Source organism: Candidimonas nitroreducens (assembly GCF_002209565.1).
Classification (GTDB): domain Bacteria; phylum Pseudomonadota; class Gammaproteobacteria; order Burkholderiales; family Burkholderiaceae_B; genus Candidimonas; species Candidimonas nitroreducens.
In genome coordinates, this window is the sequence record NZ_NJIH01000010.1 from 172,701 (window position 1) to 230,371 (window position 57,671).

General features: G+C 58.7%; 53 protein-coding genes, 1 tRNA gene and 1 pseudogene. 22 read left to right on the plus strand and 33 right to left on the minus strand.

The genetic code is table 11. The features are described 5' to 3' along the window. Positions 1-86: 86 nt before the first annotated feature. The 5 genes from dnaK to hrcA all read right to left on the minus strand — a co-directional run bounded on the left by dnaK (position 87) and on the right by hrcA (position 5,792). Entirely contained in the window at positions 87-2,015 is a 1,929-nt protein-coding gene (dnaK, locus tag CEY11_RS18145) for a molecular chaperone DnaK (RefSeq protein ID WP_088604818.1), read from the minus strand. 138 nt (positions 2,016-2,153) lie between these two features. After that, positions 2,154-2,600: a thioredoxin family protein gene (locus tag CEY11_RS18150; RefSeq protein ID WP_408608145.1), complete on the minus strand. Its 447-nt coding sequence runs from the start codon at positions 2,598-2,600 to the stop codon at positions 2,154-2,156. A gap of 167 nt (positions 2,601-2,767) precedes the next feature. Then, positions 2,768-3,391: a nucleotide exchange factor GrpE gene (gene grpE, locus CEY11_RS18155; RefSeq protein WP_332888377.1), complete on the minus strand. Its 624-nt coding sequence runs from the start codon at positions 3,389-3,391 to the stop codon at positions 2,768-2,770. Positions 3,392-3,530: 139 nt separating this feature from the next. Continuing rightward, positions 3,531-4,652 carry a ferrochelatase gene (hemH, locus tag CEY11_RS18160; protein WP_088604819.1) on the minus strand — a complete coding sequence of 374 codons (1,122 nt, stop codon included), beginning with the start codon at positions 4,650-4,652 and terminating at the stop codon, positions 3,531-3,533. Between the two features lie 129 nt (positions 4,653-4,781). Then, positions 4,782-5,792, minus strand: coding sequence for a heat-inducible transcriptional repressor HrcA (hrcA, locus tag CEY11_RS18165; protein WP_088604820.1), 1,011 nt, complete (start codon positions 5,790-5,792; stop codon positions 4,782-4,784). A gap of 132 nt (positions 5,793-5,924) precedes the next feature. Here hrcA and CEY11_RS18170 point away from each other — a divergent pair, with 132 nt between their 5' ends. Together CEY11_RS18170 and recN are read left to right on the plus strand one after the other, a co-directional pair. Next, positions 5,925-6,824 carry an NAD kinase gene (locus CEY11_RS18170; RefSeq protein WP_088604821.1) on the plus strand — a complete coding sequence of 300 codons (900 nt, stop codon included), beginning with the start codon at positions 5,925-5,927 and terminating at the stop codon, positions 6,822-6,824. 6 nt (positions 6,825-6,830) lie between these two features. Beyond that, positions 6,831-8,474, plus strand: coding sequence for a DNA repair protein RecN (gene recN, locus CEY11_RS18175; RefSeq protein WP_088604822.1), 1,644 nt, complete (start codon positions 6,831-6,833; stop codon positions 8,472-8,474). A gap of 170 nt (positions 8,475-8,644) precedes the next feature. On the opposite strand, the gene fur is transcribed toward recN, so the two are convergent. Further along, positions 8,645-9,094, minus strand: coding sequence for a ferric iron uptake transcriptional regulator (fur, locus tag CEY11_RS18180; RefSeq protein ID WP_088604823.1), 450 nt, complete (start codon positions 9,092-9,094; stop codon positions 8,645-8,647). A 148-nt stretch (positions 9,095-9,242) separates the two neighbouring features. Here fur and CEY11_RS18185 point away from each other — a divergent pair, with 148 nt between their 5' ends. Both CEY11_RS18185 and dapB read left to right on the plus strand, forming a co-directional pair. Next, the gene (locus tag CEY11_RS18185) at positions 9,243-9,767 is read left to right on the plus strand and encodes an outer membrane protein assembly factor BamE (RefSeq protein ID WP_233154971.1); all 525 of its coding nucleotides are present in this window, start codon (positions 9,243-9,245) and stop codon (positions 9,765-9,767) included. A 111-nt stretch (positions 9,768-9,878) separates the two neighbouring features. Further along, entirely contained in the window at positions 9,879-10,670 is a 792-nt protein-coding gene (dapB, locus tag CEY11_RS18190; protein WP_088604825.1) for a 4-hydroxy-tetrahydrodipicolinate reductase, read from the plus strand. A gap of 183 nt (positions 10,671-10,853) precedes the next feature. On the opposite strand, the gene CEY11_RS25805 is transcribed toward dapB, so the two are convergent. Next, positions 10,854-12,032, minus strand: a complete 1,179-nt coding sequence (locus CEY11_RS25805; protein ID WP_408608142.1) for a UDP-N-acetylmuramate dehydrogenase — start codon at positions 12,030-12,032, stop codon at positions 10,854-10,856. Between the two features lie 330 nt (positions 12,033-12,362). Between CEY11_RS25805 and CEY11_RS18200 the strand changes: the two genes are divergently transcribed. After that, a tRNA-Gly gene (locus tag CEY11_RS18200) sits at positions 12,363-12,438 on the plus strand. A 237-nt stretch (positions 12,439-12,675) separates the two neighbouring features. Beyond that, positions 12,676-14,130: a tyrosine-type recombinase/integrase gene (locus CEY11_RS18205; RefSeq protein ID WP_088604951.1), complete on the plus strand. Its 1,455-nt coding sequence runs from the start codon at positions 12,676-12,678 to the stop codon at positions 14,128-14,130. A gap of 63 nt (positions 14,131-14,193) precedes the next feature. Here the strand turns inward: CEY11_RS18205 and istB are convergent, their stop codons facing one another. Beyond that, positions 14,194-14,967 carry an IS21-like element helper ATPase IstB gene (gene istB / locus CEY11_RS18210; RefSeq protein WP_088604826.1) on the minus strand — a complete coding sequence of 258 codons (774 nt, stop codon included), beginning with the start codon at positions 14,965-14,967 and terminating at the stop codon, positions 14,194-14,196. After that, positions 14,964-15,980 carry an IS21 family transposase gene (gene istA / locus CEY11_RS18215; RefSeq protein ID WP_088604952.1) on the minus strand — a complete coding sequence of 339 codons (1,017 nt, stop codon included), beginning with the start codon at positions 15,978-15,980 and terminating at the stop codon, positions 14,964-14,966. Before istA ends, istB begins: the two co-directional genes overlap by 4 nt. A gap of 141 nt (positions 15,981-16,121) precedes the next feature. Between istA and CEY11_RS25425 the strand changes: the two genes are divergently transcribed. The 4 genes from CEY11_RS25425 (at position 16,122) to CEY11_RS18230 (ending at position 22,078) form a co-directional block, all read left to right on the plus strand. Beyond that, complete coding sequence (locus CEY11_RS25425; protein WP_158215367.1) at positions 16,122-16,427, plus strand: hypothetical protein; 306 nt, start codon at positions 16,122-16,124, stop codon at positions 16,425-16,427. A gap of 554 nt (positions 16,428-16,981) precedes the next feature. Next, positions 16,982-17,917 carry a CHC2 zinc finger domain-containing protein gene (locus tag CEY11_RS26120; RefSeq protein WP_408608146.1) on the plus strand — a complete coding sequence of 312 codons (936 nt, stop codon included), beginning with the start codon at positions 16,982-16,984 and terminating at the stop codon, positions 17,915-17,917. Between the two features lie 289 nt (positions 17,918-18,206). Beyond that, entirely contained in the window at positions 18,207-21,134 is a 2,928-nt protein-coding gene (locus CEY11_RS18225; protein ID WP_158215368.1) for an RNA-directed DNA polymerase, read from the plus strand. Further along, positions 21,131-22,078, plus strand: a complete 948-nt coding sequence (locus tag CEY11_RS18230) for a carbon-nitrogen hydrolase family protein (RefSeq protein WP_233154956.1) — start codon at positions 21,131-21,133, stop codon at positions 22,076-22,078. Before CEY11_RS18225 ends, CEY11_RS18230 begins: the two co-directional genes overlap by 4 nt. A gap of 205 nt (positions 22,079-22,283) precedes the next feature. Here CEY11_RS18230 and CEY11_RS18235 read toward each other — a convergent pair whose 3' ends face one another. Further along, on the minus strand, positions 22,284-25,169 hold the full coding sequence (locus CEY11_RS18235) for a DEAD/DEAH box helicase (protein ID WP_332888378.1): 2,886 nt from the start codon (positions 25,167-25,169) through the stop codon (positions 22,284-22,286). Between the two features lie 48 nt (positions 25,170-25,217). Then, positions 25,218-25,553 carry a hypothetical protein gene (locus tag CEY11_RS25810; RefSeq protein ID WP_233154958.1) on the minus strand — a complete coding sequence of 112 codons (336 nt, stop codon included), beginning with the start codon at positions 25,551-25,553 and terminating at the stop codon, positions 25,218-25,220. Between the two features lie 561 nt (positions 25,554-26,114). Between CEY11_RS25810 and CEY11_RS18240 the strand changes: the two genes are divergently transcribed. Genes CEY11_RS18240 through CEY11_RS25580 form a run of 3 tightly spaced genes read left to right on the plus strand, consistent with a single transcriptional unit; the run spans position 26,115 to position 26,992 of the window. Continuing rightward, complete coding sequence (locus CEY11_RS18240) at positions 26,115-26,366, plus strand: type II toxin-antitoxin system Phd/YefM family antitoxin (RefSeq protein ID WP_088604829.1); 252 nt, start codon at positions 26,115-26,117, stop codon at positions 26,364-26,366. Continuing rightward, positions 26,356-26,784, plus strand: a complete 429-nt coding sequence (locus tag CEY11_RS18245) for a putative toxin-antitoxin system toxin component, PIN family (RefSeq protein WP_088604830.1) — start codon at positions 26,356-26,358, stop codon at positions 26,782-26,784. Before CEY11_RS18240 ends, CEY11_RS18245 begins: the two co-directional genes overlap by 11 nt. 13 nt (positions 26,785-26,797) lie before the next feature. After that, entirely contained in the window at positions 26,798-26,992 is a 195-nt protein-coding gene (locus tag CEY11_RS25580) for a hypothetical protein (protein WP_198958933.1), read from the plus strand. Between the two features lie 513 nt (positions 26,993-27,505). Here the strand turns inward: CEY11_RS25580 and CEY11_RS18250 are convergent. The 5 genes and pseudogenes from CEY11_RS18250 to CEY11_RS18270 form a co-directional block, all read right to left on the minus strand. Next, positions 27,506-28,230 (minus strand): annotated as a pseudogene (locus tag CEY11_RS18250) (MFS transporter); the annotation flags it as partial. 140 nt (positions 28,231-28,370) lie between these two features. Continuing rightward, positions 28,371-29,393 carry an Ldh family oxidoreductase gene (locus CEY11_RS18255; RefSeq protein ID WP_088604831.1) on the minus strand — a complete coding sequence of 341 codons (1,023 nt, stop codon included), beginning with the start codon at positions 29,391-29,393 and terminating at the stop codon, positions 28,371-28,373. A 211-nt stretch (positions 29,394-29,604) separates the two neighbouring features. Further along, complete coding sequence (locus CEY11_RS18260) at positions 29,605-30,102, minus strand: GlcG/HbpS family heme-binding protein (protein ID WP_088604832.1); 498 nt, start codon at positions 30,100-30,102, stop codon at positions 29,605-29,607. 113 nt (positions 30,103-30,215) lie between these two features. Next, positions 30,216-30,593, minus strand: coding sequence for a YdhR family protein (locus tag CEY11_RS18265; protein WP_088604833.1), 378 nt, complete (start codon positions 30,591-30,593; stop codon positions 30,216-30,218). A 353-nt stretch (positions 30,594-30,946) separates the two neighbouring features. Further along, the gene (locus CEY11_RS18270; RefSeq protein WP_088604834.1) at positions 30,947-31,243 is read right to left on the minus strand and encodes a hypothetical protein; all 297 of its coding nucleotides are present in this window, start codon (positions 31,241-31,243) and stop codon (positions 30,947-30,949) included. A gap of 314 nt (positions 31,244-31,557) precedes the next feature. On the opposite strand from CEY11_RS18270, the gene CEY11_RS18275 reads away from it, so the two are divergent. Both CEY11_RS18275 and CEY11_RS18280 read left to right on the plus strand, forming a co-directional pair. Next, positions 31,558-31,845, plus strand: a complete 288-nt coding sequence (locus tag CEY11_RS18275) for a type II toxin-antitoxin system TacA family antitoxin (protein WP_088604954.1) — start codon at positions 31,558-31,560, stop codon at positions 31,843-31,845. Next, positions 31,842-32,345 carry a GNAT family N-acetyltransferase gene (locus CEY11_RS18280; protein WP_088604835.1) on the plus strand — a complete coding sequence of 168 codons (504 nt, stop codon included), beginning with the start codon at positions 31,842-31,844 and terminating at the stop codon, positions 32,343-32,345. The genes CEY11_RS18275 and CEY11_RS18280 overlap by 4 nt, the downstream gene beginning before the upstream one ends. A gap of 315 nt (positions 32,346-32,660) precedes the next feature. Here CEY11_RS18280 and CEY11_RS18285 read toward each other — a convergent pair whose 3' ends face one another. Further along, positions 32,661-33,134, minus strand: coding sequence for a DUF4118 domain-containing protein (locus CEY11_RS18285; RefSeq protein WP_143322920.1), 474 nt, complete (start codon positions 33,132-33,134; stop codon positions 32,661-32,663). Between the two features lie 91 nt (positions 33,135-33,225). Continuing rightward, on the minus strand, positions 33,226-33,648 hold the full coding sequence (locus CEY11_RS18290; protein WP_088604837.1) for a hypothetical protein: 423 nt from the start codon (positions 33,646-33,648) through the stop codon (positions 33,226-33,228). Positions 33,649-33,963: 315 nt separating this feature from the next. On the opposite strand from CEY11_RS18290, the gene CEY11_RS25430 reads away from it, so the two are divergent. From CEY11_RS25430 to CEY11_RS18310, 4 genes are all read left to right on the plus strand, one after another. After that, positions 33,964-34,326: a hypothetical protein gene (locus CEY11_RS25430; RefSeq protein WP_088604838.1), complete on the plus strand. Its 363-nt coding sequence runs from the start codon at positions 33,964-33,966 to the stop codon at positions 34,324-34,326. Between the two features lie 222 nt (positions 34,327-34,548). After that, positions 34,549-35,946, plus strand: coding sequence for a sensor histidine kinase (locus CEY11_RS18300; protein ID WP_233154959.1), 1,398 nt, complete (start codon positions 34,549-34,551; stop codon positions 35,944-35,946). After that, on the plus strand, positions 35,943-36,551 hold the full coding sequence (locus tag CEY11_RS18305) for a response regulator transcription factor (RefSeq protein ID WP_088604840.1): 609 nt from the start codon (positions 35,943-35,945) through the stop codon (positions 36,549-36,551). The genes CEY11_RS18300 and CEY11_RS18305 overlap by 4 nt, the downstream gene beginning before the upstream one ends. Before the next feature lie 115 nt (positions 36,552-36,666). Then, positions 36,667-37,155 carry a GlcG/HbpS family heme-binding protein gene (locus tag CEY11_RS18310; protein ID WP_088604841.1) on the plus strand — a complete coding sequence of 163 codons (489 nt, stop codon included), beginning with the start codon at positions 36,667-36,669 and terminating at the stop codon, positions 37,153-37,155. Here CEY11_RS18310 and CEY11_RS18315 read toward each other — a convergent pair. Beyond that, on the minus strand, positions 37,148-38,002 hold the full coding sequence (locus CEY11_RS18315; RefSeq protein ID WP_233154973.1) for a LysR family transcriptional regulator: 855 nt from the start codon (positions 38,000-38,002) through the stop codon (positions 37,148-37,150). The two genes, CEY11_RS18310 and CEY11_RS18315, sit on opposite strands and share 8 nt — an antisense overlap. 128 nt (positions 38,003-38,130) lie before the next feature. Between CEY11_RS18315 and CEY11_RS18320 the strand changes: the two genes are divergently transcribed. Genes CEY11_RS18320 through CEY11_RS18330 form a run of 3 tightly spaced genes read left to right on the plus strand, consistent with a single transcriptional unit; the run spans position 38,131 to position 40,086 of the window. Further along, complete coding sequence (locus CEY11_RS18320) at positions 38,131-38,799, plus strand: ankyrin repeat domain-containing protein (protein WP_088604842.1); 669 nt, start codon at positions 38,131-38,133, stop codon at positions 38,797-38,799. Between the two features lie 20 nt (positions 38,800-38,819). Next, entirely contained in the window at positions 38,820-39,281 is a 462-nt protein-coding gene (locus CEY11_RS18325; RefSeq protein ID WP_088604843.1) for a nucleoside deaminase, read from the plus strand. Between the two features lie 16 nt (positions 39,282-39,297). After that, positions 39,298-40,086 carry an MFS transporter gene (locus CEY11_RS18330; RefSeq protein WP_088604844.1) on the plus strand — a complete coding sequence of 263 codons (789 nt, stop codon included), beginning with the start codon at positions 39,298-39,300 and terminating at the stop codon, positions 40,084-40,086. 191 nt (positions 40,087-40,277) lie between these two features. Here CEY11_RS18330 and CEY11_RS18335 read toward each other — a convergent pair whose 3' ends face one another. From CEY11_RS18335 to CEY11_RS18400, 14 genes are all read right to left on the minus strand, one after another. Continuing rightward, entirely contained in the window at positions 40,278-41,774 is a 1,497-nt protein-coding gene (locus CEY11_RS18335; protein WP_088604845.1) for a class I adenylate-forming enzyme family protein, read from the minus strand. 11 nt (positions 41,775-41,785) lie between these two features. Further along, complete coding sequence (locus tag CEY11_RS18340; RefSeq protein ID WP_088604846.1) at positions 41,786-42,520, minus strand: CoA-transferase subunit beta; 735 nt, start codon at positions 42,518-42,520, stop codon at positions 41,786-41,788. Continuing rightward, on the minus strand, positions 42,517-43,347 hold the full coding sequence (locus CEY11_RS18345; RefSeq protein ID WP_088604847.1) for a CoA transferase subunit A: 831 nt from the start codon (positions 43,345-43,347) through the stop codon (positions 42,517-42,519). Before CEY11_RS18345 ends, CEY11_RS18340 begins: the two co-directional genes overlap by 4 nt. Before the next feature lie 10 nt (positions 43,348-43,357). After that, complete coding sequence (locus CEY11_RS18350) at positions 43,358-44,092, minus strand: enoyl-CoA hydratase/isomerase family protein (protein WP_088604848.1); 735 nt, start codon at positions 44,090-44,092, stop codon at positions 43,358-43,360. Continuing rightward, a complete protein-coding gene (locus CEY11_RS18355; protein WP_088604849.1) occupies positions 44,089-45,258 on the minus strand; it encodes a CaiB/BaiF CoA transferase family protein in 1,170 nt (389 codons plus the stop codon). The genes CEY11_RS18350 and CEY11_RS18355 overlap by 4 nt, the downstream gene beginning before the upstream one ends. Before the next feature lie 553 nt (positions 45,259-45,811). After that, positions 45,812-47,413 (minus strand): GMC family oxidoreductase, encoded by a 1,602-nt coding sequence (locus CEY11_RS18360; protein ID WP_088604850.1) that lies wholly within the window; start codon positions 47,411-47,413, stop codon positions 45,812-45,814. Positions 47,414-47,890: 477 nt separating this feature from the next. Next, positions 47,891-50,233: an arylsulfatase gene (locus CEY11_RS18365; RefSeq protein WP_088604851.1), complete on the minus strand. Its 2,343-nt coding sequence runs from the start codon at positions 50,231-50,233 to the stop codon at positions 47,891-47,893. A 92-nt stretch (positions 50,234-50,325) separates the two neighbouring features. Beyond that, positions 50,326-51,954, minus strand: a complete 1,629-nt coding sequence (locus tag CEY11_RS18370) for a GMC family oxidoreductase (RefSeq protein WP_158215369.1) — start codon at positions 51,952-51,954, stop codon at positions 50,326-50,328. A 357-nt stretch (positions 51,955-52,311) separates the two neighbouring features. Next, positions 52,312-53,253, minus strand: a complete 942-nt coding sequence (locus CEY11_RS18375) for a formylglycine-generating enzyme family protein (protein ID WP_198958935.1) — start codon at positions 53,251-53,253, stop codon at positions 52,312-52,314. A gap of 15 nt (positions 53,254-53,268) precedes the next feature. Then, positions 53,269-54,084 (minus strand): IclR family transcriptional regulator, encoded by an 816-nt coding sequence (locus tag CEY11_RS18380; protein WP_088604853.1) that lies wholly within the window; start codon positions 54,082-54,084, stop codon positions 53,269-53,271. 162 nt (positions 54,085-54,246) lie between these two features. Then, complete coding sequence (locus tag CEY11_RS18385; protein WP_158215370.1) at positions 54,247-54,579, minus strand: tripartite tricarboxylate transporter substrate-binding protein; 333 nt, start codon at positions 54,577-54,579, stop codon at positions 54,247-54,249. Next, positions 54,542-54,718, minus strand: a complete 177-nt coding sequence (locus tag CEY11_RS18390) for a thiamine pyrophosphate-binding protein (RefSeq protein ID WP_088604855.1) — start codon at positions 54,716-54,718, stop codon at positions 54,542-54,544. Before CEY11_RS18390 ends, CEY11_RS18385 begins: the two co-directional genes overlap by 38 nt. Positions 54,719-54,963: 245 nt before the next feature. Then, entirely contained in the window at positions 54,964-55,941 is a 978-nt protein-coding gene (locus CEY11_RS18395) for a Bug family tripartite tricarboxylate transporter substrate binding protein (protein ID WP_088604856.1), read from the minus strand. Between the two features lie 74 nt (positions 55,942-56,015). Beyond that, positions 56,016-57,452, minus strand: coding sequence for an NAD-dependent succinate-semialdehyde dehydrogenase (locus tag CEY11_RS18400; RefSeq protein WP_088604857.1), 1,437 nt, complete (start codon positions 57,450-57,452; stop codon positions 56,016-56,018). Between the last annotated feature and the right edge of the window lie 219 nt (positions 57,453-57,671).

Genomic DNA, 57,671 nt, shown 5'->3' on the forward strand with positions numbered 1-57,671 from the left:
GCGCCCTTCCGCCTATGTCTATGAACGAGAACGCCCGGTTCCCGGCAAAACACCGAAAACCGGGCCTGGGCCGTCATGGCCGGGGCTTACTGGTCGCGCTTGACCTCTTTGAAGTCGGCGTCGACGACGTTCTCATCGGCGGGCTGCTCAGCCGCCCCCGCCTCTGCCGCGCCCTGGGCACCGGCCTTGGCCTGCATGTCGGCGTACATCTTTTCGCCGAGCTTCTGCGAGGCCTTGGCCAATTCCTCGACCTTGGCATCGATGGCGGCCTTGTCGCCGTCCTTGACCGCGCTTTCCAGTTCCTTCACGGCGTTCTCGATGGCCTCTTTCTCGGAAGCCTCCAGCTTGTCGCCGTATTCTTCCAGCGACTTGCGGGTGGAGTGCACCAGCGCGTCGGCCTGGTTGCGGGCCTGGGCCAGCTCGGCCACGCGATGGTCTTCCTCGGCATTGGCCTCGGCGTCCTTCACCATGCGCTCGATCTCATCTTCGGACAAACCGGAGTTCGCCTTGATGGTGATCTTGTTTTCCTTGCCCGTGCCCTTGTCCTTGGCCGACACGTGCAGGATGCCATTGGCGTCGATGTCGAACGTGACTTCGATTTGCGGCGTACCACGCGTAGCCGGCGGAATGCCTTCGAGATTGAACTCGCCCAGCGCCTTGTTGCCGGCGGCGATCTCGCGCTCGCCCTGGAACACCTTGATGGTCACCGCGGGCTGGTTGTCGTCGGCCGTGGAGAACACTTGCGAGAAGCGGGTCGGGATCGTGGTGTTCTTCTGGATCATCTTGGTCATGACACCGCCCAGGGTTTCAATGCCCAGGGACAGGGGCGTGACGTCCAGCAGCAGCACATCCTTGCGGTCGCCCGAAAGCACCGAACCCTGGATCGCAGCACCGGCGGCCACGGCTTCGTCGGGGTTGACGTCCTTGCGCGGATCCTTGCCGAAGAATTCCTTGACCTTGTCCTGCACCTTGGGCATGCGGGTCATGCCGCCGACCAGGATCACGTCGTCGATTTCCGAGACCTTGACGCCGGCATCCTTGATGGCGGTGCGGCAGGGCTCGATGGTGCGCTCGATCAGGTCTTCGACCAGGGCTTCCAGCTTGGCGCGCGTGATCTTCAGGTTCAGGTGCTTGGGGCCGGACGCATCAGCCGTGATGTACGGCAGGTTGATCTCGGTCTGCTGCGAAGAGGACAGCTCGATCTTGGCCTTCTCGGCCGCTTCCTTCAGGCGCTGCAGGGCCAGCACGTCTTTCGACAGGTCGACGCCGCTTTCCTTCTTGAACTCGGAGATGATGTAGTCGATGATGCGCTGGTCGAAGTCTTCGCCGCCCAGGAACGTATCGCCGTTGGTCGACAGCACTTCGAACTGCTTCTCGCCGTCGACGTCGGCAATCTCGATGATGGAAATATCGAAGGTACCGCCGCCCAGGTCATACACCGCGATCTTGCGGTCGCCCCTTTCGCTCTTGTCCATGCCGAAGGCCAGGGCCGCGGCAGTGGGCTCGTTGATGATGCGCTTGACGTCCAGGCCCGCGATGCGGCCGGCGTCTTTGGTGGCCTGGCGCTGGCTGTCGTTGAAGTACGCAGGCACCGTGATCACGGCCTCGGTGACCTCTTCGCCGAGATAGTCTTCGGCGGTCTTCTTCATTTTGCGCAGCACTTCGGCCGACACCTGCGGAGGCGCGAGCTTCTTGCCCTGCGCCTCGACCCAGGCGTCGCCGTTGTCGGCCTTGACGATCTTGTAGGGCATCAGGTTGATGTCCTTCTGCACCGCTTTTTCTTCGAACTTGCGGCCGATCAGGCGCTTGACGGCGTACAGCGTGTTGGTGGGGTTGGTGACGGCCTGGCGCTTGGCCGGGGCACCGACCAGCACCTCGCCGTCCTGCATGTAGGCGACGATCGAAGGCGTAGTACGGCCGCCTTCCGCATTTTCTATGATTTTGACCTGGCCGCCTTCCACGAAGGCCACGCAGCTATTCGTGGTGCCCAGGTCGATACCGATGATTTTGCCCATGATCTTAGACTCTGAAAAATTTGTTTGAATGATGCTTGAATGATTGGAAATGAATCTCGACTGGTATGCAATTGGGGGCTGTGGAACAAAATTCAAGGCTGTTCGAGACCGCCCCGCCCCCGTGCCGCCTTTGGGCCGCTAGCCAGGCGGCGGGTGCTCGGCTTGCGCCGTGGGCTGTGCCGCGCCTGCCGCCGCGGCGGGCGGCACTGCCGCAACCCGCAGGCGCTGCACCGCGGCGCTGAACTGCGGCAGGCCCGGCCAGCCGGAAATGCGCCCCAGGCGCTTGCCGCCGCGATAGAACACGAAGGCCGGCACGCCGTGCAGGCCGAAACGCCGCCCCAGGGGCTCGTCTTGATAGACATTGGCCTGGTACCAGGCCAGGCCCAGCGCCTGGATGCGATCCTGCAGCATCAGGGCGGTGTTCTTGAAAACATTGCAGTTGTAGCAGTCGTTGCCCCACATGAACACGCAGCGCAGCTCGTCGCCCGGCGCATTGGCGACCACGGCATCGAAGCTGGCGCTGTCGACCGGCCGCATGCCGAACACGTCAAAGACCGCGCCGGGATCGAACTGGGGGGCTTCCACCATCGAGGGTTGACCGCCCTCCTGTCGCTGCGCGACATCCTCCCCGCGGGAGGGAGCGTGTCCTCCGGGCGGCCGCGCGGACACGGACGGTTGACGACCCTCCTGTCGCTGCGCGACATCCTCCCCGTGGGAGGGAGCGTGTCCTCCGGGCGGCCGCGCGGACACGCTCAGACCCCCTGAGCCGGCCCGGCCGACACGGTGACCAGCGCCGGGCGCAACACGCGGTCGGCAATGGTGTAGCCCTTCTGCAGGGTCTGCACCACGGTGCCTTCGGGCTGCTGGGCGGGGATGGAGGAAATGGCCTGGTGCACGTGCGGGTCGAATTTATCGCCGCTGGCAGGTGCCACTTCCTTGAGCAGATTGCGTTCGAAAGCGGAACCGAGCTGGCGCAGCGTGGCCTCGACGCCGGCGCGCCAGGCCTCGGGGCTCTGGTCGGCCTGCGCCAGGGCGGCTTCCAGGCTGTCCTTGACGGGCACCAGGCTTTCGGCGAATGATTCGGTGCCGAACTTGCGGGCCTTGGCCACGTCGTCCTGGGCGCGGCGGCGGATGTTCTCGACTTCAGCTTTGGCGCGCAGCAACTGGTCGTGATATTGGGCGACCTGTTCCTGGGCCTTTTCCAGCAGCGAGGCCAGATCTTCGGAAGCGCCGGCGGCCGCGTCCAGATCCTGGTCGGCCTCGTCGCGCAGCTCGCCGGCCGGGTTGACTTCCATGTGTTCCGAGGTATCTACCGGTTCCGAGCCACCGGGTCGATGGCCTTGTTTGGGGTCGAAGGGGTCGTTCTGTGCCGACATGGGGCCTGCTCCACAACAAAAGTGATCTAATTTCAAAAATATAGGGATAAGGAGGCGGATTTCAAGGGGCTGGTTACAAAAGTTTCTCCGCAGCACCGGCCGAAGCCGCGCCGTCTGTCTTCTTTCGCAGCCTTCCTCTTTACAGCCAGCCGCCCAGTTGGCGCCGCACCAGTGCGGCCAGGGCATCGATCCAGGCCGGATCGTCGTTCAGGCAGGGAATGTAGCGAAACTCCTGGCCGCCGGCGGCCAGGAAGGAGGCACGGCACTGGCCCTGGATCTCTTCCAGCGTTTCCAGGCAATCGGCCAGGAAACCCGGGCACATCACATCCACCCGCCGCACCCCCGCGGCAGCCCAGGACTTCAGGGTAGGCTCGGTATAGGGTTCGAGCCATTTCGCCCTGCCGAAACGGCTCTGGAATGCAAGCTCGACCAGGGCGCCGTCTGCGCCCAGGGCCTGGCGCAGCAGCTCGGCGGTGGCCATGCAGTCGCGGTAATAAGGGTCGCCCAGCTCTACCACCCGGCGCGGCAGGCCATGGAAGCTGAGCAGCAGCTTTTCCGGCTTGCCGTGTGCGTCCCAATGCGCCCATACGCGCGCGGCCAAGGCACCGATATAGCCCGCGTCGGCATAGAAGCGCTTGACGAAGCGCAGCTCGGGCTGGTTGCGCAAGGCGCCCGCGACAGCGGCCACGGCATCCACTGCCGTGGCGGTGGTGCCGGCGGCGTACTGGGGATACATGGGTACGGTCAGGATGCGTTCGCATCCCTGGCCGCGCAGGCTGTCGATGGCCGACGCAACCGCCGGGCTGCCATAGCGCATGGCGGCCTCGACGCGCACCGGCAGGCCCTCGGTATCGAAGACCTGCTGCAGGCTGCGCGCCTGGGCCAGGCTCCAGACCAGCAGGGGCGAGCCTTCCGGCATCCAGATCTCGCGGTAGCGCGGCGCCAGCGCGGCCGGGCGGCGCGGCAGAACGACGCCGCGCAGCACGATCTGCCAGAGCCATTGCGGGATCTCGATGACGCGCCGGTCGGACAGGAATTCCGCCAGATAGCGGCGGATCGCCCCCGGCGTGGGCTCGTCCGGCGTACCCAGGTTCACCAGCAGCACACCGACAGGCCCCGGCTCGCGCGGCGGCGGCCGGGTGTCGAAAGCGTGGGGATCGGCCGGTTCCGGCCGGAAGCGCGAAGCGAATAGTTTGGCCAAAAGAAAAGTACTCTGGGTTTGAGGTCGGAGTGCGAAGCAAGACGGCGAACTGGGCCGCATCAAACCTCATTTTAGTATCGTCCAAACGATACTATGCGCGGGCGGCTATACCAATCGAACCGGAAACGATGGAGGGCGGCGCCATGGCAGCCGCCCTCCAATCCGGACGCATGCAACCTTTCGCCCAGATCAGGACTGGTGATGGCTCAGCGCATTGGACAGCAGGCGGGCGGTGATGTCGACAATGGGGATGACGCGCTCGTAGGCCATGCGCGAAGGGCCGATGACCCCCAGGGTGCCCACCACTTTGCCGTCCACCCCATAGGGCGCGGTAATGACGGACACGTCTTCCAGGGGCACCAGCTGCGAATCGCCGCCTATGTAGATCTGTACGCCCTGGGCGCGGCTGGAGGCGTCCAGCAGCTGCAGCAGCTCGGTCTTCTTCTCGAACAGCGCGAACATGCGGCGCAGGCGATCCATGTCTGAGGCGATGTCGCTGATGTCCAGCAGCTTGCGCTCGCCGGAAATCACCACCGTGTCGTCGCTGTCGTCCTGGGCGGTGCCGGCCTCGACCGCGGCCTGCATCAGGCGCGAAATGTCGGCCTGCAGCGTGGACAGCTCGCCGGCCAGCGTCAGGCGCACCTGGTCGAAAGACATGCCGCCGAAATGCGCATTGAAGAAATTGCTGGCCTCGAGCAGCTCTTGATCTTGGTAGTCGCGCGGCATGAACAGAATGCGGTTCTGCACGTCACCGTCGGGCGTGACGATGATGAGCAGCACGCGCCGGTCGGACAGGCGGATGAATTCGATCTGGCGGAACACCTGCGCCCGCTTGGGCGCCAGCACCACGCCGGCAAACTGCGACAGGTTCGACAGCAGCGCGGCGGCGGCGTTGACCGCCCGAGTGGGCTCGGACGCCGGCAGCATCTCGCGGATGCGCGAAGGTTCCAGCACCTCGAAGCGCTGCACAGCCAGCAGCCGGTCGACGAACATACGGTAGCCGCGCGGCGTCGGCACGCGGCCGGCCGAGGTGTGCGGACTGTGGATCAGGCCCAGCTCTTCGAGGTCGGCCATGACATTGCGTATGGTGGCCGGCGACAGATCGAACATCTTGGACAGCGTGCGCGAACCGACGGGCTGCCCGTCGGCGATGTAGCGTTCGATCAGCGCTTTCAGCAATGCGTTGGCTCTATCATCCATTTCTGTATTTTATGTAATCTGGCAAAAACAGGCTCGAATCGTCATCTTGCCACCCTGCCGCCGCCGTCCCGCCCTCTATAATCGGTATCATTGCCCGTCACTCCGACCATTCCCAGCAGAGGTTCGCCGCCCATGCATTTCAAAACCGTCGCGCTAATCGGCCGGCACCAGGATACCGGCCTGGATGAGCCGCTGCGCCATCTGGCCGACACTTTACAGGAAGCGGGCTGCGGCGTAATCATCGAGGCCGACACGGCCCGCAATACCGGGCTCACCCAGTACCCCATCGGCGACTATGACGAAATCGGCCGGCGCGCCGACCTGGCGGTCATCATGGGCGGCGACGGCACCATGCTGGGCGCCGGGCGCCGCCTGGCGCACAGCGGGGTGCCAATGATAGGCATCAACCACGGGCGGCTGGGCTTCATCACCGACGTCCCCCTGCACAGCGCCCGCGACGCGCTGGCCGGCGTGATCCAGGGCAATTTCGTGGCCGAGGAACGCATCATGCTGGAAGGCCGCGTGGTGCGCGCCGGCCAGACCTTGTTCTCGGGCATGGCCCTGAACGACGTGGTCATCAACCGCGCCGGCCGCGGCGGCATGATAGAACTGCGCGTCGAACTGGACGGCAACTTCATGTACAGCCAGCGCTCCGACGGCCTGATCGTGGCCACGCCCACCGGCTCCACGGCCTATTCCCTGTCGGCCAACGGCCCTATTCTGCATCCCAAGCTCGACGCCCTGCTGCTGGTACCAGTGGCGCCGCAGACCCTGTCGAACCGCCCCATCGTCATTCCCGACAGCGGCACGCTGGGCATTACCATCACCGCGCTGGGGCGCGTCGAATCGGGGGCCAGCGTGCACTTCGACATGCAGACCTGGTCCGACTGCCAGCCCGGCGACCGCATCGACGTACGCCGCGCGCCGCACACCGCCACCTTCCTGCATCCCACCGGTTACAACTTCTTTTCCACTCTGCGGCGCAAACTGCACTGGAACCGCATGCCGCAGCCCTCCGACGACGTGGAATGAACGCCTATGCTGCGTACCCTGCACATCCGGGATTTCGTCATCGTCGAACGCGCCGAAATCCAGTTCGAGCCGGGCTTCACCGTATTTTCGGGTGAAACCGGGGCCGGCAAGTCGATTCTGGTGGACGCGCTGTCGCTGGCGCTGGGTGCGCGCGGCGATGCCGGCATGCTGCGCGAAGGCGGCGGGCGCGCCGACATCAGCGCCGTCTTCGACGTGCCGGAATCGCTGCGGCCCTGGCTCGAAGAACGCCAGCTCGACAGCGACGACGCCCTGGTACTGCGCCGTACCATCGACACGCAGGCGCGCAGCAAGGCCTTCATCAATGGCCTGCCGGTAGCACTGGGACAATTGCGCGAACTCGGCGAACAATTGGTAGACATCCATGGCCAGCACGCGCACCAAAGCCTGCTGCGGGCCGCCAGCCAGCGTGAAATGCTCGATGCCCAAGGCGGCCACCAGGCGCTGGCGCGCCAGGTGCAGCAGGCCTGGCAGCAGTGGCAAGAGGCCCGCAAGGCGCTGGAGGCGGCACAGCGCGACGCCGCAGTCCTGCAACAAGAACGCGAACGCCTGGCCTGGCAGGCCGGCGAACTCGACCGGCTGGAACTACGCCCCGGCGAATGGGAAGCCGTCAGCGGCGACCACAACCGCCTAGCCCACGCGCAGGCGCTGCTGGACGGCGCCGGCCAGGCCCTGACGGCACTGGACGACGAAGACGGCTCGGCCCTGCGGCGCCTGGACGCCGCCGCCCACCAGATCAAGCAGCTGCTGCGCCACGACGGCCAGTTGCAAAGCGTCTACGACGCCATCGAATCAGCCCGTATCGCCGCCGGCGAGGCCGTCTCCGACCTGAACGGCTACCGCGACCGCGTAGAACTCGACCCCGAGCGCCTGGCCCAGGCCGAACAGCGCATGTCGGCCATTTTCGACGCGGCCCGCAAGTTCAAGGTCGAGCCCGAAGAACTGCCGGCACTGCGCGACAGCCTGCACCAGCGTCTCGCGGCCAGCGAGGCCGCGGCCGACCTCGACGCGCTGCAGGCGCACCTGCAGGAAACCGGCGCGCAATACCAGGAGGTCGCCAAGAAACTGGGCACGGCCAGGCGCAAGACCGGCAAGGCCCTGGCGCGCGCCGTCACCCAGGCCATGCAGACGCTGGCCATGCAGGGCGGACGCTTCGACGTGGCCTTCCAGGCATGCGAACCCACGGCCCACGGCATCGAAAATATCGAATTCCTGGTCGCCGGCCACGAAGGCACCACGCCGCGCCCCTTGTCCAAAGTGGCCTCGGGCGGCGAACTGGCGCGGCTGTCGCTGGCCCTGTCGGTCATCGCCAGCCAGGCGGCGCGCGTGCCCACCCTGATCTTCGACGAAGTTGACAGCGGCATAGGCGGCGCGGTGGCCGAAGTGGTGGGACGCCTGTTGCACGAGCTGGGCCAGCGCCACCAAGTGCTATGCGTGACGCACCTGCCGCAGGTCGCGGCACGCGGTACGCATCACTACGAAGTCAGCAAGGCCACGCGCAACGGCGCTACATTGTCGAGCATCCGGGCCCTGGACGCACAAGACCGCGTACAGGAAGTCGCCCGCATGCTGGGCGGCCTGACCATCACCGAAACCACGCGCCGCCATGCGCGGGAAATGCTGGCGCAGTAGCGCCTAGTGGCGCTTGCTCACGGCTCCAAGCCCGGCGCACAGGGCGCTAAAGATGATATGGGCGCGCGCAGGTAGATAGGGCCGCCCGCGCGGGCCGTACTGCACGAGCCCGCCCTGCGGGGGTCGCCCTCCGCGGGTCGCCCTGCGCGGGCCGCCCTCCGCGGGTCGCCCTATTTAACGTGATGATGGCCTGCGGCCGGCTGGCGGCCAGCCGAGCAGTCCGAGCAAATGCCATACAGCATCATGGTGTGGCTTTCCAGCGCAAAGCCTTTTTCCTTGGCAATTTTCTGCTGGCGTTTTTCGATGTCGCTATCGGAAAATTCCACCACCTTGCCGCAATTGGTGCAGATCAGGTGGTCGTGGTGATCGCCGTCATTGAGCTCGAACACGGCCTTGCCGCCGTCGAACTGGCTGCGCATCAGGATGCCCGCCTGTTCGAACTGCGTCAGCACGCGATACACCGTGGCCAGCCCGATTTCCACATCTTCGGCGATCAGCGCACGGTAGACGTCTTCGGCGCTTTGATGGCGCTGGTCGGCCTTGCGAAAGACATCGAGGATCTTCAGGCGCGGAAACGTCGCCTTCAGCCCCATGTTTTTCAGTTCACTTTGATCGTTCATAGATAAAATTTCTCTGGCGAATGTTGAAACAAGGGTTCGATGAAACGCGGTGGCCCACGCAACGAACTCCGACTGACGTTATGATGCGTCTGTTCTTAACCTTTATGATAACGGTTTTATCCGATTTGAATCACAGGGGTGCTTCGTGCTGAAGACTGCAAAACCATTGTTCCCCAGGCTGCGCGCCGCCCTCGCCCTAGGTGTGGCGGCCGCCGCCCTGTCGGCCTGCGGCACCACCAACTGGGGCTTTCCCTACCGCGCCGACGTACAGCAGGGCAACTGGATCACCTCTGAACAGGTCGCCCAGCTGCGCAAAGGCATGACCCGCGACCAGGTGCGCTACATCCTGGGCACCCCCACCCTGCAAGACGCCTTCCGCAGCAACCGCTGGGACTACCCGTACCTGAACAAGCCCGGTTACGGAAAGACACAAGAACGCAAATTCACCGTCTGGTTCGACGGCGACCTGCTCGACCACTGGGCCGGCGATCCGCAGCCCGACCGCCAGCCCTTCCAGAAGGCCGATACCGGCATGACACCGGCCGACAAGGCGCACGACGCCAAGAAACCCGACCAGGGCATCCCCACACAGAATCCGAATGTGCGCCTCGAGCCCGTCAACCCCGGAGCCAGCGCAGTGCCGGGCCAAAATACGCCCCAGCCGCTACGTTAGCCCAGCGCCGCAGCGGCGATAAAGTAAAGTAGCAGTTCAGCTGCAGCACCGGTACCCGTACCGGCGTTTTGTAAATTGCCGTACCCAGGCCCGCAAGGGCCGGAGATCACAATGCGTATCGCAATAGCAGGAGCCAATGGCCGCATGGGCAGGATGCTCGTAGAGGCCGTGCTCGAATCCGCCGACCTGGAACTCGTCGCCGCGCTCGGCATCTCCGGCTCGCCCGAAGTCGGGCAGGACGCCGGCACCTTCCTGGGCCGCGACACCGGGGTGAAGATCACCGACGACCTCGAGGCCCTGGCCCGCGCCGAATGCCTCATCGACTTCACCCGCCCCGAAGGCACCCTGGCCCATCTGCAGGCTTGCGTGCGCCTGGGCGTCAAGTGCGTCATCGGCACCACCGGCTTCGACACCGCCGGCAAACATGCCATCCAGGAAGCCAGCCGCCACATCGCCATCGTCTTCGCGCCCAACATGAGCGTAGGCGTGAACGCCGTACTCAAGCTGCTGGGCATGGCCGCGCGCCTGCTGGAAAGCGGCTACGACGTCGAAGTCTTCGAGGCCCATCACCGCAACAAGGTCGACGCCCCCTCCGGCACCGCGCTAGCCATGGGCGAGGCCGTCGCCTCGGCCTGGGGCAAAAACCTTGAAGACATTGCCGACTGGGCTCGCCACGGCCACACCGGCGTACGCCAGGACGGCCACATCGGCTTTTCCGTGGCACGCGGCGGCGACCTCGTCGGCGACCACACCGTGTACTTCTGCGGCACCGGCGAACGCATCGAAATCACCCACCGGGCCGGCAGCCGCGCCACCTACGCCCAAGGCAGCCTGCGCGCCGCCCGCTACCTGGCACGCAAAGAAAAAGGCCTGTTCGACATGCAGGACGTGCTGGCGATCTGATTTGCCGGCGATCTGATTTGCTGGCGATCTGATTTACTAGCCGCGGCCCTGGCGCACAGCCGGCCCGAACCGCTGTCGCGGCGGGATGCTATGCCCGCTCGCCGCCCGCGCGGGGCTGCGCCCGGCCATAGAACGTAGCAATCTTGCCGTACCTCATTGCCTGCTTCATGCAGAGGGCCGCGATCACACGACCCGCACCGGCTCTTGCTCCAGCTCCACACCATAGCGATCCGCCACGTCCGCACGGATCGCACCGGCCAGCGCCTCGATATCCGCGGCGCTGGCCCCGCCGTGATTCACCAGTACCAACGCCTGCCGCTCATGCACGCCCACCGGCCCCACGCGCCGCCCCTTCCAGCCGGCGCGATCGATCAGCCAGCCCGCGGCCAGCTTGTAGCGGCCGTCTTGCTGCGCATACGCCACCAGACCCGGAAATTGCGCACACAGCGCCTGATACTGCGGTGCGCCGACCACCGGATTCTTGAAGAAGCTGCCCGCATTCGGCAACAGCGCAGGATCCGGCAGCTTGCGGCGCCGGATCTCGCATACCGCGTCGAAGACCTGACGTGCCGTGACACCCGTGGATGGAGAGGCGTCAACAGGGCCCAGTTGCAGTTCCAGCCCTTGTTCTTGCCACCGCCCTGGCTGCGGGCCCCGCCTCCGGTGTTGATCCTGGCCCTGTTCCCAACCCCGTTCCCGGCCCGCCGCCGACTCTTGCCCCCGACAGGGTTCTTCCCCATATCCCAACGCCGGATGCGCCAGCAGATCCGGATAACGCAGCACGGGTTCCCAGGGTTGTGGCAGGCGCAGTCGCACCGCCAGAATCAGCCAGCGACCCGGCACCTCGTGCTTGAAAAAACTGTCGCGATAAGAAAACCGGCAGGCGGCCTTGTCCATCTCTACCAGCCGGCGCTCGTGCAGATCCCAGGCCACCAGACTGTGGAAGCGCTGCTCCAGCTCCACCCCATAGGCACCGATATTCTGTACTGGCGCCGCCCCCACCGTGCCCGGAATCAGCGCCAGATTTTCCAATCCATTCCAGCCATTCCGCACGCATAACGCCACGAAATCATGCCAGACTTCGCCCGCCTTGGCCTCGATCACCAGCTCAGTGTCGGATTGCGCCCAGACCCGCCAGCCGCGCGTTTCAACCTTCACCACCAGACTGTCCAGCTGCGGCGCCAGCACGACATTGCTGCCTCCGCCCAAGATGAACACCTTGCGGCCATATTCATCCGCCAACGCCGACAAAGCCTGCAAACGCCGCGGCCCATCATCGTCCAGACGCACAAAAACCCGCGCCTGCGAGCGCAGCCCCAAAGTGTTGAAAACGGAAAGATCCTGGGTCGCGGTATGCAGCAAAACGGGGCCTGGCGTCGAGGAAAGATGGGTTTGACAGCGGCCGAGGCTTCTATGATATGATCTCGGTCTTCGCTGAATATTACTTGATTTTCCGGCGTTGCCAGGCAGGCCAGGTCGCGAGAAATCGCTACCGAAAAAGTAGTGCAGCCGGTGCCAGCAGTTAGTGCCCATGGGCACAGGCGGCAGGCACATTTCACCACCAATGGCCACTGCCAAGCGCTAGCAGCAAGGCGCGGGTGAAACGCAAGGCAATTTGCAAGCCCAGGAAAATCCAGATATACTGCGAGGCTCTTTCGATACAGGACAAGCTTTCTGTAACCGACAAGATACGCGGGAATAGCTCAGTTGGTAGAGCGCAACCTTGCCAAGGTTGAGGTCGCGAGTTCGAGACTCGTTTCCCGCTCCAAGGATTTTGTTCCATGGATGTTGATAGAACGCCATGGAACACAGAAAAGGAGCTTCGGCTCCTTTTTTCGTTTCTGGGGCGTCCATCAACATCCAGGGACGTCTACCTACAGCCAGCGTTTTTTAGGCTCCATTTAAGGCCATAAATGGTCTGGCGCCGAGGCAGTACTTACATAGGTGGCGCTGGCTGAGAGGGCTACGATTCAAGTTCCTGCACTGCAAGAGGAGCATGAACGCCATGCCACTCACAGATATCGCAGTCCGGCAGGCCCGCGCCGCGGACAAGGCCTACACCCTTAGCGATGGTCGCGGACTGGGTTTGTGCGTGACGCCCAGCGGGGGCAAACACTGGCATTTCCGCTATTCCTGGTCAGGCAAGCAGCATCGCATGACGTTGGGAGCCTACCCCGAGATCAGCCTGAAAGAGGCTCGCGAGTTGCGAGAAGCCGCCCGGGCTCAGGTCGCACGAGGCATTCACCCCCAGAAGCACCGCAAGCAAGAACAGCTGGTGAAACGCCTGGCCGAAGATCGGCGCTTCCAAGGGGTCTTTGAGCAATGGCTCTCACACCGTAGCCGCACGCTGCAACCTGGCCGACAAAGTACGCTCGGTCAAATTGAACGGATCTTCACCAGAGACATTCTCCCTACCCTGGCCAAACGCTCAATCTACGAAATTACCCAGGCCGATCTACTGCAAGTGTTGGGAAAAATCGAGGCACGCGAAGCGCTCACCACTGCCGAAAAATGCCGCTCATGGCTCAGGCAGCTCTTCCGGTTTGCGATGGTCAAGATTCCTGGGTTGGAGAAAAACCCAGCGCAGGATTTGGCTATAGCGGCGCTACCCAAGCCGCCGGTCTCGCACAACCTCTTCCTACAGATCGCAGACCTGCCAGAATTGCTCCAAGCATTACGCAGCTATCAAGGTAGCCAGGAAGTACAAATGGCACTGCGCCTGCTGCTCATGACTGGTGTCCGAACCGGCGAGCTGAGGCGCGCAACGCGGGACCAGTTCGATCTTGATCAAGGGTTGTGGACCATTCCAGCGGTACACGTCAAACAGTTGCACGCCAAGATGCACAAAGAAGGGCTAGGCCCACAAGATATTCCGCCCTATTTGATCCCTCTGCCTACGCAGGCACGGGAAGTCGTGCGGCAATTGATTGAGGCCATGTGCCCGGCGCAACGTTATCTGCTGACGCACCGCAGCAACCTCAAAAATCCCATCAGTGAAGGCACTCTGAATCAAGCCATCAAAACGCTTGGGTTTGGTGGTCTGCTGACCCCTCATGGAATCCGCGGCACGATCTCCACCGCTTTGAATGAATTCGACTATCCCAACACTTGGGTGGCCGCTCAGCTGTCGCACGTTGCTCCGAAAGGACGCCGGGATGCCTACAACCACGCAGAACACGTTGAACAGCGTCGCCGCATGATGCAGGATTGGGCGGATCGCCTGGACCTGTTGGAACAAGGGGACGTAGAGGCCGCTAGTGTGCCGGCACGTGGCGTACCCGCAAAGCCGCATCAGTCCGAAGAGGCTGAGGCCGTTTCGAATGTAGTCAGTGTGGATACTGGCACTGCAACAGTGACTATTACCATTTCTACGAGCCAAGCTCCGAACAAAACACCGCACGAGGCGCCTATGACGAGCCTATCCACGAGTGCTTCCTCGATATCTGTCAACGTCGGTTGAAAACTGACCCACATTTCGTCGGAAACGTCGGAGTAAATCTGACCCACCCTGGCATCCTGGGTACTACGGTTTGATCTTTACCTGTCCCGCTTTGCGTTTGTCCTTGAGCCGGTAGCTTTCACCGGCGATTTGCACGATGTGGCCGTGATGCAGTAGCCGGTCAAGCAGCGCCGCCGTCAGGGTCTGGTCATCGGCGAAAGCTGATGACCACTGCCCGAAGGGCAGATTGCTGGTGACGACGATGCTGCCACGCTCGTAGCGCTTGGCGACCACGTTGAAGAACAGGTTGGCCTCCTCGCGCCCGAAGGGCAAATAGCCGATTTCGTCGATGACCAGCAGCCTGGGGCCGACAATGGCGCGGGCGAAGTACTGCTTGAGCCGATCCTGCTTGTGGGCGGTGGCCAGTTGCAGCATCAGGTCGGCCGCGGTGATGAAGCGGGTCTTGATGCCGGCCATGACAGCGCGATAGGCCAGGGCCTGGGCCAGGTGACTCTTGCCCACGCCGCTGGGGCCGATGAAGACGATATTCTCGGCGCGCTCGACAAAGCTCAGCGAGGCCAATTCCTGGATCTGTGCCTTGGGCGCACCGCTAGCAAAGGCGAAGTCGTATTCCTCCAGCGTCTTGATCGACGGCAGTGTCGCCAGGTTCAGCAGGGTCGTACGCTGACGTTCCAGGCGGGCCTGGTTCTCCGTGTTCAGCACCCGCTCCAGGAAGTCACCGTGGGAGGCTTCCTCCTGAGCGGCCTGCTGGGCTATGCCAGGCCACTCCGCGGCGATCCGATCCAGCTTGAGCATCAAGCACAACTGTTCGATGCGTGCATGCTGCAGGCTGTTCATGTGCGCACCTCCAGCAAGGCGTTGTAGACCGACAGCGGGTGTTGCAGGCTCTGCACCGGGATAGGCCGCTCAAGCACCGGTACGGAGGGCAGGCTGGCGGACAGGGCCGGCAGACTCATCAGCGCGGCTTGCTCAGCGGGCATACGCGCCTCGGGCCTCTCGCGCGTGGTGGCGTGGACTCGGTGGTTGGCCACTTCGATGAGCCAGCGACCAATGTGTGAGTTAGCCGCCTGCGCATCGAACCGCAGGCCTGCCTGTTTGAGCGTGGCCGCCAACGGCACGCAGAAACTGCCCTTCAGATAACCGTTGAACCGCTCCACCTTGCCCTTGGTCTTGGCCCGGTAGGGGCGGCACAGGCGCGGGGTGAACCCGTAGCGCTCGGCCAGCGCCAGCATCTGAGGATGCCAGCGGTGCAAGCCTGGTCCGTAGGCGTCGCGCTCGATGACGATGGTGCCAGCGTTGTCGAACAGGACATGTTGCGGCACCCCGCCGAAGTAATCGAACGCCTCGCCTATACACCGGCACAGCGTGTCGGCCCGCTCGTCGGTCGTGAACTTCACCCAGGCCATGCGGCTGTAGCCCAGGGTGGCCACGAACGCCAGCAACGGATCACGGCCGCGCCGGATATGGGTGAAGTCGGCTTGCATCTGCTGACCAGGCGGCGTCTCAAAACGAACGACCGGCGAGTCGGCCGGCTGAGCGCGCAGGCCGTTGATGAAGACCTTGAGCTGGGTCAGGCCGCCCAGATAACCCTGCTCTTGGATCTCCCGGTGCAACACCACAGCCGGGATCCAGTGCGGCCGCGCCGCCTCGACCCGACTCCGAAGGTAGTCCTTGTATGGATCCAGCTTAGTCGGCCTGGCCTGCCGCGGCCCATACTGCTGTGTTTGCGCTTCGCGCAGGTACCGCCTGACGGTGTTACGTGAACACCCCATCTGTTTGGCTATCTCGCGGATGCCTACCCCGCGACGTGCCAATACCTTGATCTCCACTGCTTGCTCCTGAGTCAACATTGCGGCGGCCAAAGCCACCATCATTGCCCAGGTGGGTCACTTTTACTCCGACGCAGCGGGTCAGTATTACTCCGGCGCTAACAGATATCAGGCAGCGAGCAACTGAATCTCTACGAAGCGCAGGGAAACCTGCCGCTGTCCATGTTCGCTAGTCTGGCAGAGAAGTCTGAGGAACATATCCTCCAGGACATTCACGCCGGTCGGTTGTTAGCTCTACACCTTGATGATCGCGGATATCGAGTCCCTGATTGGCAACTGGATTCCACAAAGTATTTGCTGACCTTGGTTGTACTGACACACGCAGAGGGGGCCGATTCATGGGCAGCCTATCAAGCACTCGCCACACCAACTGCTCGACTGGCTGATCGCTCACCCGTGGAAATCGTGACGGCAGGAACGATCCTGGATGTCGGAGATATGGTGTGTGAACTATTGATGAGCAGATAAAGAGAAATTGTTCTTTATGCCTGTCGGCTTTCGGCCAGAAGCAGACATCTTGATAGCTCAACTGGGTGCCCGCTTTAGGCTGGAAGCCGAAGCTCGACAACAGCGGCTTCTCGCCACTTCAGTTGATCCATCTAAACGACCATACTTTGCCGTAAGGGGAAACGCTAAAAAGCGTGTCATGAGTCCCAAGACAAGGCCAATTCGCTAGCGCCGACGGGGGCTTGCTTCTGACGCTACTGTTCACTGCGCAGAGAGATCGATGCCTAGACTCCTGGCTGAATTCTTGCCGCAGCTACCTTGCTCGGGCAGGCTCCCGTTGCTTTGATCTGTGTGCCCAGTGCCATTCAGATGCCAGTAGATCCATTTACTTGTATCAATGAGATAATTGTAGTAATAAAATATAATATAACGTAAGGAGGACAGTTTTGCGGCGGCCCAGCTTATCGACAGCCAAGCCGAAGTTATTAAGCGATCAGGCGCTTGCACGCCTGCGCGAATTGCCAATAGCGGACGTTGCATCAGCCGTAGGGATCACCCTACGTGGCAACAAGGCGATGTGCTTCAACGGGCACGATACAGCGACTCCAAGCTTCACCGTCAGCAAAGCGAGAAATACTTGGAGGTGCTTTGGGTGTGGTGAGCATGGCGACGCAATCACGCTAGTCCAGAAGATTCACTGCCTTGGGTTTATGGATGCCTGTAACTGGCTCTGCCACCACTTCGGCATCATCGGCGGCGACGTCCCGCATGGCCCACGCGCTCGTTCACTTTCGCGGGTTACAAGTCCCAAGCCAGTTAATCCCCTTCCTTCTGCACCCTCGACTAGTTCTGACTTCGAGCTTTACACCTGGCTCGTGGCGCGCTGCGGACCAGTCAAAGCGTCCTTGGGGACAACCTACCTCCAAACTCACGGAATTACACCGGATCTGGCCCTTAGGTTCGGCGTCGTGGAACTCGTAGACCCGGCGAGGGCGTATCGAGAATTAGAAAAGCATTGGGGGCCAGATCGAATCCGTAGCGCAGGACTGTCCGGGGGCCGACGGGCCCTAAGCTGGTCTGGCTATGCCCTAATTTTCCCCTTCAAATTCGATGCCATCACTCAGTACTTACAGGTTCGCTGCCTTCAGATCAGTAGGAAATTCTTCGGCCCAAGTGGTATCCCTAAACCTATGTTCAACAGTCAACGGCTTAGCCAGTTGCGGCCAGGGAGCCTCCTCCACATTTGCGAAGGCGTCCCAGACGCAATTTCCATGGAGGGGTCCGGGCTAGCCGCAGTTGCAGTTTTAGGTGCTACATCGTTTCGCTCTGAATGGGTTGAGGAGCTTCTCCCTTTTGATCTAGTGGGCGTTCCCGATGGTGATGCTGCAGGCGAGAAATTCATGAAGTGCCTTGCTAATGAATTTCGGGTCAGAAGTAAGAGCATTCGGTTTGTAGTTCCACCTGAAGGCATGGATGCAAGTGACGTGATTGCGCGAGGAAAGAATGCGTAGTTTTCTAAGTCAGGTATGCGACCAATTGAACATGCGCTGGGCATGGGAGAAGGTGAAGCGAGCGTCTGTCCCTGGCGACATCTGGATCGACGAGGCAGACTTGGCCCATTTTGAAGTGCACTTGGGCCACGAACTCCGGGGTCTCGGTGACGATCTACGCTCCGGAAGATTTCGGATGTCACCCATTCGGCCTATGGCTTTTCCGAAGAACCCTGATGGGGATGGGAACCCTAGGGTCCGACAGTACTTCCACTTCACGGTCAGGGATCAAGTGGCGTGGGTTGCCGTCGTGAATGTTTTAGGACGCTATATCGACGAACAGATGCCCGTTTGGAGCTATGGCAACAGACTCTTCCGGTCAGCATGGATTGAAGAAGATATTCACGGCAACAAGATACGGAAAATCGGGCCGTACAGACATTCCTCGGGCCGAATCTATCGGCCGTTTCAGCAATCCTGGCCACTATTTAGGCGTCACATTGCCTTGGCGGTTTCAGCAGCGGCACACGGTTATTCCAAGGTGGACAGCCTTGATGACGATGAGCACGAAGAGCTTGGCTTTCAGCGTCGCATGCACCGAGCCAATCAATGCCCATTTGTTCTTGCTGACTATTGGACTAACTTACCAACCGACCCCCACAAGAGCGACGTCTATTGGGCATCTGTTGATCTTGAGAAGTTCTATCCGTCCATCCCCCTTACAGCATGCGTTGATGCAATCTCCCAGTTTGTTCCGGCCGAATTGCGCCTAGAAGTTCAGCGACTGCTAAAAACGTTAACACAGCTTCCATTGAACCTTGATGGTTGGACGGACGCCGAACTGAAGCACATCGAACTTGATGAGTCTCGGAAGACCTTCCACAAAATTCCTACTGGGCTCATGGTGTCAGGGTTTCTCGCAAATGCTGCGCTCCTTCCAGTCGATCAAGAGGTACAGAAAACTCTCCCTCGCGGACGCGTCGCGCACTTCCGCTATGTCGATGATCATGTGATACTGGCCAAGACGTTTGATGATCTGATAACGTGGATCGATCACTACAAGGATGTGATCAATAAACTAGGTTCCGGCGCAAGCATTAACCCTTCAAAGACCGAACCGAAAGCCCTAGGGGAACTACTGGAAACGAGCGATACCAGCAAACGCTTTGCCGGGTCAGACCTATGGAATCGAGCCCAAAAGGAGTGCCGCCTCGATCCGGAGTTTCCAACTCCACTAATGACGAAGACGATTGCGCTGGTTTCAGCAATTGGCAAAACAGACTTCACTGCGCTCGAAGACAACGAACTCTCCATCCTGTCGCAGCAGCTGGAGCATCTATTGCTCGTAGATCTTCCTGAAGCGGAGATGCCAGCACGAACACGTCTGGCATTCGCGGCGACTCGTCTTGCCCGCGTTGCCGAAGCAAGACTTGCTTCCCCGGAAACACTCGATATCCGACATGGTGGGTTCGGGCAAAGCCGAACGACCGGGACTCAAGCAACCAGTCGCCATAGCGGGGGCCTTTCGCTTGACCCAATCGCTGGTCTTACTGGCATAAGTGACTCTCAGATTCACGCTCGGCTGAACAGCATTGCCGACAGAGTATTTGGCTTGGTCAGAAAAGTTCTGCGAGAACGGCCTGATCGCGTCCGTCTGTGGACCCATGCTCTGACCATCGCGCGCCGCCTCGGCGCTACGGGACTGGAGCTTCTCTTTGATGACATCGATCGCTATGCGAGCGACCCGGTGAATCGGCTAGCTGCCAGTTACATACTCGGCAATTCTTATGCTGTACTCGCTGCAGAAACAGTGCGAGCTGCACAATTGCTTGTTGATACCAATGCGGCAGGATGGCGTAGAGCTGCCGCACTTAGATCTCTGCGGGATATCGCGAAGTTTACTAACCAATATCAGCCTAAAACAGGCCGATGGTTTGTACAGAAAAGCCTGAATCAGTTTTTCGTCGGTGTGTATTGCGCCACTGTGTTGTTGGAGCAATATCCAGGCTCCTTGCAACTCTTGGGGAAACCGCTAAATCAAACATTTGTCGACAACGGTCGCGAGCTACTAACTAGCCATGAAGTGCTGCCGGATCTGCGCGTTGCGCTTGCTTGGTGGGGATGTAAGTTCGACCTTCGCAGGCCCGTTCGTCGAGCGTCTGAACTGATCATTCACCTGGGAACTCTCGTAGATGCACTGCCCGAATCCGACGATCTGTGGACTTTCTTTCCTGCGGATGCACCAATCGCGCCACTAGTGCGGATCGCATCAACAACTAAGTCGACTCAAATGAAGCAAGAAGGGTGGTGGTTTGACGCGATGATGGGTCGCCTTGATTACCGCGACATGGAACAAGTAGCGACTCTGTCCCCTGAAGCGTCTCGTGTTTGGAAATCATTCGAGGAATCTGAGACGGGGAAATTACTACCGCTGCCCGTCTGGGCAACAATGATCTGGGAAAGCTGCGATCCCAGAATTACAAAGGAATGGCGGCTCGGCGAATGGACCTGCCTAGAGATCGTTAGGCAAGCAGCGTTGCTACTGTCGTCTACCACCCAGACGTTGGATCAAGACTATCTTCAACGCGCATCGCGTAAAGACATTGATACACGCTCCCATTGCGCACACCCGCTCAACTTCGCGCTACCAAGGCATCTCATCGACACGACGGCTGTCTCCTGGCAAGAGTGGAAACAGAAGCTGCGAGAGCCAGGAATTGGAGTTCTACGACAGGTTCCCCAGCGGCGCCAGATCTATGACAGACGATATGCGCCGCTCGTCGTGAGCGAAATAGGCTCTGCACAGAATCCAATTCGCGGCCTTGGCCTGTGCCTCTTTGCCTTGCTTTCGCGCTCGTTCCTACTGCCGGCGCAATGGAACGGACTTGGGCATGAAAGCATGCTCAGGCATCTCCCTCAGCTCCTGCGAGACGAGATTTCCTATTCGTCGGCAACTCTTGGAATTCTTGAGGCGTGTCTTCAACCACGCACGGCCGAGAATGTATTCGCCAACCTCTATCAAGCATGGAGTCCTGGCTCCGATGATGACACTGAGCATGATCCGGTGAGTCTCATCGACACCGCGGATTTGGCGCGCGTTGTCTCGATTGCACAGAACGAGCTTGAGGCAAATCAAATCTCGACATTCAATCAGCAATCTCGACAAGTAACGCCTGTCAATCTCATGCACCTCACTGACGTTGATTGGAAGCGCTACTTTGAAACGGGACCAGCATGATTTCTGAGAATCCAGTATTGGTTGAGGTGCTTACTCTTGGCGTAATTCAGACCACCTTGGATTCCCAGGCTGCATGGAATGCTGATAGTGGTGAGCCAAAAATCTCGGCAGCCGAGGATAGCCGTGCATGGCACGAGATTCGCAGAGCGATGAGGGCATTGGCAGACCACGAAGATCAACCTCGCATCATTCTTCTCCCTGAGCTAGCACTCCCAAGAACGCGACTGGATGACTTCGAACGACTTGTCTGCTCCATGAATGCACTAGCGATCGTTGGAGTTGACTACCGTCTGGATCATCGAACGAAATCTGCAAAAAATGAAGGTCTCGTTCTTGTCCCTAGAAATTTTTGGAAGCGTACACCTTCACGCTATGCGGCCAGAGTCTGGTTCGGCAAGCGAGACCCTGCACCGGCTGAGGTGTCTGGCTTCAATGAGTACATGCCACCATGGGCATTTCACTCGGATCCGAACGTCTATGTCTTCGATGCAGGACCTTATGGACGAATCGGGGTCAGCATTTGCTACGATTTCATGGACATTGAGCGAGCACTCCTCTATCGCGGCCGGGTTCACCACTTGTTTGTCATAGCCTACAACCGTGACGTAAAGCTCTTTGAGTCGTTGGCCGTTTCTTTATCAAGAACGGTTTTCTGCAATGTGGTGGTTTGCAATACTGGATACTTTGGCGGCTCGCTGGTCGTCAGCCCGTACTACAAGGCGTTCAAGCGCATTGGATACTCGATCGACGGGGGAAAGGTTTTCACAGCTCAATGCGTTCCGCTTCCAGTGCGCGATCTCGATGCAGCCATTCACGGTTTCGACACTAAACCAAACGCCACGTACAAGCACTTGCCACCAGGCTTCACGGCTAGTATCGATCACACTGTTGCGCTCCCGGAAGCCCCACCGGCGGTAGCCATCCCACTGTTCACTTCGGACTGAACGTAGAACCGCGGCCGCCGCGAGCCAGTCATTGGTGGTGTACATCCAAACTTCCGTTTTGGGTCGAAAGCAGCTATTGGAGAGCGGCAGTTTCCGACCCGTTGCTGTTGTTCGTCTAAATATCGGCGAGCGACAGTTCACGACTAATATTCGCACTGTAACGACAAGATCAATGCCGAAGATGGGGGCAGCGACCGCAGCCAATCTATCCGCAGTACACCTTGAGCGGGATCTGGTAGGTCTCGGACAGGAAGCGGTCTGTCACACCGAGCACGGCAAGCTGATGATCGGCTGCTCCCGACTTCGAAAGGCCTGGTTGGACGATGTAAACCCTCAACGTGACGGCACATATCCGGCTCAGATCACGGATCTGGGCCAAGCGATCTTTGGAGCCAATCTCAAAGCGTGTTGGCCGACTGCCCTCTACACGATCCGCGTCCCGCTTAAGGAGATGTGCAAAGAGGTCAGTCCGACGCTCCTTGTTGTGAAGCCACATGACGCTGCGCTGAGCTTGCCCGCAGACGACGTACATGTCGTCGATGCGAGCCCCGGGCTTGTCTCCGCCTGAATACTTGCAATGGTAGAGGTCTACCGTGATGAGTCGGGGCTGGGTCTGGCTGTCGAGGCTGATGCCGACGATGTCCGCAGCTTCACCGGCGCCGTCGTCATCGAATACGATCTCGTGCCTGTTCTCCGCCTTGATGTGTGCGATCGTTCGGTACTGAACAGAGTCTGGTCGACGCTCCTCTCTCTGCGACTCCCTGGTGATGTCGATACCGGTCCAATCGAGCACCTCCAAGCGGTCTCGCGAGTACAGCTGCGCCGCGGCTCGCAGCTCGACGTGCGTGTTGCCCTCCAGCTTTGATCCATCGGCGAACCAGATCGTTGGCGGATGGTCGGTGAGGTATGCGCATAGGTCGTAGTCGTCGCCGCGATGAATCGTTGCGGTTGCGGCACCTTCGTAGACGAACTCGAAATCGGCGGCGTTGCCACGCATCACGAAATTGAGCCGAACCTGAACCTCCCTGGATTCACTGAACACGCGCAAGACGATCGGTCCGGTCGAGTCGAAGTCACGAACCTCGATGCTGACGTTGGTTAGATGCTCCTGGACCGTGTGAACGAAGGAAATTTTGGTCGCTGACTCCACCAGGTCGAGCAGCTCCACCGGCCAGTCCACGCCGACTGGTACCGAGGCCGGCCGCGCATCCACAAGCCGCGGTATCAACGTGCCCCTGAGGATCTCTTCGGGGTCAATGGCGTCGTCGATGAGCTTGGCACCCACATGCTTGCACCAGGCGGCGAACTCGTTGACCTTCAGCCGTAAGGTTGCCCAGACCCGCCCCTTCTTGCCCACACCGATTGAGGCAGGGCCACCGCGCTCGAAGCCGAACCCGGCGAGGACGGCTTTCGTGGTCGTTCCCAAGGTCGTGTCGGTCAAGCGTGCACCAACGTCAGGCCCCATGCGCGCCGTATACCGAACCTGGCGACCGAACTGCTCATCCAGGCTGACGTTCATCAGCATCAAGCGATTGATGCCCGCCAACGCCCTGAAGACGGCAGGCGCTCGGATCAGCTCGACGTCGTCCCCGCACAAGGCACGCGCAAACGAGGCATAGTTGCCTGTATTTGTGGATCCGTGGACGAACAACAGCGACTGCTCCTTGTCCCAGACGGCGATGCAAAGTTCCCAGACCAGTCCTTCGACAGCGGGGACGGCGATCCAAGCGACGCCTTGCTTTTTGGCCGCGATGATAATGAGCGTGCCTTCCCTCTCGTTGAGCACGGGATGGATCTCTTCCCCTTCAGCCAGCCCCGGGAATGCCTTGCTGTACTCGGCAGGGTTCCACCGGACACAGTGGGTTCGGTAGGCCACCATGCTAGCGGCTGGCCTGATTTCACTCACCGGGATGTCGTCCAACTGCTTGTCGAACCCGCTCATGAAGCGCTGCGCCTCCAGTTCCTGCCCGATTGCGGTTTCACTCATGTTGGGGAGTAGGAGGTTCCAGTCGGGATCCTGGGTGTAGAGAGTTCGCAGTTCTTCACGCAGGTTGACGTCGGCGATATTGGCAATGAACACCGGATCGCCCAGGTCGTGCCTAGAGCGGGTGAATCGGCCGGCCAGTTGTAGAGTCACCGCCAGGCTCTTGCGGAGATCATGGAAGGCTGCGATCTTCAACTCTGGCATATCGAAGCCTTCACCGAGCATGTCCACACACACGACGATGCGCGACTGGCGTTGGTCGAGCTGACTGCGCGCCGCCTGGGCGTCAGACTTCGTCATCCCGCTGTGAAGCATCACCGGATTGAACTGGCCGAACGCCTGATAGATCGCGAGTACCTGTGCAGCCCGTACCTGCGTGGATACGCGTGCCATGGCGACGTGCAGGCCGGTGGCATCGGCGTGCAACTCCTCGATGACTTTGGCAGCGATGTCGCGATCGGCTCTGGCGTCATTGAAGGAATACACCGAGCTGAATCTGATAGGCCGGAAATAGCCCTCTCGCTGCGCTTGCCTCAGGGGATAGACGTAGACAATCTCTCCGTCTAGGGGTGCCCCGTCTTCCCGGAAAGGTGTGGCGGTAAACTGCAAGATATGCCGCTTCAGGGCCTTGGAAATCGACTTGAATGCGTGCCAGGTCGGTGCCGCAGCGTGATGGGCCTCGTCGATGAAGAGGTGTGAGCAGAGCTCAGCCATCCTAGTTTGCACCTCTTGGCTGCACTTCCCTGCGAGTGCGCTGGTTGTTACGATGACATTGCACTGGCTGAACAGTTCATTCACCTCTTCAACGGCCGTGGGTCGCTTCTCGAGCGTGCCAACAACAGGCCTCAGCACGTTGGCTGCGAGCAGCACCGAGCAGGGATCCTTCAGAATGCCCAGTGAGAAAAACTTCAACCCGACCTGCGTCCTCAGCGCATCCGTTGGCACGATCACCATGACTCGCGTGCACATAGCAGAGACCATCGTAGCCAGCATCGTCTCGGTCTTGCCCGTACCGGTTGGCATGACGACAGTCGCAACGTCACTCTTGGTAGACCAGTACGCGTGAATTGCATGGAGCGCTCCCACTTGAGGGCGGCGCAGGCCAATTTGTCCTGTACGGAGCTGATCTTCTCCAACGAAGTTGAACGCGGCAAACTAGCTGTCCAGCACCTGGGCAGCCGTAGGACCAGTGCCGAGGTCTGGATGGGCGAGCCATTTACTCTTGCTCAGATCTATCTCGACCGCGCCATCAGCGATATCGCCGAGCAAAACTGGCCCGTCGTTCGGCATCTGGCCTTCCAGGGGCTGCTTCGAGAAAACATACAGGACGCGACCGTCGGCGGCGCTCAGTCTCCATCCCGTTCGCGAAGGCACAGTGAACTTGGTCAACGTGCCCTCGACAACTGCAGAGGGATGCGCGAGCTGGGCAATAAAACCTCGCGAAGTCTTGGCATCAACGCCCTTGACGGACGGCACGGTTAGTCGGATCACAGGTGCTCCTAATAGATTGGTTAGACAGCCCCCCTAATTTGTATCTAATCGTAAATCAAATCATAACTGGCCGCACTAGTATGTGCCACGGCTATCGACGATCATCAGGTGGGCGAGCCAACGACCGAAGCGATACACAGCAGTCGTTTCAGATTCACGGAGAGCGCGACGGCACGGGCGTAGAGCGCTCCGTCGTCCCTTTACCAATAGCCATCCGTGACGCATTAGCGGCTGCATCTAGTCAAACGACCGGCTTGGTTTGCACAGTGGATCACCGAGAGTTCAAATCATGAATGACAGGATTCGGGCTCGGCGGCCGTTTGGCTTCAAAACTCAACCGACAACAATCAGTCTGCACCGGACATTCGTCTTTATTCCCCAGACGATCGCTTCTGGCCGAAAGCCGACACTAGATCCTCCATGACCTCGCGCACTGTACTGAGAATACCGACACTTTGGGCGTCACAGTCGAAGGCAAGGCCAAACCGATCATTTCGACTCTATTGATCGAATCGAACGATTTGAGTAATATAGTGGGTAGACTTGCATGAGGAATCCGAAATGCAAACCTTCACTGCCAATGAAGCAAAAACCCGATTCGGTGAACTGATCGACCGGGTACAGCGCGAACCGATTCAGGTCACGCGGCGCAATCGTGTCGTCGGTGTCATGGTGTCCGCGGAGGACTACCATGCAATGCGTGAGTTCTATGCAGACCGGCTCCGACGCACTTTGAAGCAAAGTGCCAAAGAAGCCGCCGCCAAGGGCTTGACCGACGAGAAGCTGGAACAGCTCCTGACCGATGAGGATTGAACGCGCTGTCGTCGACACCAACGTCCTGATCAGTGCTGCGCTATCGCCTCGGTCTGCCCCGGCACAGATCGTGGATTGTCTGCTGCAACACGCTACGTTGGTGTTTTCACGGGAAACCTTCGAGGAACTTGAAACCAGGCTCTGGCGGCCAAAATTTGACCGCTATCTGGACATGGAGCGTCGGCGCCTGCTGTTGCATGACTTCGCTGCCGCGGCTCAATGGGTGGAGCTGCCTGCGACGCCCAGACCAGCGTACAGTCGCGATCCTAATGACGATGTGTTCCTCCACACGGCCCTGCAAGGCAAGGCCGAATGGCTAGTCAGCGGCGACAAGGACTTGCTGGAGCTTCCACCTGCTGACCGGGGATTCGAAATCCTATCGCCAGCGCAGGCCCTAGAGAAATGGCATCAAAAGTGAGCCTCTTCGAAAAATGGCCAATCGAACAACTATTGAACACTCGCATACGCTTCCCCAGGCATTCCTCACTTTGCTAGATCGAGATATCGATGCTGGCGTCAATGTCCGGCCACTTCCGGAGAATTTGGCTCAGTTCATGCTGGCACAAATCGCGCTTCTCCCCTGTGTTGATCTGGATGAAGAGTTCGAAGGTGATATTGACCTTTGACAAGTCCTGCCCCTAATAAGGGTAAGCGTGCCTTGCATACGTGTACTGATCTATACCGCCAGCACAAACGCCTATGCTCTGTGGAGTCTCATGGCCAACAGTGGACGGCAATGGAACAACGTGGTTGTCGAGAGTGAAAAACAAGGCTACAGTTGAGACGCCTGCAACCCATTGCGGCAAAGGAAGTATTTGCAAAACAATGGCTTAAGACCCTAGGTCGAGACTCGTTTCCCGCTCCAATTTATGATCTACAGACTTCTACTGACGTCTGTAAGTCGTTGAAAAAAGGAGCTTCGGCTCCTTTTTTCGTTCCAGCGAACGCCACCGAAATCCACCCACAGCCAGCATTTTTGAGGCGCCTAGAGACTCGATGCCTCGACGCAAGGGGCTGATCGCCTGCGTCTCCATCCGGCCATGGCGCGTTCCTTATCAGACAACGGCCGAATCGAGGTATCGCTCCGCGTCCAGTGCCGCCATGCAGCCGAAGCCGGCCGAGGTGATGGCCTGGCGGCATTGAATGCCGTCGTTGGCTGACTCCTGCGAGCGGCCACATATGTGCATTGCCAACGGTGCGGCCGCCATCAAGAAGTTCATCAGTATGTACGCAACCGCGCCGCTGATCGCCGCTGCGACGAAACGTGGCTGCCGTGCAATGATCCGGAGTGGGCGGCCCCCCGGCCATTTCTGCCGTAGTTGGCATCGGCAATCGAACCCCTAACAGGACGAGTACCGACACCGCAGCAACAGCGGCTTACGCAAGGAATGTGGACGCGTACATTTAGGGCTGCCACAGGTTCATGGTGTAGTTCATGAGCTGCGGCCCGACTCCCCCCTGGCAACACCGCCTGCCATGACAAGCGATAACGCGCGAGCGCGTTGACTCGGTGCCAGGCCATCAGCCGCCGCGAAGCGGAAGGTCAACACCACAGCGGCATAGCCGCCGCCCAGGAATGCTGCCAAACAGAAAAGCCAGAACGACCCCATGAGAACCGCGATCGTGCCCAGCAGCCCGGTCAGTATGCCAGCGCCTGTTCCCATCAGAAAGGCCGTGCGACGGCCGTGAAGGCGAGCAATTGCTCCTGCGGGCAGGATACACGCCGCCATACCCACGAAGACCGAGATCGGTAGAGTGGCCAGCAAGGGCGTGGGAGCGGACATTTCTCCGATGATCGCCCTGTGGCACAAAGCACGGTCGTGTTCGCCCCCGCAAGCGCCTGAGCAAAAGACAGCCTCCAGATATTTCCTGGCTGTGATTTTTGTCGGGCAGTTCATTGGTCATAGCGTGGCGCGGTCAAAGAATTATTTTTGTTCTATCGTTCAATGCTGATTTCCAGTGCGATCCGACCACTAAATGGAAATTGCAACTCCCGAATAGAGCTTACTTTCTGGGCATTTGCTGTTGTGCCAGCTCTCGCAGTCTTTCGTAACTTTCCCCATCGACCTCTATACCCTGCACCCGCGATATTTCTCGCGCTTGATACCGTCGATCACCTGGGAGTCTGTCTGCTCCGGCATCGCGCAATGCATCAAACAGCATGCTTACTCGTGTGTCGAAGGTCGGGTTGGCGACAAGCGGATCGATGATCAGCAGAAACTGTCCGCCACGCGAAGGCGTTCCCGAGGAAGGCGGTGAATACTCGAAACCAAATGACCCTCCGGAAAGCCCTGCGGCCAGGATATCGACCATGACCGCAAGCGCCGCACCTTTCGCTCCTCCAAAAGGAAGGAGTGCGCCTCCGTCGAGAATCTCTTGGGGCGACGTAGTGGGCTTACCTTGAACATCGCAACCGGCGCCTTCCTGGACATCCCTGCCCGTGCGCGCTGCCAGCAACACTTCACCATAAGATATCAGGCTGGTGGACTGATCCCAAACAAACGGATTTTCATCAACGCGAGGAACCGCGAAGGCCATTGCATTGGTTCCTACCACTGGACTGTGTCCGCCCCATACCGTCATACGTTTTCGGGAACTGACGCAGGAAAAGACAATGAAGCCATCTGCCGCAATGGGCTCGATATCTGGCCAGATGGCTGCCGAGTGGTGCGAGTTCCCAATCGTCATAATAGCAACGCCGGTGCTTCTGGCTATCGCCATGGCCTCATCGCGGAACGCGGCTAAAGCCACCTGCGCAAAGCCGCCATGCGCATCTATGCTCAGGATGCTGCCGGCCTGGCGGGCAAGTTCTGGGTGAGCCGTTCCATTTGCCGATTGGCTTTTCAGCAGATCGATGAAACCATCGATCCGGAGGATGCCATGCGTCTTTACGCCGTCTTGCTCGCACACGGCGAGGGAATGTGCTACAGGTGCGGCGTTCTCGGGAGCCATGCCGGCCCTGACCAATACCGCCACAATGAGATTCTGTAGTTGATCAATTGAAACCCGAACTGTCGACTTCACCATTACCAAGCTCCTTACCCATGTTGAGCAACCGATTTACTGCGGCACCGCTTTGCGGCCTATTGACGCCAGGCGATCCCACTGAGCTACTGCTCGGCGAGGCCGTACACATGTAGCTACCGACACCCGCCGAGCCTCCCGGCCACACAACGAACCGGAGGCTGCTGAAAAGCAGGCTGGGTACCCCAACGCCGTAACCCGCAGCGGCGGGGCGCTACTGCAGTTCGAGGTCGCCGTGCACAGCGTCGAAACCAGCCTGGGCGCATTGCTCGTCGGTCTTGCCGTCAGGCGCGCCGCTGACACCGACGGCGCCGTAAAAGCTTCCACCCGCCTCGATCGGCACCGAGCCAGCGGTGAAGGCCAGGCCGTCTCCGAGCTGCGCCAGCGGTGAGGCCGCCCGCGACGCCATCTGTGTGCCCTTGATGTTGAACATCGCCGCGGTGTAGGCCTTTTGCTGGCTGATAGTCAGCGACACCGGCGGCGCCAGGGTATCGCGCAGCGTGGCCTGGGCGATGCCGTTGCGATCCACCACGGTGGCACTGACCTGCAGCCCCTTGGCGCGGCAGGCCTTGATGGCGCCCTCGGCAATGCGCAGGGCGGTGTCCATGGTCAACCGCGACACGGTGACGGTGAGCGGCTCTTCGGCAAGCGCCGGCGCGACGAGCAGCGTGCTCAGTGCGAGACCGGCGGCAATGCGGACGCGGTGCTGCATGTGCAGTCTCCTCGATTGGTGGTTGGTGAAGAAACGGGGACGCCAGCCACTAGTATGAACGATGAAAGTAAACCGTGGCATCGCCAGGATGGGTGCGCCCGTCTATAAAGCGGTCAGGTAATCCCTAATCTTCGGGACACCGCCTCATCGGCCGAGCAAGCCCGTCGGCCAATCTGGCTGGAACTTGCAAACCCCTCTGCGGTCACGGAAGTCCCTTCCGGCAAGTTCTCGTAAGCAGTGGTCTTGAAATTTGCGAGGTTGGGGTGGTTTTCCACCAAGGCGCAGAGTTCGGATTTCGAGTAAGTCTCAAAATCCTGTTTCGACGCCCAGCAATAGACACCGCCGTAGACGCCGGACTCGGGCCGCTTCATCCACACCTTGCTGATCAGCCCAGGAACACGCGCGTACTCGGGTGCAAGGCTGTTGACGGACTCAACGTAGGCCTTTTCGTCGATGCCTCTGAGATTGAAAGTGACATAGGTGATATACATAGTTGTTTCCTGCTGGAGGTTGGTGGTTAAGGCCGCTCGGTCGCACTTCGACCAAGACACATTGCGGATCTCGTATTTGGTGCCCTTCCGTTGCTTGCGGGAGCACCTTTCGAGATTGCTCCTGCAGGATAATTTCTATGTAAGTAAAGCGCATGCCTAGAATTCCAGACTCGTTGCCTTAGAGTCCATGATTGACGTCCGCTTTGCGGCGTATCACCTAGAGGTATGCTCCGGCTCTTGATTCATGTGGCTCGGGTTCCGGGGGCTGATCGGCAGCAAATTCCGATGCCAATAATATTTGCAGCGGCTGAGAGGTTTCTGAAGCCCCTAACTTATTCATCAACGGGTGGACTTCACTTTCGTAAGCCGTCACCGTACGAGTAATGGTCTAGCCGAACAGCGTTGCGTATCTTCTTTTCTACATGCTTTACCAGCTTGCTGTAAAGAAACGAGAAAAGCTTATCTATGTCTTTTGGGTTGTCGAAGTCTATCGGTGTCCCGGCCTGTTCCCAACGTTCAGCTAATATCCAGGCTTCGTTTTGTACGTCGTCGTGTTGACACTCGTTTCGGGTCGCGTTAGCAATCCGCCTGAACTTATGTCGATACTTTCTTGAGAACTGCATAAACTCGGCCAGCCGATCGTCATCCATGGGGCAGCATCCAGTCAGAGAATGGAGACTATCAAGTATCTTATGGGGGTGATGGCAATTTGATGAAATGAGACGGCAATTAGCAAGCATGCGATTGCCGTCATGGGCGGCTACTTTGCGAGACGTTCCTTCCGGGCATGCTCGTGGACGAAGCACTTCTGCAGGTGCTGCAGCCCGGCAGCAAGAAGATGCATCGTGCCTATCTGTGAGCCTATGCCCCGGCGCCTTCCAGGCGCTTGAAACCATAGCTTATAAAGGCACCATTTTGACGTACAATTATGGTCTATCTATTTACGGATGCGGAGGTATTTGCCATGAGTGCAGCGACCGATACCAAACAGGAGCGCATTAATTTGCGGTTGGAGCACCGTGCTAAGCAGATGCTGGAACGTGCCGCGCGTTTCGAGGGAAAAACGGTCAGCAGTTTTATCCTGACCAGTGCCCTGGCGCATGCTGAAAAAACCATTGACGCGCACGAAGTCATGCGCCTGAACCGCCAGGATTCCGAGGCGTTCTTTAACGCCCTAGCCAAGCCTGTCCGACTCAACAAGAGGCTGGCCGCTGCCTTCAAGGAACATGAGCAGCGCGTAACCAGCAGATGACTGACTATTCGTCTCTATTCATCTCGGCGCTGGACGGTAGCCACGAGAGATCTGGCTTTCACTGTGGTGTGACTTCACTGGATAATTATCTCCACAAACAAGCCCGCCAGGATATGGAGCGTCGCACCAGTCGTGTCTTTGTCGCGACGACACCAGCGAATCCGCACACCATCGTGGGCTATTACACATTGTCCACGCTGTCCATGGAACTCGACCAGTTACCTGACAGGATCGCCCGCAAATTGCCTCGACATCCCATCCCGGCAGCATTGCTGGGTAGGCTTGCCGTCGATCATCAAGCCCGTGGCCATGGTGTGGGCAGAATGCTGTTGGTCAATGCCATTCAGCGCACGTTGGCGGTCAGCGACCAGATCGCCATTTATGCCATGATCGTCGATGCCATTGACGATCAGGCACGTAGCTTCTATGAGCAGTTTGGCTTCTCGCTGCTGGGATCTGGCAGTCATCGCCGATTGTTTCTGCCACTGAAGTCTGTTTAACATAAAAGTGGGCACCGCCAGCACATGGCGCCAAAGCTCGCGGCCAGTTATCCATGCATGGATCGATTTGCCTGCGACGCCCAGACAAGCGTACAGCCGCGATCCCGACGATGATGTGTTTCTCCTCACGGTCTTGCATGGCAAGGCCGCTTCTGTGGGATTTGGCTCAGTTTATGCTGGCACAAATCGCGCTTCTCCTCAGCATCGATCTGGATGAAGCATTCGAGGCTGATATTGACCTGTGACAGCTCTGCCCCTAACAAGGATAGGTGTGCCTTGCATACGTATGCTGATTATTGGGTGCTGGCGTAGCGTCTATTCGACTGGCGTGACTCCGGGAGTCTTTTGCGCAGGTTCGAAGATGGTTCCACAGCGTTTGCATATCCATGACCGTTCCCAGGCCGCCTTCTGCGCATCATCTTCCGATCTGCGTTTTTTGTAGCCAGTGACCAGACGGTAAATGGCGACGGCAACAGCAGCCAGAAGAAGGAAGTAAAGCCACTGCGGGTTGTGACCCGTAAAATCATGCCAGACGGACGGGACAACAAAGAACGCGACAACGGCCCCGATGAGGGAATACCACAACGAATTGGTCGTTAATGCCGGAGCGGCGGCGCGTTTTGCGAATTCGGTCAGAACCGTTTCGGTGGACTCATGGTCTGCCGTGATCCGCCCACCGCCATCCATTCCTCCCTCGATTTTTCCTTTCCTCTTGATAACGGACTTGCCCTGCTCGTATGCCGTGGAACACAACAGGACATCGTCAGATTCACATTTTGGACATTGCATTGTCGGTCTCCTCCCTGCTGGTTTTAAAAATTAATCTGATTTTTTGAGCCGGCCAGGTAGCCCTCTTCTACGCTCGGCTACCAGCTCGCCTCTATTGGTATTCCTTGCCATTCCATTTGAAGGTGTACGTACCGCTCTCAAACCGCAAGTCATGCATTCCGTGGTGCTTGGATGGCAGTACGAAGACCTTTCCGCCAGCAGCGGCAAGGCGGATTGATTTTCGAGCATACCCGGCGGATGTCGCGAGTACCGCGTAAGTCTGGCAGCCTGCGGAACCGCATCCCCCCGTGCTGTCGGAGCGCGCCAACAGATCGGGGCGATGGTCGTCGTTGAGATCGGCGTGCCCCACCTCAAAGGGTTGCAGGTCGCCATAGTCCGCACCCATTGCCCGCTTGAGGGCCTGGGTCTCGGACGCGGTGGGTTTCCCGTTTATCACCACACCAGGCGTTGCTGCTCCAACGGCAGTTTGCGTCACCAGCACCATCGCATATATGACTCCCACACTCAGCTTCATGTTCTTCTCCTTGGCAAGAGCTAGAGCAAGCGCCGACGGTCAGGTATCGAGCAGTCACCGTCAGTGCCCTGACGCCCAATCAAGCTGAAGCTGATGGGAGCATGAACGAAATCTCACGACGGCACTACCAACCCTCCCAGGCGCCGACTTTCATGATTTTTTTCAACGTTTTGGATCAGAATTAATAGTCGGCGGGGTATTTCCATGTTATTAGCAGTATCTTTTTTCTGTCAATTTATTTTTTTCTGTCATTCTTTTCTGCCTATTGGGGCGCAATTCCGATTTCCCAGGTGATCAAGCAAACTCCACCTCGGCATGGCCCGTCACAGCCTTGCGCCGGGCTGGTTCGACGACGATCTTCACGTCCCGGCCAAGTCTGGCCAGGCATTCCTCACTTTGCTAGACCGGGACATCGATGCCGGCGTCAATGTCCAGCCACTTCCGGAGGATTCGGCTCAGTTCATGCCGGCGCAGCTCGCGCTTCACCCCGATGTTGATCTGGATGAAGACTGTGTTTCGGCTTTTTTTCGCCCGGCGACATCCATTGGCGTGCGCCTACAGCCAGTGTTTTTTGGTCTCCCAGCTCAAGGCATGAAAAATACGAGTGATTCGGATGCCAGATTGTCGGCGAACCATCGCCGTCATTTGCCACGGGAACCGCTGAGTGTGATCGCGTAAGAGCGGCGCGAATTGCGGCCGGAATGAGGGTCGATTAGCCACCTTCCGACGAGCCAGAGCGAATATCATATCGGTCATATGACACAACAACGGCCTTTAATCCTCCGCAGCCTAACTTGCCAAATTCTGGCTTGGTGCCTGTTCCTGCTTCTTGCGGGCGGCGCGCTGGCGGGATGGCGATATCAATCACTGGCCAGCACGCTGGAGAACGAAAGCAATATTTTGCACAGGCTGGCCTCTCAACGGGCCGATCAGCACGACGCGCATCTGACCGCTTTATCGGCCGTTGCCAACACAACCGGCGATACGCAACACGCTCTGTTTCTTGATGTGGCCGCCACCATTGCCCACTTCTATCCCCGCATCGACGACATACAGCTAGTTCCGCTCGACGCGAGCGAAGGATCCGTGGGCATCGGGCCGCTCACGCCCGTTCTGGCACAACAGGTGCGCGAAGCGGCCATCAAGTCCGATGGGCAACTCGCCTTGCTGCCCTATCCCGAACACGCCGACCACTATATGCTGGTCAAGCGCAGCCCCAACACGGACGATGCGCGCTACGGCCTCATGCTCGGCATCGACGCCGGCCAGCTCCTTGGCGAGGCCAGCCCCTTCTGGTCCAAGCCCGGTACCCTGCTGCAACTGTCCATGCCCGGCGGCCACGTGCTTGTCAGCCATCTACCCGCTGCAACGGAGGCCGTCCATTTTTCCAAAGCACTGGCCAGCGCGTCGCAGCCACTGGCTCTTGAAACGGGGATGACGATCGAACCAGGCGATCTGTTTCCTCCGGTTGAAACGGTGCTGACGCTGATGCTGGTCAGCGCGGCCTATATTGCCGTACTGGCCGCCTGGCGCCAGCGGGTGCGTACGCGCGCCGCGGTCGAACAGGCGCGCCTAAGCGCGCTGGAATCCCGCTTGGCGCATGCCTCGCGGGTCAACGCACTGGGTGAAATGGCCAGCGGCCTGGCGCACGAGCTGACGCAGCCGCTGACCGCCATTCTGGCCGAGGCCCAAGCCTGCCGCAGAATGCTCAGTCAAGGAGGCAGCGGCCCGTCTTTGACACCCGTGCTCGAAGACACCATTGCACAGGCGAAACGGGCATCCTCCATTCTGGAGCGGTTCCGCAACTGGTCGCGGCCCCAGCCCGTATGCGTCACCATGTTCGACCTGCGCGACGCCCTGGACAATGTACGCGCCTTGTTGGCCTCCCAGGCGGCCTCATGCAATGCCAGGCTGACTTTCAACATGCCCGCCACGATAGTGCCCGTCAAGGCAGACCCGGTCGAAATGGAGCAGGTCGTCTTCAACCTTGTGCGCAACGGGCTCGAAGCGGTGGCCACGCAAGATGCGGGACAAGTGACCGTCACGCTCAGGCAAACAGTCTCCGAAATCATCCTCGACGTTTCCGACAACGGCCCGGGCGTCGCACCCGAACTGCGGGACAGGCTGTTTACGCCATTCACGACCAATCGGCCCGACGGAACGGGTCTGGGCTTGACGTTGAGCCAGCGCCTCATAGAGCGTGCCAACGGGGATATCTTCCTGGTCGACGAAGGCCCGGGCGCCACGTTCAGGATCATCCTGAAGACACAGAACCAGTACATGGAATCAACGCCGTGATACATCCAGTCTATTTGGTCGACGACGACGAGGCGGTGTGCCGTGCGCTGAGCTTGCTATTGTCCACGGTCGATATCCACGTCGTCGCTTTTACCGACCCGCAGGCCTTTCTTGCACAAGTCCCCAGGCTCCAGCCGGGCTGTCTGATTTTCGATATCCGCATGCCGGCCATTTCGGGACTTAAGCTGCAGGAACGACTGGCTGAAAGCGGCGTCGGCTGGCCCACCATCGTTATCTCGGGCCATGGCGACATCGAGGCCTGCCGACGCGCATTTCGCAATGGCGCGGTCGACTTTCTGTCCAAACCCATCGACGAACAGGATATCATCGACGCCATACAAAAAGGGCAGGACGCACTGGATCTCAGTCTGCGGCAACAGGCGCAGCAAGCGGAAACGCTGAATTTGCTCGCCACGCTCACGCCGCGCGAACGCCAGGTGCTCGACCTTGTCGCCCAGGGCTTCACCACCCGGCAGATCGCGAACGTCCTGAATCTTTCACCACGCACAGTCGATGCGCATCGAGTCGCCATAGGCACAAAGCTGGGCACGACTTCGCAGGCCGAGCTCACCCGCCTATGGTTGGAAGGTAACGGCACGGCCTGAAGGCGCCGGGACGCTTGCTAGGTACAACTACGTAGCGCATCGTGAAGCCTACGAATATCCGCCCGACGGCCAGAACAGTAACCTTTCCCTTGTTTTCAATTGGAAAGGAAGCAATATGATCCGCACACTGTCTATAGCCACTCTCTTGTTCGTACCCGTCGTGGCATCGGCCGCCACGCAACTGCCCAGTGCCCCCTATCTGCCGCTGGAACTGGCCACCAAGGCTGCGCAAACCGCCCTAAAGACCTGCACCGAACAAGGCTATGACGTCAGCGTCGCCATCGTGGCGCGCGACGGCGCAACCAAAGTACTGCTCAAGGCCGACAACTCGGGCCCCCACACGGCAAGCAGCGCACAAGGCAAAGCCTTCACTTCGGCGGCCATGGGACGCGATACCGCCGGGCTGGCCGATTTCATCGCCAGCAAGCCCGCCAATGACGGCCTGCGCGATATGGACTCGCGCATGGTCATCCAGGGCGGCGGCCTGCCCATCAAGCTCGACAAGGCACTGGTGGCGGGCATAGGTGTGGGCGGCGCACCTTCGGGCGACATCGACGCCGCTTGCGCGGCAGCTGGCCTCAAAGCCATCGGCGCGGTCAACTAAACTGCCGGTTTCCCAGGGCGGCCGCCATCTTCCCGGCCAGCACACACGCCAGGCCGCTCTTGTCCCAGGTATAAATGGAAACAGCCATGGACGGCGCCATGCCGAAAGGTTCGTAGATACGCAGGCGGCGTCCCTTTGTCGCCTGCACAGGCAATAAGGACAGGCCAAGGCCGGCTTCCACGCCGACGAGCACGCTTTGCAGGCTGCTGCCGGAAAAGGCAATGTACCAGCGCCGGCGTTCCCGCTCTATGCGATCAAACATGGCCTCCCGATAGAGTCCCTCTGGCGGGAAGGCCACCAGCGGAATCGGGTCGCACCATGCTTGCACGGCGCCTGAGCTTTCAAACCATGCCATGGGCTCGGGGAAACTGGCAAAGCAGTCGGCGCTTGCGGCGGGCTCTTTGACGACAACGATATCGAACTCACCGCCGCGATACTGTTCGGCCAAAGCGCGGCTCAGGCCCGTCGTGATGTCGAGCCGTATGGAGCTGTCAGTCGCGGCAAACGCCTTGAAGATTGCAGCCACGCAGCCACTGAAAATATCTTCGGGCAAGCCGATACGGACGGAGCTTGCGCCGGCTGGGTCACCCAGCGCCACGTGCGCCTCGCTTTCAAGCATCAGTATGCGCCGGGCATAGCCCAGCAGCCGCTCGCCGGACGCAGTAGCAAGTATGGGCCGCGCGCCGCGATCCACCAACTGGTGGCCAACCGATTCCTCCAGCCTTGCAATTTGCTGGCTGATGGTGGACTGCGTCATGTGCAGGCGATCGGCCGCAGCTGTGAAGCTGCCTGCGTCAACAATAGCTACAAACGCCCGAAGTAGGCGAAGATCAAACAATAGCGTCACCCCATGCCCGATCTCAATCTGTTCATGCAAATCATATCATGCATGTTTTGAATGAAAATAATCCAATAATTTAATTTCCAAATAATATGTCGCTGGATTATCCTTTTGCCCAACAACTTGGAGGTCATATGGTCAAGCCACTGGCCGCGATTTTCTGCTCAGTAGCCATGCTTGCAAGCACACACGCCCTTTCGGGAACCGTCGTGAATCAATATCCCTTACATGCCGCGGCGGAACACAACGATGTTCAAACCCTAGAACGGCTCCTTTCAGAAAGGGCCGAGATCGAAGCACGCGACGCGTCGGGCTCAACCGCCCTGTTGGCCGCAACCCGGGCGAACGCTGTGGATGCCGCCCGGACGCTGATCAATGCCGGCGGGGATGTCAATGCGAAAGACCGTATCAACGACAGCGCCTATCTCTATGCCGGCGCGCGGGGTCACCTGGATATTCTGAAAATGACCTTGTCACACAACGCTGACCTGCAAAGCACCAACCGCTACGGAGGCACCGCCCTGATTCCGGCGGCCGAGCGCGGCCATGTCGAAACGGTGCAAACCCTTATCGAAGCGGGCGTAGCGGTTGATCATGTCAATAATCTGGGCTGGACTGCCTTGCTCGAAGCCATCATTCTGGGCAACGGAGGCCAGCGACATCAGCAAATCGTCGACTTGCTGCTCAAGGCGGGCGCCAATCCTGATCTCGCCGACCGGGAGGGCGTCACACCACTGCAGCATGCCCGTTCACGCGGCTATCGCGAGATTGAAAGCGCGTTGCTGGCTGCCGGCAAACACTGAAACTTCGAAAAGGATAAGGAATGGAACAGGATGCGGATTTTCTCGGCCAGGCCATCGTCCTAGCTTATGCCAATGTCAAGCAAGGCGGGCGGCCCTTTGGGGCGCTGGTCGTCAAAAATGGCGAAATCGTCGCCCGGGGAGTCAACGAGATCGTGCAGACCAACGACCCGACCGCCCATGCGGAGTTGATGGCCATCCGGGCCGCAAGCAAGCAGCTGGGCACGGCTTCGCTCGCAGGCTGTTCGGTGTTTGCCAGCGGCCACCCTTGTCCCATGTGCATGGGCGCCATGCGCCTGGCAGGGATCAAGGCAGTAACTTACGCCTATTCCAACGAAGACGGCGATCCCTTCGGCCTGTCCACCGCCGAGATCTACGCCGACCTCGCCAAACCGTTTAGCCAGCAGTCCATGTCGATCCGACATGTGCCGATGCGCCTCGCGGGCCAGCCGGATCTGTATGCGCACTGGAGGCATCATCAATAAGCGAGAGCGCTGGCTCATGGCGGGAAGCAGGCCCAGGCATTTTGTCCTGATCGCAGCCGTAGCCCTGATCGGACTCAACCTCAGACCCTTCATCACCGGGATCGGGCCGCTTGCAGGCAGCATTCATGAATTCACGGGATTAGGCCTGCAGGGCATGGCCCTGCTGACGCTGGTGCCCATGCTGCTCATGGGGGTGCTGGCATTTGTGGGGCCAGCCCTGGAAAGCGCGATCGGCGCGCGCCGGGCGGTCATCCTGGCCTTGCTCATTATTTGCGCCGGCAGCGCAGGCCTGCTGGCCATCCTGGCGATCAGCCAGGCACTGGCCGCCCTCACCCTGCCCTTGCTCGCCAGTAAGCACACTGATCGGCGGCCCTGGCTCTGGTTCACGCTGGCCATGCAGGCACTTGGCTTTACCAGCCTCGCGTTTGCTCCCGGCCTGGCCCCCCATGTGCTGGCGGCCATACTCGGAATGGGGCTGGGCGGCTGTTTTGCGCTGTCGCTGATTGTGGCGCTGGATCATCTGCCCGACCCCGCACAGGCGGGCGCCCTGACGGCCCTCATGCAAGGAGGTGGTTTCATCATTGCGGCGGTGCCTGCCTGGCTCGTGGCAGCACTACACGACCTGACTGCCAGCTATAAGGCCGGATGGTTCTGGCATCTGGTCTGCGTCGGGCTAGTGGTGCTCCTGACCGTACGATTCACACCCAGCACCTACGCGTCGGCCATGCTGCCTTTGGACACGGGACATCCACGCGGCCATCACCTTTCAAACGACCGCTTGTCCAGCGCCCCTACCACATCCTGACGACCCTCAATAGATACTTCATTTTCGAAAGACAGGCCGAGGACGCTTGCCTGACCTGCACTCGGTCGGAGCCCACATTCGACGAAAGATCGCCCGAACTCTCGTAACTCACGGCATCGGCCCGTAGAAGCATCGCAAATAAGAATGGTTAGTACGACGGCTCGCCGAAGTGTTATCGGCCATCCCATGCTCTACGCGTCGGCAAAACAAACAGCCAGAGCCTTGCGGTCGACCTTGCCCACGGAATTCTCTGGCAGCCGGTCGACATACGAATAGCCGGCCGGCTTGTGGATGCGGGAGAGCTCTGTCTCGACCGCTGCGCCCAGCTCCGCGTCGCGCACCGGAGCGCCATTCCGGTCATCCGCACGCACGATAAAGGCCCAAGGCACCTCGCCGAACTCGGCATCGGGCCGGCCGACGACGCAGGCCGCATGCACCCCCGGCACCTTGCACAGTACACTTTCTATGAGCGTCGGCGACAGGTTCTCCCCGCCGCGGATGATCACCTCCTTGATGCGCCCGGTAATGTAGAGATAGCCGTCACAGTCGAACCTTCCAAGATCGCCGCTATGCAAGACCCGATCCATGGGCCGCGGCGCTCCTTCCGAACCCTCGTCCAAATAGCCGAGCATGAGGGTCGAACCGGCAATGCAGATCTCTCCATCCCGATCGAGCTCATTGACCGGCTCGCCCCTGCCGTCGATCAGAAATACCTGCTGCCCAGCCAGCACCGTGCCCACCGACCCTAGCTTGCGATGCGCCGGCGGATTAATGGACGAGGTGCACGTGGCCTCCGACAGGCCATAGGACAGGATTAGCGGCTTGCCGAATTTTCTTTCCACCCTTTGATGGAGTTCAGGCGTGATCGGGGCCGAACCGCAGCGCAACATCCGCAACGAGGAAAGAGAGTCCTCGGAGAAATCGACGGCCAGCATGCGCGCATACATCGTCGGCACGCCCGTGGTGATCGTGGGTCGATACTGCGTGAACAATCCAGGCATCAGTTCGGTCTTGAAGCGTCCGGCCAATGCCACGCTACATCCGGCCAACAGCGGCGCCAGAATCTGATTATTCACGCCGTTGGTGTGATATAGCGGCATGACGTGCAGCAGACGGTCACTGGGCGACAGCCCCGTATGTGTCACCACGCCCTGGGCATTGGCCAGCAGGCCCCGGTGGCTTTGCAGGACGCCCTTTGGCTTGCCGCTGCTGCCAGAAGTGAAAAGCAGAAAGCCGGGCGCATCCGCTTCGAGGTCTAGCGCCCAATAGGGCTCTGCCTTCGGGAGACTTTCACGACGCAGTATCTCTATGCCGGGCAAGCCATTCAGCAATAGATCATCGGCGTGCACAGCATCGACAATCACCCTGCGCATGCCCGTCATGGCAAAACGACGCTTCGTCTCTTCGCTGCCCAGTCTGGGTTCGAGCACGCAAGGACAGGCCCCCGCGGCCAATACAGCCAGCAAGGCGACGACCAGATCTACCGAGCGCTCCATGGCGATGGCAACGCGTTCCGCCCTCTGAATACCCATGGCATGCAACTGGCCGGAGAAGCAGCCAACCTCGTCGAAAAGCCCGGCATAGCTGAGCTGCCTGTCATCCCCGAGCAGCGCGATAGCACTGGTGCGCGCCGGCTCTTGCCAAGCGCGAAAGAACGCCGGGATCAGCGTCTGAGTCGACTCGCTCATGGGCTATATCCTCATCGCAAGGCGACTTTGGCGTCACGCTCGAATTGGCCGTCCGCATCCAGTTCGGCCAGTGCGTGCACTTCGCGCTCGGTAGGCAGCGGCGTGGGGCCGGCTCCCTGGCTGTCGAACTTGAACCCCGTGCGCTGCCGCACCTCATCCAGCGACGACTCAGGGTGCCACGACTGCAGCGCCAGGCGGCCGTCGCGCTTGACGAATACCGCGATGGGCGTGACGACACCGTGGAAACCGCCGGCCGACGTGCGGAAGTGGAGTTGCTCCACGAACGTGCGGGTTGAATGCTCGGTTCGCCATGTGCATGCGCGTCTAGCTGTCGGCAGCATCACGGCGCCGCCGCCCCCGCCCGGCAGACGCACCTTGGGCCGATGCCAGTCGCCTATCACCGAATTGTTCGCATTTCCTTCTCCATCGATCTGCGCCGCACCGAGAAAGGTCAGATCCATGCGGCCACGCGTGCACAGGTCGTAGAAGTCTTCATTGGCAAAAATGGAGGCCGAGTGCTCGGCCAGCACCGGATCGGAACTAGACAGCGGAACCTGCGACGGACGCGGATCCACGCCGCCGGCGACATTGATGTATATGAAGTCTTCGTCGTACGCCTTTTTCGCCAACAGACAGGCCAGCATCGGCAGCGTCGAATTCACGCCGCTGAAGGTGATTTCGTTGGGTCGAATGAATCTTGCGAGATTGACGACAATATATGAAAAGCCCGACCAACTGGTATTCATTTGCTTCCTCCTGCTTCGGGCCCCACGGCGAGATGCGCTGCGAGAGACTCGTCTCCGGGCTGCAGATACGCCTCGACGGCGGGGTAATCGATCTCGTAGTCGGGCCAGCAGGATCCAGGCCAGGCTCCGCCCTGCACAACGGCGTATGCCTCGACCATAAAATACGGAACCAACGTGGCTTCGGGCTCAGCGGCGAACACGCTGCTGTCGACCTCTTTTTCGGCCACAACCAACACGCTTTTCGCCGCGCGGCTCATGATGCGATCCCAGTGCGCAGTACCCGCGACCCGGACATTGCCCCACTCGTCCACTTCGGATGCATGAATCACGGCGTAATCCGGCTGTATGCTCGGGATGACCCAGACCGAATCACCCTTCCCATACGGATCGTCGAGGCACTTCCATCCGTTCAAGGCGGGAATCTCACTGCCGTGCAAGCCGCCGCAGGGCTGGAACGGGACGCCGAAGGCTGCCGCCCGCAATCCCGCCGTCAGGCTGGCACAGGCGTGCTCTTCGAGCTCGACTTGCCCGCTCTCGATGGCCCGGCGGTAATACGGCGCCAGCCCGAAATTGCCCTCCATGGCGACGATGCCCGCCCGCAGCTTGCCGGCCACGCCGGCACGGCAAAGAATATCGATGTCGTAGCCAGGCGATTGCTTGATGATTTCGAGGCCTCGCTTCTTTTGCCGGATCAATTCCCGGACAAAAGAAAACGGGCCACGATGCAGAAAACTTCCACCAAGCGCCAGCGAGGTACCGTCGGACACCATCGCCGCCAGCTCCTGCACGGATACACGCTTGTGCTTGCCTGAAAATCCAGAAGACATATCTTTCTCCTCAAGAGGCTGAACGCTGATTGTCGAGGTACCGTCTCAAGCGCTCTTTCAATCCCGGCCGCGCCGCCGATCTCACCAAAGCCGCAAGGTCGCGGTCGCCATCCGATTGCCCGAGTACACGATACAGAGCGGCCCGAGTAATGTTATCGAGCGCCTGCGCCGAAGCACTCAGGGTCGATACAATCTCACCCCATTGTTCCACCGGAACAATATCGGTAATGAACTGCATGTTGAGTGCCTGTTGAGTGCCGAAGCTACTGGTGCGCTCGAGTATTTCACGAGCCCCGGCTGCGCCAACTATGTTGCCAAACCTGCGTGTTCCAAGCACAAGCCCGAACTTCAGGCCCGGCATCCTGAATACCGCATCGCCGGTCGCCACGCGGTGGCGGCAACTGGCGAACAGATCTACGCCGGCGCCAAATACTTTTCCATGGGCGAGCGCCAATGTCTGCGCCGGCGAATCGGCCACGGCCTGCAGCAGCATTTCAATGCGGGTAAAGCGCAACACCAGATCGCCTTCGCTCTGAGCACCCAATTCGGAGAGATCGAAACCAGCGCTGAAGCTTTTCCCTTCCCCACGAAACACCAGCAACTTCGCCCCGTGCTCGTGCGCCTCACCCACCGCCTGCAGCAGCGCATCAACCAGCGAGGCATTCAGGGCATTAAGCTTGGCCGGACGATTCAGCGTGAATGTCCAAACCCCCTCTTGGGATTGCACTTCCAGTTCCTGACTCATGCCGACGCCCTTCGCACCGCGGCCCGCAAAGGCTCCAGAACCTGCGCATTGTGTTCCCCAAGGGCCGGCGGACGATGGCGCACCGGCAAAGTCTGGGACGAAAACCTGATCGGTGGCCCAAAAGTTTTAGTCTGAACACCATTGGGCAGCTCTAACGGCTGAACCCATCCCATATATGCCACTTGTGGATCCTGCAGCACTTGCGAATAAGAATTGATCGGCGCGCACGGAACCCCGGCCTGGCTGAAGCGATGCAACCAGGCCGCAATGTCGGCGCGCCGGAACTCTTCTTCCAGGATTCCAAGTAAAGCGTCCTGGTTGGCCGCCCGGCTGGAAGGGGAAACAAACCGCTCATCCTCCAATAAATCGGGGCGGCCAACCACGTCGCAGACGGAGCGCCATAGCGCGTTGTTGCCCGCGGCCATGCCGAAATAGCCATTCTTACAGCGAAATACCTGATATGGAGCATTGCGCGGATGCGCCGAACCCAACGGCCTGGGATCCTTTCCGCTGCCGAAATACTCCGAACTCTGCAGTGCCGCAATACCCAGGGTCGCACCGAGCATCGATACATCGATGTGCATCCCTTGTCCGCTCGACGCGACCGCCCTGAGCGCCGCTGCGATCGAGAACGCCCCATACAAGCCTGCGGCAAAGTCCGATACCGGAACACCGCACTTGACTGGAGCCCCACCAGGCTCCCCGGTAACACTCATGAGGCCGCTCATCGCCTGAATGGTGAGGTCGAAGCCTCCCTCATTCTTGCGCGGCCCGGCCTGGCCGTATGCTGAGATTGAGCAATAGAGCAGCCTGGAATTAACTTTCGACATGGCGTCATAGCCAGCGCCCAGACGCTCCATGACCCCTGGCCGGTTGTTCTCGATGAGCACATCTGCATCTCTGACCAGCTCGATCAAAAGCGCTAAATCGGCGGAGGCTTTCAGGTTCAGCGTCACCGAGCGCTTGCCGCGGTTAAGGGATGCGAAATTTTCGCTATATCCCTGCGTGATGGGCGGCCAGCTACGTAACGTGTCCCCGCCATCGGGGTTTTCTACCTTGATCACATCTGCGCCCATGTCGGCAAGCAGCATCCCACTGAACGGGCCTGCGGCGACATTGCAGACTTCAATGACTCTGACTCCCGTCAGCGGCAATTGCTGTGACATCACTGTTTCTTCCTATTTCGAAATAATTGCATCGCTTCGACTTCACGCGATCAATAACTGCAAGTCCTGTATGCGGATCAGCATCCAGCACAATCTAAAGCATGGCTATCGCGCAGGTCAAAATTAATTTGAACCATGTGTCAATATTTAGGAACTATGAAACACACACGCGACATGAGCCAGAAGCATCGATCAGGTAAAGTTCCCTCGTAGACGCAGTCACGGTCTCATCGCCGGCGTAAGCCCGCATCGCGCAACCCGTTGGAATGCAATAGGCAGGAGCGCGACCGCCTATTCGCGTACAGGTTCGAATGGCATGGGAACTATCGAGCTTATTCAGGTATAGGACTTCGCAGTTGCCAAGCCAGGGGCACACCTTCGTGAGCCAGTAGCTCGAGTATGGCGAAGCCCTTGAGCAGGCAGCCCCGAAACTCGTTACTGCTACCCGCGGCCGTCAATGCATTTCCAATACACGGCATGGGTCTCTACTTTTTTATTGTAGGCGGAGCCCATGAATTCATATATTTAGAATGAGGCCACATCACAAACGCTATTACTTATATTTCGCGTCAAGTAAAATCCAGTCAGCCGCTCTTTCAGCAATCATTGCCGTCGGCGCATTAGTATTACCACTTATAAGAGTCGGCATAATAGAGCAATCGACTACCCGCAAATTTGCTATACCATGTACCTTGAGATGTGTATCGACCACCGCATTTTTTCCCTCTCCCATTTTGCACGTGCCCGTAGGATGGAATATAGTGCTTCCCGCGCCGCGCGCGTAGTCTAGAAGTTCGGCATCCGTCGTTATTGACCCACCAGGTTTGAACTCAGCCTCGACATAATCTTTTAGAGCACGCGTCTGACCCAGCCTGCGTGCGAATCGCAACGCGAGTATTGCGCACTGTTGGTCGCATTCGTCAGTGAGATAATTCGGCTTGATCTTTGGCTGTTGATGGGGGTCGGCACTTTGTATTTCGAGATATCCACGTGATTTCGGCCTTAGCTGACATACTGAAAAAGTAGCGCCAGGCCACCCATATGGCTTATATCGAATTGATTGCGCCACAATCTTCGAGAAATGGAACTGAATGTCTGGTCGGTTACCAGACGGCAAGACACGCGTGAATAGGCCGGCCGTCGAAACCGGTGTTGCCAGTGGCCCGCTTTTATTTATCAGATATTGCAATCCGATTTTTGATTTACGCCAAAGGCTATTCAGATCATCATTAAGCGTGATTCGCTTCGTCAATTTGTACGATACTGGAACCTGCAAATGATCTTGTAGATTGCGGCCAACACCTGGCAAGTCAGCAATCACCGGGATTCCATGCTGTTGAAGCAATTCCGTCGGCCCGATCCCTGATAGCTGTAACAATTGCGGGCTTTGTAGAGAGCCTGCCGCCAGGATGATTTCTTTCGTGGCCTCTGCCTCCACCGTGGCACCGTTGTGAGTGAAATAAACAGCGCTTGCCTTCCGATTTCCTGTGATGCGGAGCCGCGTTGCAAACGCTCCAGTCAAAACCGTTAAGTTCGGCCTTTTGCGTGCGGGCCGCAAATACGCAACCGCAGCGCTGCACCGTTTCGCATGCTTGATAAAGAATTGATAATAGCCACTGCCAACTTGTTCCGCACCATTAAAATCAGCATTCCTCTGAACCCCCAACTCTTCGGCACCGCGGAATATGGCCTCCATCAATTCGCCCTTCTTTGGCATATCGGAAGCCCAAAGCGGCCCGCTACCGCTGTGGTATGCCGAATCCCCCCGTGTATTGTGTTCCAATTTTTTGAAGTACGGTAGAACCTCTTGCCATGACCAACCCTCTGCACCCGCATCGGCCCAGCCATCATAGTCAGCCTGTTGTCCTCGGATAACCACCATGCCATTGATAGAGCTTGAGCCGCCTATACATACGCCACGAGGCCAAATCATTGCTCGGCCGTTCAAGCTAGCCTCTGGCTCAGTTTGAAATTGCCTTGCGACGGCAGGGTCATAAACCGTTTTGCCATATCCTATTGGTATATGGATCCATGGGTTACGATCCTCCGGCCCGGCTTCAAGCAATAGAACGGTATGAGAGCCTGACGTTGTGAGCCGATTCGCCAAGACACATCCGGCAGTGCCGGCACCAACAATAATGTAATCGTACTTCATATTGCACCAACCCTTGCCAAGGAACGGAAACCTATACTACGGGAACGCTATAAAATAGAAACGAATAGGCAATCGCTATAATCCAGCACTTTATCTATCTATATACTTGAATACAAAATACCTATTGCAGGCGAGCGGTATTTGCCAAACAAGATGCTCACTTTTTCATGCGACCAATTTAAATTTTGAGATGAGCCGCCACGTTCATCCGGAGGATTGAGGCACACTTCGCCGCCATGAAGGTCGCTCAAGAAATCGCAGAGAAAGCCACCGAGATGATTATCGCCAACGCATCCACAGAGCGACTGTGGTGCGTCGGCTTTAAGTCAGATTACAACTACTCTTGATAGCCAGGATACTCACGATCCAAGACTTGGTTTCGTCGCGGCAAACAGCAATAATTTTCCCGACAGCTTTGCCGCACGGCCGTCCGCAGCATCACAGGCTGCCACCCGCGAGCATGCGCAGGCCATAGGCTTACTCATTGTCGTGTCTTGCCTGGCTGACCAAACGCTCCTCTTCCGCTCGATCGGCGGCGCTCAAATCGTCAAGCACATCTACTGTCAACCGGTGAATCTGCCCAGTGAACGGGAATGGGCAACTGTAGGTCTCGTCGATGGGAGTACCGGTATCCAATCCGACATCGAAAGTCTCGGTATACGAATACTGAATGGGCACGGTTCGCGGCACATAGCCGCCTCCGGCCTCAACCCCATTGAACGTAAATTGCACATGTCCCCCCGACCCCAGTTTTTTCTGGTCGACGGTAAACGTCATTGTGATCTCGGTGCGGCCAGCAGGAACGGGAACAGTCGACACAACGGTGTAACGCTCCTCCCCGCTAAGATTATGGACATAATGGAGATGCCCCTTTCGTACATACATGCCATAACCGCCAAATCGCCCACCGGCGGTAACCAGCATACCTTCTGGGCCTTCCACCGGAATCGTGAGGTCTGCGGTAATCCTGTGCGAGCGCCCCTTGAGATTGGGCGCGCTTCCTTCGGGGATACCGAATACACCCGATTGATACACAAAATGCGTACGGCCTTCTGAAGGCGACGGCCCCTGGTGGTAGCGCTCCCCATATCGATCGTCCAGCGGCAGAACCTTGCCACGCTGCGCCTGCTCCCACCAGAGCAGCTGCAACTCCCGAAGCTTCTCGGGGTGAGTTGCGGCCAGATCACGCGCCTGGGAAAAATCGATGTCGACGTGGTACAGCTCCCATGGATCCGAGTCAAAATCGCCAGTCGAGCCACCGCCGGCAATCTGCCATGGCAAACGTCCCCGATGCCTCACCCCGGCGACCCAACCTTCATGATAGATGGCGCGATGGCCAAACAATTCAAAATATTGTGTGCGACGCGTGGATGGCGCATCGGATTTGTCGAAGGAATACATCATTGAAACGCCTTCAATTCCCGCTTGCTCGATGCCGTTGACCGATGCTGGAGCGGGAATTCCCGTCGCCTCCAGGATGGTGGGGACAATGTCGATGCAATGATGGAACTGTTCGCGCAGCGTGCCGCGGTCGGCGATTTTTCTGGGCCATGAAACTACCACCCCGTTGCGCGTACCTCCGAAGTGCGATGCGATCTGCTTGACCCATTGCATCGGCGCGGATCCGGCCCAGGCCCATCCTACCGGGTAATTCGTATAGCTCATCGGGCCGCCTATATCGTCGATGCGCTCGAGCATCTGGGCAAGTGTCTGGGGTGCGCCGTTCAGGTTGCCCCACTTGTTGATCTGCCCCTGCAACGTACCTTCGGCACTGGGGCCGTTGTCGCCGGCAATAAAAATGACCAGGGTGTCGTCATCAATCCCCTGGGCTGCGAGCTCTTCCATCACTCGGCCGATTTGATGATCACAATGGGATAGCGCGCCAGCAAAGGCTTCCATCAACCGCGCGCCGAGCTTTTTCTCATCATCTGTCGCCTCAGACCAAGCCGGAATTTCGGGTGGGCGCGGCGTCAACTCGGCATGAGCAGGAATAATGCCTAACTCACGCTGCCGGGCGAAGGTTTGCTCGCGCTGACTATCCCAACCGTGATCGAAACAGCCCCGATACTTGTCTATCCATTCCTTGGGGGCATGATGGGGCGAGTGTGCCGTGCCGGGCGCAAAATACAGGAAAAACGGGCGGCTGGGATCCACGGCACGATGCATGCGAATCCAGTCGATTGCGTGATCTGCCAGATCCTCGTCGAGATGCAGATCCTTTTTTTTCGTCTCGCGGCGTATAACAGGGCGAGTATTTTCTATGATGGGAGGATCCCACTGGTTGCAATCGGCACCAAGAAAACCATAGAAATATTCGAACCCCATACCGGTAGGCCAGCGATCGAAAGGGCCCACTGGGCTAGTCTCCCACTCCGGCGTGTTGTGCCACTTTCCGAAGGCGCCGGTACTGTATCCGTTGGATCGCAGAATTTGCGCAACGCAGGCGGAATCGCGAGGCCAGATTCCGTTATATCCCGGGAACCCCGTTGCAAGATTGGCAATCGAGCCACTGGCGACGTTGTGATGATTGCGGCCGGTCAGCACCGCAGCCCGCGTGGGGGTGCACATGGCTGTGGTATGAAAGCGATTATATTTCAGGCCTCGCCGGGCAAGCCGATCCAGCGTCGGCATGCTCACGGGCCCGCCGAAGGTGCTCGGGTGGCCAAACCCGACGTCATCCAACAAGACCAGCACGACATTCGGCGCCCCGGCAGGTGGCTGAACCGGTTTGGGAAAATCGGGAACGGAATCCGCATAAGTCTTACCAATCTTGCCCTCGAATTCGGGGTCTTTGGGCGGAAGCTCGTCGCGATTCTTCATTGCTATCTCCTTGCATACAATTCCGGCTACTGATCGACATAGAGGCTCGCAAGACCCGTACCGGTAATATCTACGCTCATTTCTCATCACCCTCAATACCGGGCAATATCCTGTTTAACGAATTCCGCGGCGCGCTCACCCAGCATGATTGTCGGAATATTGGTATTGCTGGAAACCTGAAACGGCATGATGGATGCATCCGCTACGCGCAAGCCGCTTACGCCATATACCCGCATTCTCGAATCCACCACCGAATCTACTTCAGCACCCATACGGCAGGTCGCAATCGGATGCCAACAGGTGCTGCTCGTCTTGCGGGCGTAGTCCAACAACTCCTCGTCGCCATCGGCCCCGAGAGGCGGGCGCGTTGCTCGTTTGATGAGGGTCGACATTGCCGGCTGCTCGGCGATCTTGCGCAGCATCTTCATCAAGCGCACCGTCACTTCCTGATCGACCGGATGACTCAGATAATTCGGCTGGATGCTCGGCGACTGCCGCGGGTCTTTCGAAATGGCGTGTATGCTGCCGCGGGACTCCGGATACAGAAAATACCCGCCGATATGAAAACCGGAAAAATCGTCGATTCCGGTCTTGATGCTGGTCGCCAACCTGGCGGTACCGCTGGTTAAGCCAACCTGCAGCCTGGCATCCGGATAAGCAAGCCCCGCACGCGTTCGAACGAAGGCCGTTCCGGCAATTCCGGTCGTGGCGAAAAGGCCCTGATGGGAAAAAAAGTAGCGCAGCAACTCCCTACCCATGCGAAGCCGGCTTCTCAGCAGATCATTGACCGTATAAGGTTCGACGCACTCGTAGTTCAGGCGTGGCATGACGTGATCCTGCAGATGCTCTCCCACGTGCGGATTATGATGCACTATCGGCACTCCCAACTCGCGCAAGCGCGTGGCGTCCCCAATACCCGACAATTCCAGGAGCTGTGGAGACCGGGTGGCGCCGGCGCACAACAATACCTCCGCAGACGCTCCTGCACTTTTCGTCACTCCATCTGGCGCGATATATTCGACGCCGACAGCGCGCATGCCCTCAAACAGGATGCGCCTGGCAAACACCCCCGTGACGATTTTCAGATTGTGGCGGCGCCGGGCCGGCTTCAGATAGGCAAACGAAGTATTGCAGCGTCTGCCGTCATGCAGATTCATCTGCATCTGGGACGCCCCTTCCGCCACCAGATCGTTGTAATCGTCCACGAGCGGAATGCCAGTCTGGCCGCAAGCAGAGACAAACGCCGCCGAAAGCGGGTTCGGACGCGACTTGACGATAGTGACGGGCCCCGATTTGCCGCGAAATGCCGGATTGCCTTCCTTATACGTTTCGAGCCTCATAAAAGCCGGAAGCACGTCGTCAAAACCCCAGCCAGGGCAATTCGCCTCTCGCCATTCATCGAAGCGCTTGGGGTGTCCACGCACGGCGAGCATGCCGTTGACGGAGCTCGATCCACCTAGCATTTTCCCGCTGGGCCAGTAGATCTTGTTGTCGTACAGATTCTTTTGCGGCAACGTTTCAGCCCGCCATACATAGCGGTCGTCGTTCAACAACTTGCCGACTCCTAGAGGAATGCGCACGAATGGACTAGTGTCCGGCTTGCCTGCCTCCAACAGCAGAACTTTGACGCCAGCATTTTCCGAAAGCCTCGCGGCCAATACGCTGCCGGCCGACCCGGAGCCAATTATGACGTAGTCGTATTTTTCTACCTGTGAGTTCATATTGGGCAGTATCTGTCGAGACAATAAGGGAATGAATGATGAACCGGGCCTCATCAATCCTTCCCGCAGGGACGCAGGGCGGAGAGGATGGGTCGTTCCCTCTCCGTGCCCCGGCTTGTGCCCGATCAGGGGCACAATCGATAAGACACCGCGAAACACGAAATCAGAAACAGCCGAAACATTGATGACGGCCCGGTATCAGGACTCAATCTACGGCATGCCCGGGCCAAGGTCAAAAATAAATTGAACGACGTTTTAATATTTAGGAAATTGACCATCGCCTACCCAGTATCGTCAACTTGGCATATCGCCAACAGTCCACGCCATTGGGGGGCTCCAACCCGCCCCCACGCCGGCTCAGGCTAACGTCGCGCGGACAATGCAACGGAACCCAATATGGCAGGCTCCCGTATCGATCATTTGAGGCTGTCGCGCGGAAGGCCGGTAACGGTCGCAGTAGGACGGTGCACACAAGAATGACCCTCCCTTCAGAACCTTGCGCGGAATCTGGATGAGAGGCTGACTCGGGTCGTAGCTGTCCGGCCGGCTCGGCCCGCGTGGGTTGACAGACGTACAGCAACGCTTGGACTCAGAGCGAGGCTGCTCGACGTACCAGTCCCGTGTCCACTCCCATACGTTTCCCGCCATATCGACGAGCCCATAACCGTTGGGCGGATAGCTGCCCACAGGCGAAGTCCGCTCGTAGCCATCCAGGGCAAGATTCTGAGAAGGGAATTCGCCTTGCCAAGTGTTTGCCATGTAGCGGCCGTCAACCATAAAGTCGTTCCCCCACACATAGACGGCTGCCTCCAGCCCTCCGCGGGCGGCAAACTCCCATTCCGCTTCGGTAGGCAGATCTTTGCCGGCCCAGTCCGCATACGCCAGGGCATCTTCGTACGCCACATGGACTACGGGATGTGCTTTCAACCCTTCGATCGAGGTGCCTTCTCCATCAGGATCGCGCCAGCACGCCCCTGGAGTGAAACGCCACCAGGTATAGGGATTTTCCAGTGAAACCGGATCTCGGGGTGGCCGGAAGGTCAACGAACCGGGTACGAGCAGCTTGGAATCAATGCCCGGATATTGCCGTGGATCCATGCCCTGCTCCGCCAAGGTTACGTAACCCGTAGCTCGCACGAACTCGGCGAATTGAAGATTCGTGACCGGCGAGTGATCCATCCAGAAACCATCCACTTGCACGCGCCGCACTGGAGCTTCTTCCGGGTGGTGATGCTCGCTGCCCATCATGAAAGAGCCGGGAGCGATCCATTGCATGCCATCAGTCGAGGCCATCTTCATCACTATCTCGATATTTCAATCGCGGACGGGCGCGATCAAGTGCGGCGCGTAACCCAATTCGCCCGAAAGGCTTCTGGCAGCACCTACCACCATGGGTGCCATAGACTGCATCGTGGTGTCGGTCAGTCGCTCTCCAGGGCCGGCGATGCCTATCGCGGCGACAACATCCCCACGGCTGTCAAAAACCGGAGCAGCCAGACCACGCACTCCCCCGCGCCACTCGCCACGATTGATGGCATAGCCCTGGTGGCGCACGCGCGCCAGTTCTTTATCAAGAGCCCGCCTTGATTTGACTGTCAATGCCGTGAATGTTTCCATGTGATGCGTTGCCGCAGCCACTGTCGCCGCATCGGCATAAGCCAGCATTGCCCGACCTGTTGCAACACAATAGGCAGGAGCCCGGCCACCCACCCGCGTATAGGCACGAATAGCTTGCGAGCTGTCGAGCTTATCGAGATATAGGACTTCGTTGTTATCGAGAACCGATAGATGCACGGTTTCCTGAGTTCGCTGGGCCAAGTCCCGCATCAGGGCAGCAGCTATCCTGCGCAGATCTATGCGGTCGGCAATACGCTGCCCGAGCTCCCATAGCTTCAGACTGCAGTCATACAACCCATGTTCCGTCTGTTTTAGCCAGCCAGCGCCGCACATAACTTGCAACACCCGATGGATCCCGCTCTTGGGTATGCCCAGATGCCTGGCAATCTCGGTCACACCCAAAGGCTCATCCCTATGAGCCAGCAACTCGAGTATGGCGAAGCCTTTGAGCAGTGAGCCGGAGAGCTCGTTGCCCGTATTCGCTTCCAGCAATGCTTTCCCATTTTGCGGCATGCGTTTCGGCCTTCCTTGAAAGAAGTAGCGTCTTATTTGTTCATAAATTAGGAATTCTGTTCATTCTATTTGAACACGTTATTCAGTGTCAATGCTCTCAAAATACTCAAGCTCGAAACCAACTCGAACGAACTCTACCTCATCCCCATCGAACACTCTTTCCTATGTCGCCACATAACCGACCTGTTTGACGATCGCCTGCCATTTTGCCCTGTCCTGCTTCAATAGTCGGGCAGCCTCCTGCGGTGAAGTACTCATGGCGCTCATTCCCGATTGAGCAAGCCCGGCAAGGATCTCTTTGTCCTTAAGCGCAACAACCAAAGCAGTACAGAGAGCCACCACGATTTCTCGGGCCATACGTACCGGCGCGAAAAAGGCGTAATAGCCTTTGTGAATCATGTTTTTGTAGCCTTGTTCGATAAAAGCCCGCACGTTAGGTGCGTAGGGATTTTTCTTGTCACTGGTCAGAGATAGTGCGCAGGCCTTTTGCATCATAAAGCGCATCGAAGAGATCGCTGTTCTGAATACCTGGCAGGGCAAACACGTCGCGAACGCCATTGTCCACCAGCGTCCGCAACAGAATCTGAGCAGTCGTCCCACTCAAAATACCATCTTGCAAAGTTACCTGAGTCATCGTCTAACCTTCATGCGCCACTTGAACAAGGGTTCGTCAGGTGCCATCTTCGCAGCATCCACTTGGCCGGATATGGCTCGTCACAGTTGGCGACAAGCCGTGCACATAGTCATTTCCCCCGGCGGAGAAGCACGACAGAATAAAAATTCCTCACAAATTGGCTACGTAGGCCGGCCTTTGGCCGGTTGGTCGATTACCCAGCCTGAAAATCCGAGCCGCCTTGCCCGCCATCTAGCGGGAAATCGCTAGAACAAATGCAGATGATTCTGTTTTATTAAGTCCGAGTACCAGTCATAATCAGAATGCATCTGTTTGGACACCTGTGCAGGCGTCATCGGGTCAGGTTGGATGACGAAGTGTGCAAACTGCTGTTGCACATCGGGCATCGCAAGTATCTTGTTCAGCGCGGCATTTGCCTTGTCAATAATCGCAACGGGCGTATTGGCGGGAAATGCGAGCGCATACCAAGTATTGAGTTCCCATTTACCAGAGACACCAACCTCGCCAAGATCCGGAACATCTGGAAGAGACGGTAGGCGTTGACGCGACAGAACAGCAAGCGCATGCAATTTTCCGCCTTTACCCAAAAATGGCTGAGTCGCGAGCGGTGTATCCACCGTATAAGCAGTTTCCCCAGACGCAACCGCTGTTACGGACGGAGCGCTTCCCTTATAAGGAATATGCTGCCCCGCCAAGCCAGCGTTATGCTTGAGCATCTCGATAGAAAACCACATTGCAGTGCAGCACGAACTGAACTGTAACGATCCTGGATTCTTGGCTGATACCTGCTGCAGCTCTTTGAAGGTTTTGTAGGGCGAATTCTTGCTTACCACCAGAACCAGCGGCGTCTTGGCAATCATGCCAATGGGAGAAAATGCCTTGAAGGGATTTACGGGCTGCTGAGGCTTGATGATCTGGTTCTGGACGAGCCCCATGGTTATGATCCCCATTGTATAACCGTCCTTCTTAGCGTTGGCGAGCGCCGCCGCACCCACCATGAATTCCCCGCCCGGCTTGTTCTGTACTACGGCGGAAGTACCCCATACTGCTTTGAACTTCTCCGCCAATATTCTGGCAATAGCATCAGAAACACCACCTGATCCGAAGGGAACTATAATATTTAGCGTCTGGCGGGGATCCGGATAATTTTCAGCATTGGCGACATTGACTGTGCCAGTAATGAGTGCCGCTGCAACGAGGCAGCGCGTGAAATGACTTTTCATGTTGTCTCCTATATATCAGCCGTGAAAGCACAAAGGGCCATCGCAAAAACGCGTGACTACCATCTTTGAGATCATTAGATGCTCATTATTGAAACAAGCCGAGTATTGGTATATGCATCGAGGGCTTCAGGGCCGCCTTCGGCACCATAACCCGAGTCGCCGATGCCCACGAAAGGGACTTCCGGCCACGGAGCCGATGCCTGATTGATCCACAACATCCCGACCGTGACCCTTTGGGCTAGCTTGTGGGCGTTCTCGATCGAACGTGTAAATGCATAGCCAGCAAGGCCGTATGCAAGCCGATTGGCCTCCGCGATCGCTTCATCCATTGTGCGGAAGCTTCGTATCGGCGCTATCGGCCCAAATGGCTCGTCATTGAAGATCCGGCTGTGGGTCGGCACTGCGGCAAGCACTGTCGGTTGCCAGAAATACCCCTCTCTATCCAATGCCGAGCCGCCCGCAATAACCTGCGCCCCTTTATCGACAGCGTCTGCGGTCAGCGCAGCCATCGCCCGGATCCGGCGCTCATTGGCCAAAGGCCCCATTTGAGTTTCTTCGACATCACCGGAACCGACTTTCAAGCTGGACGCTTGCTGAGCAAACAATGTTGCGAACTCTTCACTAACGCTCTCGTGAACCAAAAAGCGGGTGGGTGAAGTACACGACTGGCCAGCATTGCGAAACTTCGCGGCCGTCATCACCTTGGCAGCGTACGCAATGTCTGCATCTTCTGCGACGATCACCGGTGCATGACCGCCCAGCTCCATCGATATCCGCTTCATATGCATGCCGGCCAGTGACGCCAGATGTTTGCCAACCCGGGTCGAGCCCGTGAAACTGACCTTCCGGATCGCGGGATGTGCAATCAGATACTCCGAAATCTGCGCGGGTTCGCCGAACACGACACCAACCGTTCCTCGCGGCACCCCCGCATCGACAAACGCACGCAGCAGCTCTGCCGCGCATGCGGGCGTTTCCTCAGGCGCTTTCACCAGAATTGAGCAGCCGGCAGCCAGTGCGGCCGCCACTTTGCGTACAATTTGATTGACAGGAAAATTCCATGGCGTGAACGCAGCGACTGGCCCGACCGGATCCTTCACCACCATCTGCGTGGCGGACAGGTTTCTCGACGGCACAATGCGCCCATAGATGCGCAATGCCTCGTCGGCAAACCAATCGATGATCTCTGCCGAAAATTCGATCTCGGCTCGGGCCTCAGACAAGGGTTTGCCCTGTTCCTGCGTCAGCATGTAGGCTGTCTCTTGCGCCCGTTCCCGCAATAGTTGTGCAGCCCGACGCATCGTCTTCCCCCGCTCTGAGGCAGGCATGCTGCACCATGTATTAAATCCCTCTACCGAGGCCGCTACGGCCTCTTCCAGATCTTCCCTGCTAGCGTGCGCAACAGTGCCGATCGGTTTACCGGTGGCAGGATTTTTCACTTCCAACGTACGCCCCTGTTTCGCTTCTCTGAATCGGCCAGCGATGAGGAGTTGGGTATTCGGGTAGTTCATTTGACGCAGCGCGGTTGACGGTAAAAGTTGACTGTTGCGGTGACTTTAGAAGTGTCTCTCGAATGCGTCAAAAGAAATTAGAACCTTATCCTACATGTTGAGATAAATCATATCGACCCAGCTCCGCTAACGCTTTTCGACTACGTCTCGCAATTAGCTTCAGTGGCTAGCAATGCTTTTCTCGTCGCCCCTACGCAGTAGGAGAGCTTCCTTACAAAG

Coding starts and splice junctions, on each gene's coding strand:
- dnaK (WP_088604818.1), bottom strand. CDS start 2,015: ATGGGCAAAATCATCGGTATCGACCTGGGCACCACGAATAGCTGCGTG.
- grpE (WP_332888377.1), bottom strand. CDS start 3,391: ATGTCGGCACAGAACGACCCCTTCGACCCCAAACAAGGCCATCGACCC.
- hemH (WP_088604819.1), bottom strand. CDS start 4,652: ATGCGGCCCAGTTCGCCGTCTTGCTTCGCACTCCGACCTCAAACCCAG.
- hrcA (WP_088604820.1), bottom strand. CDS start 5,792: ATGGATGATAGAGCCAACGCATTGCTGAAAGCGCTGATCGAACGCTAC.
- CEY11_RS18170 (WP_088604821.1), top strand. CDS start 5,925: ATGCATTTCAAAACCGTCGCGCTAATCGGCCGGCACCAGGATACCGGC.
- recN (WP_088604822.1), top strand. CDS start 6,831: ATGCTGCGTACCCTGCACATCCGGGATTTCGTCATCGTCGAACGCGCC.
- fur (WP_088604823.1), bottom strand. CDS start 9,094: ATGAACGATCAAAGTGAACTGAAAAACATGGGGCTGAAGGCGACGTTT.
- dapB (WP_088604825.1), top strand. CDS start 9,879: ATGCGTATCGCAATAGCAGGAGCCAATGGCCGCATGGGCAGGATGCTC.
- CEY11_RS18205 (WP_088604951.1), top strand. CDS start 12,676: ATGCCACTCACAGATATCGCAGTCCGGCAGGCCCGCGCCGCGGACAAG.
- istB (WP_088604826.1), bottom strand. CDS start 14,967: ATGAACAGCCTGCAGCATGCACGCATCGAACAGTTGTGCTTGATGCTC.
- istA (WP_088604952.1), bottom strand. CDS start 15,980: ATGTTGACTCAGGAGCAAGCAGTGGAGATCAAGGTATTGGCACGTCGC.
- CEY11_RS25425 (WP_158215367.1), top strand. CDS start 16,122: ATGTTCGCTAGTCTGGCAGAGAAGTCTGAGGAACATATCCTCCAGGAC.
- CEY11_RS26120 (WP_408608146.1), top strand. CDS start 16,982: ATGTGCTTCAACGGGCACGATACAGCGACTCCAAGCTTCACCGTCAGC.
- CEY11_RS18230 (WP_233154956.1), top strand. CDS start 21,131: ATGATTTCTGAGAATCCAGTATTGGTTGAGGTGCTTACTCTTGGCGTA.
- CEY11_RS18240 (WP_088604829.1), top strand. CDS start 26,115: ATGCAAACCTTCACTGCCAATGAAGCAAAAACCCGATTCGGTGAACTG.
- CEY11_RS18245 (WP_088604830.1), top strand. CDS start 26,356: ATGAGGATTGAACGCGCTGTCGTCGACACCAACGTCCTGATCAGTGCT.
- CEY11_RS25580 (WP_198958933.1), top strand. CDS start 26,798: ATGGCCAATCGAACAACTATTGAACACTCGCATACGCTTCCCCAGGCA.
- CEY11_RS18255 (WP_088604831.1), bottom strand. CDS start 29,393: ATGGTGAAGTCGACAGTTCGGGTTTCAATTGATCAACTACAGAATCTC.
- CEY11_RS18260 (WP_088604832.1), bottom strand. CDS start 30,102: ATGCAGCACCGCGTCCGCATTGCCGCCGGTCTCGCACTGAGCACGCTG.
- CEY11_RS18265 (WP_088604833.1), bottom strand. CDS start 30,593: ATGTATATCACCTATGTCACTTTCAATCTCAGAGGCATCGACGAAAAG.
- CEY11_RS18270 (WP_088604834.1), bottom strand. CDS start 31,243: ATGGATGACGATCGGCTGGCCGAGTTTATGCAGTTCTCAAGAAAGTAT.
- CEY11_RS18275 (WP_088604954.1), top strand. CDS start 31,558: ATGAGTGCAGCGACCGATACCAAACAGGAGCGCATTAATTTGCGGTTG.
- CEY11_RS18280 (WP_088604835.1), top strand. CDS start 31,842: ATGACTGACTATTCGTCTCTATTCATCTCGGCGCTGGACGGTAGCCAC.
- CEY11_RS18285 (WP_143322920.1), bottom strand. CDS start 33,134: ATGCAATGTCCAAAATGTGAATCTGACGATGTCCTGTTGTGTTCCACG.
- CEY11_RS18290 (WP_088604837.1), bottom strand. CDS start 33,648: ATGAAGCTGAGTGTGGGAGTCATATATGCGATGGTGCTGGTGACGCAA.
- CEY11_RS25430 (WP_088604838.1), top strand. CDS start 33,964: ATGGCCCGTCACAGCCTTGCGCCGGGCTGGTTCGACGACGATCTTCAC.
- CEY11_RS18310 (WP_088604841.1), top strand. CDS start 36,667: ATGATCCGCACACTGTCTATAGCCACTCTCTTGTTCGTACCCGTCGTG.
- CEY11_RS18320 (WP_088604842.1), top strand. CDS start 38,131: ATGGTCAAGCCACTGGCCGCGATTTTCTGCTCAGTAGCCATGCTTGCA.
- CEY11_RS18325 (WP_088604843.1), top strand. CDS start 38,820: ATGGAACAGGATGCGGATTTTCTCGGCCAGGCCATCGTCCTAGCTTAT.
- CEY11_RS18330 (WP_088604844.1), top strand. CDS start 39,298: ATGGCGGGAAGCAGGCCCAGGCATTTTGTCCTGATCGCAGCCGTAGCC.
- CEY11_RS18335 (WP_088604845.1), bottom strand. CDS start 41,774: ATGAGCGAGTCGACTCAGACGCTGATCCCGGCGTTCTTTCGCGCTTGG.
- CEY11_RS18340 (WP_088604846.1), bottom strand. CDS start 42,520: ATGAATACCAGTTGGTCGGGCTTTTCATATATTGTCGTCAATCTCGCA.
- CEY11_RS18345 (WP_088604847.1), bottom strand. CDS start 43,347: ATGTCTTCTGGATTTTCAGGCAAGCACAAGCGTGTATCCGTGCAGGAG.
- CEY11_RS18350 (WP_088604848.1), bottom strand. CDS start 44,092: ATGAGTCAGGAACTGGAAGTGCAATCCCAAGAGGGGGTTTGGACATTC.
- CEY11_RS18355 (WP_088604849.1), bottom strand. CDS start 45,258: ATGTCACAGCAATTGCCGCTGACGGGAGTCAGAGTCATTGAAGTCTGC.
- CEY11_RS18360 (WP_088604850.1), bottom strand. CDS start 47,413: ATGAAGTACGATTACATTATTGTTGGTGCCGGCACTGCCGGATGTGTC.
- CEY11_RS18365 (WP_088604851.1), bottom strand. CDS start 50,233: ATGAAGAATCGCGACGAGCTTCCGCCCAAAGACCCCGAATTCGAGGGC.
- CEY11_RS18370 (WP_158215369.1), bottom strand. CDS start 51,954: ATGAACTCACAGGTAGAAAAATACGACTACGTCATAATTGGCTCCGGG.
- CEY11_RS18375 (WP_198958935.1), bottom strand. CDS start 53,253: ATGAAGATGGCCTCGACTGATGGCATGCAATGGATCGCTCCCGGCTCT.
- CEY11_RS18380 (WP_088604853.1), bottom strand. CDS start 54,084: ATGCCGCAAAATGGGAAAGCATTGCTGGAAGCGAATACGGGCAACGAG.
- CEY11_RS18385 (WP_158215370.1), bottom strand. CDS start 54,579: ATGATGCAAAAGGCCTGCGCACTATCTCTGACCAGTGACAAGAAAAAT.
- CEY11_RS18390 (WP_088604855.1), bottom strand. CDS start 54,718: ATGACTCAGGTAACTTTGCAAGATGGTATTTTGAGTGGGACGACTGCT.
- CEY11_RS18395 (WP_088604856.1), bottom strand. CDS start 55,941: ATGAAAAGTCATTTCACGCGCTGCCTCGTTGCAGCGGCACTCATTACT.
- CEY11_RS18400 (WP_088604857.1), bottom strand. CDS start 57,452: ATGAACTACCCGAATACCCAACTCCTCATCGCTGGCCGATTCAGAGAA.